General features: G+C 68.9%; 54 protein-coding genes, 1 tRNA gene and 2 pseudogenes (1 of these 57 running past the window's edge). 26 read left to right on the top strand and 31 right to left on the bottom strand.

What is annotated here, in order from left to right:
- The 24 genes in view from N0A24_06730 to N0A24_06615 are tightly spaced (at most 24 nt apart) and all read right to left on the bottom strand, a layout consistent with a single transcriptional unit that may run on beyond the window.
- Positions 1-1581, bottom strand: partial view of an ATP-grasp domain-containing protein gene (locus tag N0A24_06730; protein MCS7173076.1) — the 5' portion only. Its footprint begins 144 nt before the window's first position; only the first 1581 of its 1725 coding nucleotides appear in the window; it begins with the start codon at positions 1579-1581; the stop codon falls past the left edge of the window.
- Positions 1578-2579: a deacetylase gene (locus N0A24_06725; GenBank protein ID MCS7173075.1), complete on the bottom strand. Its 1002-nt coding sequence runs from the start codon at positions 2577-2579 to the stop codon at positions 1578-1580. The genes N0A24_06730 and N0A24_06725 overlap by 4 nt, the downstream gene beginning before the upstream one ends.
- A complete protein-coding gene (locus N0A24_06720; protein ID MCS7173074.1) occupies positions 2576-3706 on the bottom strand; it encodes a glycosyltransferase in 1131 nt (376 codons plus the stop codon). Before N0A24_06720 ends, N0A24_06725 begins: the two co-directional genes overlap by 4 nt.
- Positions 3707-3709: 3 nt before the next feature.
- Positions 3710-4717 (bottom strand): glycosyltransferase family 2 protein, encoded by a 1008-nt coding sequence (locus N0A24_06715; protein ID MCS7173073.1) that lies wholly within the window; start codon positions 4715-4717, stop codon positions 3710-3712.
- Positions 4714-5640, bottom strand: coding sequence for a glycosyltransferase family 2 protein (locus tag N0A24_06710; protein MCS7173072.1), 927 nt, complete (start codon positions 5638-5640; stop codon positions 4714-4716). The genes N0A24_06715 and N0A24_06710 overlap by 4 nt, the downstream gene beginning before the upstream one ends.
- Positions 5633-7021, bottom strand: coding sequence for a glycosyltransferase family 4 protein (locus N0A24_06705; protein MCS7173071.1), 1389 nt, complete (start codon positions 7019-7021; stop codon positions 5633-5635). Before N0A24_06705 ends, N0A24_06710 begins: the two co-directional genes overlap by 8 nt.
- Complete coding sequence (locus tag N0A24_06700; protein MCS7173070.1) at positions 7018-7725, bottom strand: PIG-L family deacetylase; 708 nt, start codon at positions 7723-7725, stop codon at positions 7018-7020. The genes N0A24_06705 and N0A24_06700 overlap by 4 nt, the downstream gene beginning before the upstream one ends.
- Positions 7725-8618 (bottom strand): glycosyltransferase family 2 protein, encoded by an 894-nt coding sequence (locus N0A24_06695; GenBank protein ID MCS7173069.1) that lies wholly within the window; start codon positions 8616-8618, stop codon positions 7725-7727. The genes N0A24_06700 and N0A24_06695 overlap by 1 nt, the downstream gene beginning before the upstream one ends.
- On the bottom strand, positions 8618-9763 hold the full coding sequence (locus N0A24_06690) for a hypothetical protein (GenBank protein MCS7173068.1): 1146 nt from the start codon (positions 9761-9763) through the stop codon (positions 8618-8620). The genes N0A24_06695 and N0A24_06690 overlap by 1 nt, the downstream gene beginning before the upstream one ends.
- Complete coding sequence (locus N0A24_06685; protein ID MCS7173067.1) at positions 9764-12211, bottom strand: ABC transporter ATP-binding protein; 2448 nt, start codon at positions 12209-12211, stop codon at positions 9764-9766. It abuts the gene before it with no gap.
- 10 nt (positions 12212-12221) lie between these two features.
- Complete coding sequence (locus N0A24_06680; GenBank protein ID MCS7173066.1) at positions 12222-13067, bottom strand: ABC transporter permease; 846 nt, start codon at positions 13065-13067, stop codon at positions 12222-12224.
- Positions 13064-14281, bottom strand: a complete 1218-nt coding sequence (locus tag N0A24_06675; GenBank protein MCS7173065.1) for a glycosyltransferase family 4 protein — start codon at positions 14279-14281, stop codon at positions 13064-13066. The genes N0A24_06680 and N0A24_06675 overlap by 4 nt, the downstream gene beginning before the upstream one ends.
- Before the next feature lie 11 nt (positions 14282-14292).
- Positions 14293-15405 carry a polysaccharide pyruvyl transferase family protein gene (locus N0A24_06670; GenBank protein MCS7173064.1) on the bottom strand — a complete coding sequence of 371 codons (1113 nt, stop codon included), beginning with the start codon at positions 15403-15405 and terminating at the stop codon, positions 14293-14295.
- The gene (locus N0A24_06665) at positions 15402-16724 is read right to left on the bottom strand and encodes a hypothetical protein (protein ID MCS7173063.1); all 1323 of its coding nucleotides are present in this window, start codon (positions 16722-16724) and stop codon (positions 15402-15404) included. Before N0A24_06665 ends, N0A24_06670 begins: the two co-directional genes overlap by 4 nt.
- Positions 16721-17926 (bottom strand): glycosyltransferase family 4 protein, encoded by a 1206-nt coding sequence (locus tag N0A24_06660; protein ID MCS7173062.1) that lies wholly within the window; start codon positions 17924-17926, stop codon positions 16721-16723. Before N0A24_06660 ends, N0A24_06665 begins: the two co-directional genes overlap by 4 nt.
- Positions 17923-18444 carry a class I SAM-dependent methyltransferase gene (locus tag N0A24_06655; protein MCS7173061.1) on the bottom strand — a complete coding sequence of 174 codons (522 nt, stop codon included), beginning with the start codon at positions 18442-18444 and terminating at the stop codon, positions 17923-17925. The genes N0A24_06660 and N0A24_06655 overlap by 4 nt, the downstream gene beginning before the upstream one ends.
- A 3-nt stretch (positions 18445-18447) precedes the next feature.
- The gene (locus N0A24_06650; protein ID MCS7173060.1) at positions 18448-19476 is read right to left on the bottom strand and encodes an SDR family oxidoreductase; all 1029 of its coding nucleotides are present in this window, start codon (positions 19474-19476) and stop codon (positions 18448-18450) included.
- A complete protein-coding gene (locus N0A24_06645) occupies positions 19464-20789 on the bottom strand; it encodes a UDP-glucose/GDP-mannose dehydrogenase family protein (protein MCS7173059.1) in 1326 nt (441 codons plus the stop codon). The genes N0A24_06650 and N0A24_06645 overlap by 13 nt, the downstream gene beginning before the upstream one ends.
- A complete protein-coding gene (locus tag N0A24_06640) occupies positions 20774-22108 on the bottom strand; it encodes a hypothetical protein (GenBank protein ID MCS7173058.1) in 1335 nt (444 codons plus the stop codon). The genes N0A24_06645 and N0A24_06640 overlap by 16 nt, the downstream gene beginning before the upstream one ends.
- Positions 22108-23349 carry a glycosyltransferase family 39 protein gene (locus N0A24_06635; protein ID MCS7173057.1) on the bottom strand — a complete coding sequence of 414 codons (1242 nt, stop codon included), beginning with the start codon at positions 23347-23349 and terminating at the stop codon, positions 22108-22110. The genes N0A24_06640 and N0A24_06635 overlap by 1 nt, the downstream gene beginning before the upstream one ends.
- A gap of 14 nt (positions 23350-23363) precedes the next feature.
- Positions 23364-24686 carry a nucleotide sugar dehydrogenase gene (locus N0A24_06630; protein MCS7173056.1) on the bottom strand — a complete coding sequence of 441 codons (1323 nt, stop codon included), beginning with the start codon at positions 24684-24686 and terminating at the stop codon, positions 23364-23366.
- A gap of 18 nt (positions 24687-24704) precedes the next feature.
- Positions 24705-26816 carry a polysaccharide biosynthesis tyrosine autokinase gene (locus N0A24_06625; protein ID MCS7173055.1) on the bottom strand — a complete coding sequence of 704 codons (2112 nt, stop codon included), beginning with the start codon at positions 26814-26816 and terminating at the stop codon, positions 24705-24707.
- A 24-nt stretch (positions 26817-26840) separates the two neighbouring features.
- Positions 26841-27026: a hypothetical protein gene (locus N0A24_06620; GenBank protein MCS7173054.1), complete on the bottom strand. Its 186-nt coding sequence runs from the start codon at positions 27024-27026 to the stop codon at positions 26841-26843.
- The gene (locus N0A24_06615; protein ID MCS7173053.1) at positions 27016-27726 is read right to left on the bottom strand and encodes a response regulator transcription factor; all 711 of its coding nucleotides are present in this window, start codon (positions 27724-27726) and stop codon (positions 27016-27018) included. The genes N0A24_06620 and N0A24_06615 overlap by 11 nt, the downstream gene beginning before the upstream one ends.
- 311 nt (positions 27727-28037) lie before the next feature.
- Between N0A24_06615 and N0A24_06610 the strand changes: the two genes are divergently transcribed.
- From N0A24_06610 to N0A24_06565, 10 genes are all read left to right on the top strand, one after another.
- Positions 28038-29054 carry a histidine kinase gene (locus N0A24_06610; GenBank protein ID MCS7173052.1) on the top strand — a complete coding sequence of 339 codons (1017 nt, stop codon included), beginning with the start codon at positions 28038-28040 and terminating at the stop codon, positions 29052-29054.
- Complete coding sequence (locus tag N0A24_06605) at positions 29029-29745, top strand: response regulator transcription factor (GenBank protein MCS7173051.1); 717 nt, start codon at positions 29029-29031, stop codon at positions 29743-29745. The genes N0A24_06610 and N0A24_06605 overlap by 26 nt, the downstream gene beginning before the upstream one ends.
- Before the next feature lie 35 nt (positions 29746-29780).
- Positions 29781-29855 (top strand) — tRNA-Val (locus N0A24_06600).
- A gap of 94 nt (positions 29856-29949) precedes the next feature.
- A complete protein-coding gene (locus N0A24_06595) occupies positions 29950-30531 on the top strand; it encodes a protoglobin domain-containing protein (GenBank protein MCS7173050.1) in 582 nt (193 codons plus the stop codon).
- A 37-nt stretch (positions 30532-30568) separates the two neighbouring features.
- Positions 30569-31315 (top strand): glycosyltransferase, encoded by a 747-nt coding sequence (locus N0A24_06590; GenBank protein ID MCS7173049.1) that lies wholly within the window; start codon positions 30569-30571, stop codon positions 31313-31315.
- A gap of 69 nt (positions 31316-31384) precedes the next feature.
- Complete coding sequence (locus N0A24_06585) at positions 31385-31870, top strand: hypothetical protein (GenBank protein ID MCS7173048.1); 486 nt, start codon at positions 31385-31387, stop codon at positions 31868-31870.
- 3 nt (positions 31871-31873) lie between these two features.
- Positions 31874-32458 (top strand): prepilin-type N-terminal cleavage/methylation domain-containing protein, encoded by a 585-nt coding sequence (locus N0A24_06580; protein MCS7173047.1) that lies wholly within the window; start codon positions 31874-31876, stop codon positions 32456-32458.
- Positions 32458-32964: a hypothetical protein gene (locus N0A24_06575; GenBank protein ID MCS7173046.1), complete on the top strand. Its 507-nt coding sequence runs from the start codon at positions 32458-32460 to the stop codon at positions 32962-32964. The genes N0A24_06580 and N0A24_06575 overlap by 1 nt, the downstream gene beginning before the upstream one ends.
- On the top strand, positions 32964-33434 hold the full coding sequence (locus N0A24_06570) for a hypothetical protein (protein MCS7173045.1): 471 nt from the start codon (positions 32964-32966) through the stop codon (positions 33432-33434). Before N0A24_06575 ends, N0A24_06570 begins: the two co-directional genes overlap by 1 nt.
- A 62-nt stretch (positions 33435-33496) precedes the next feature.
- Positions 33497-34081, top strand: coding sequence for an elongation factor P (locus N0A24_06565; GenBank protein ID MCS7173044.1), 585 nt, complete (start codon positions 33497-33499; stop codon positions 34079-34081).
- A 3-nt stretch (positions 34082-34084) separates the two neighbouring features.
- On the opposite strand, the gene N0A24_06560 is transcribed toward N0A24_06565, so the two are convergent.
- A complete protein-coding gene (locus N0A24_06560) occupies positions 34085-34498 on the bottom strand; it encodes a hypothetical protein (protein MCS7173043.1) in 414 nt (137 codons plus the stop codon).
- A gap of 117 nt (positions 34499-34615) precedes the next feature.
- On the opposite strand from N0A24_06560, the gene N0A24_06555 reads away from it, so the two are divergent.
- The gene (locus tag N0A24_06555) at positions 34616-36268 is read left to right on the top strand and encodes a formate--tetrahydrofolate ligase (protein MCS7173042.1); all 1653 of its coding nucleotides are present in this window, start codon (positions 34616-34618) and stop codon (positions 36266-36268) included.
- A gap of 4 nt (positions 36269-36272) precedes the next feature.
- Here N0A24_06555 and N0A24_06550 read toward each other — a convergent pair whose 3' ends face one another.
- The 6 genes and pseudogenes from N0A24_06550 to N0A24_06525 all read right to left on the bottom strand — a co-directional run bounded on the left by N0A24_06550 (position 36273) and on the right by N0A24_06525 (position 41196).
- Positions 36273-37364 carry an alcohol dehydrogenase catalytic domain-containing protein gene (locus N0A24_06550; GenBank protein ID MCS7173041.1) on the bottom strand — a complete coding sequence of 364 codons (1092 nt, stop codon included), beginning with the start codon at positions 37362-37364 and terminating at the stop codon, positions 36273-36275.
- Positions 37354-37956, bottom strand: a pseudogene (locus N0A24_06545) (2-oxo acid dehydrogenase subunit E2). Before N0A24_06545 ends, N0A24_06550 begins: the two are co-directional and overlap by 11 nt.
- Positions 37957-38084: 128 nt before the next feature.
- A complete protein-coding gene (locus tag N0A24_06540; GenBank protein ID MCS7173040.1) occupies positions 38085-38330 on the bottom strand; it encodes a lipoyl domain-containing protein in 246 nt (81 codons plus the stop codon).
- A gap of 27 nt (positions 38331-38357) precedes the next feature.
- Positions 38358-39356, bottom strand: a complete 999-nt coding sequence (locus N0A24_06535; GenBank protein MCS7173039.1) for an alpha-ketoacid dehydrogenase subunit beta — start codon at positions 39354-39356, stop codon at positions 38358-38360.
- On the bottom strand, positions 39356-40357 hold the full coding sequence (locus tag N0A24_06530; protein ID MCS7173038.1) for a thiamine pyrophosphate-dependent dehydrogenase E1 component subunit alpha: 1002 nt from the start codon (positions 40355-40357) through the stop codon (positions 39356-39358). Before N0A24_06530 ends, N0A24_06535 begins: the two co-directional genes overlap by 1 nt.
- A 26-nt stretch (positions 40358-40383) precedes the next feature.
- On the bottom strand, positions 40384-41196 hold the full coding sequence (locus N0A24_06525) for a glucose 1-dehydrogenase (protein ID MCS7173037.1): 813 nt from the start codon (positions 41194-41196) through the stop codon (positions 40384-40386).
- A 246-nt stretch (positions 41197-41442) separates the two neighbouring features.
- On the opposite strand from N0A24_06525, the gene N0A24_06520 reads away from it, so the two are divergent.
- The 15 genes and pseudogenes from N0A24_06520 to N0A24_06450 all read left to right on the top strand — a co-directional run.
- Positions 41443-43251, top strand: coding sequence for a PEP-utilizing enzyme (locus N0A24_06520; GenBank protein MCS7173036.1), 1809 nt, complete (start codon positions 41443-41445; stop codon positions 43249-43251).
- 14 nt (positions 43252-43265) lie between these two features.
- Positions 43266-44339 (top strand): alpha-hydroxy-acid oxidizing protein, encoded by a 1074-nt coding sequence (locus N0A24_06515; GenBank protein MCS7173035.1) that lies wholly within the window; start codon positions 43266-43268, stop codon positions 44337-44339.
- Positions 44340-44422: 83 nt separating this feature from the next.
- On the top strand, positions 44423-45652 hold the full coding sequence (locus N0A24_06510) for an amino acid ABC transporter substrate-binding protein (GenBank protein MCS7173034.1): 1230 nt from the start codon (positions 44423-44425) through the stop codon (positions 45650-45652).
- A gap of 68 nt (positions 45653-45720) precedes the next feature.
- The gene (locus N0A24_06505; protein ID MCS7173033.1) at positions 45721-46599 is read left to right on the top strand and encodes a branched-chain amino acid ABC transporter permease; all 879 of its coding nucleotides are present in this window, start codon (positions 45721-45723) and stop codon (positions 46597-46599) included.
- Complete coding sequence (locus N0A24_06500) at positions 46596-47582, top strand: branched-chain amino acid ABC transporter permease (protein MCS7173032.1); 987 nt, start codon at positions 46596-46598, stop codon at positions 47580-47582. The genes N0A24_06505 and N0A24_06500 overlap by 4 nt, the downstream gene beginning before the upstream one ends.
- Positions 47583-48305: an ABC transporter ATP-binding protein gene (locus N0A24_06495; GenBank protein ID MCS7173031.1), complete on the top strand. Its 723-nt coding sequence runs from the start codon at positions 47583-47585 to the stop codon at positions 48303-48305.
- Positions 48299-49006: an ABC transporter ATP-binding protein gene (locus N0A24_06490; GenBank protein ID MCS7173030.1), complete on the top strand. Its 708-nt coding sequence runs from the start codon at positions 48299-48301 to the stop codon at positions 49004-49006. The genes N0A24_06495 and N0A24_06490 overlap by 7 nt, the downstream gene beginning before the upstream one ends.
- A 27-nt stretch (positions 49007-49033) precedes the next feature.
- Positions 49034-49702, top strand: a pseudogene (locus N0A24_06485) (ABC transporter ATP-binding protein).
- Positions 49703-49761: 59 nt separating this feature from the next.
- Positions 49762-50649 carry an ABC transporter permease subunit gene (locus N0A24_06480; GenBank protein ID MCS7173029.1) on the top strand — a complete coding sequence of 296 codons (888 nt, stop codon included), beginning with the start codon at positions 49762-49764 and terminating at the stop codon, positions 50647-50649.
- Positions 50553-51113, top strand: a complete 561-nt coding sequence (locus N0A24_06475) for an ABC transporter substrate-binding protein (GenBank protein ID MCS7173028.1) — start codon at positions 50553-50555, stop codon at positions 51111-51113. The genes N0A24_06480 and N0A24_06475 overlap by 97 nt, the downstream gene beginning before the upstream one ends.
- Positions 51114-51179: 66 nt before the next feature.
- A complete protein-coding gene (locus tag N0A24_06470; GenBank protein ID MCS7173027.1) occupies positions 51180-52175 on the top strand; it encodes an ABC transporter substrate-binding protein in 996 nt (331 codons plus the stop codon).
- A 9-nt stretch (positions 52176-52184) separates the two neighbouring features.
- Positions 52185-53591 (top strand): aminomethyltransferase family protein, encoded by a 1407-nt coding sequence (locus N0A24_06465; protein ID MCS7173026.1) that lies wholly within the window; start codon positions 52185-52187, stop codon positions 53589-53591.
- A gap of 154 nt (positions 53592-53745) precedes the next feature.
- Positions 53746-54168 (top strand): VOC family protein, encoded by a 423-nt coding sequence (locus N0A24_06460; GenBank protein MCS7173025.1) that lies wholly within the window; start codon positions 53746-53748, stop codon positions 54166-54168.
- Positions 54169-54179: 11 nt separating this feature from the next.
- The gene (locus N0A24_06455) at positions 54180-55964 is read left to right on the top strand and encodes an iron ABC transporter permease (GenBank protein ID MCS7173024.1); all 1785 of its coding nucleotides are present in this window, start codon (positions 54180-54182) and stop codon (positions 55962-55964) included.
- 36 nt (positions 55965-56000) lie between these two features.
- A partial coding sequence (locus N0A24_06450) for an amidohydrolase family protein (protein MCS7173023.1) occupies positions 56001-56729 on the top strand: 729 nt, incomplete at its 3' end.

Genomic DNA, 56729 nt, shown 5'->3' with positions numbered 1-56729 from the left:
CAGCAGCCCCAGCAAGAACACCTTATGGGCCAGCCGCGGGTGCTCCTGCCGGATCCGCTCCGCCTCCGCGGCGTCGAAGGCGAACACCACGTCCGCCTCACGGACGAGCTCTGCGGTCAGCCGCGTGGCCCGGTGCGTGCGCAGGTCCACCCCGAAGCGAAGGGCCGCGGCTTCGGCCTCGGGCGGGGAGCAAGCCCCGGGTTGGGCCCGGGTGCCCGCGGACCGCACCTGTACCGAGGGCGGGAAAACCCGGGCCGCGTAGCGCTCCGCGAACGGGCTGCGGCAGATGTTGCCCCGGCAGACGAACAGCACCCGGGAGGCCCTGCGCAGCTCGCGGCGTGCGTGCCCGGCGACGACTCCGCGCACGGGCCTGAAACGCAAGAGCAGGCGTCGGAGCCGCGCTGAAGCCCGGACCGCGAAGGCGCGGACAATCACCGCCAGCTCCGCCCACCCGGGCCCGGCATCGTCGGCGCTGAAAGTGTCCACGCGTTCCCTGAGGCGCAGGAGGTTCTGGACTTCCGCAACCACCTGCCAGGGTGAGGGCGCGAAGGGGGGCAGGGAGCGAAGGGAGGCCACGTACTCGCGCAGCCAGACGAGGTCCAGGGTGAGGTTGCGGGCATAGAGGCCCACCCGATAGCCCTGCGGGAAGTCCCGCTCGCCGTGCACGAGCAGGCGGTAGAGGGCGTAGGGAAAGTCCGCGCTGCTTGCCACCGCCAGCGGCAGCGATCCCCAGAACCGCCCGTTGACCTCCAGGAACACCCACTGCCCGGTGCGGGGGTTGCGGCGGAACTCCACCATGGCCACCCCTGTGTAGCGCAGGGCGCCCAGGAGTTTCCTCGTGGCTTCCAGGAGCTCGGGGTCGAGGGGGACGCTCCGGCGGTAGGAGCTCCCGCCGCCTCGGAGCGGCTCGTGCACCCGCTCGTGCTGGAACACCAGGAGCAGCTCGCCTCGTTCCGCCAGGGCCTCCACGCCCACGCCCACACCGGGGAAGAACTCCTGTACGAGCACCGGCTCCGCCAGCCCCCCCTGCGCGGCGGAGGTCTTGAGGGCAGCGAGGTCGGGGAACGTCCGCACGCTGCGGCGGTGGGTGAGGTCCGGGTAGGCGAAGGTGGTGCGGGGCTTCAAGACCACAGGAGCCGCCAGGTCCAGGTTGTCGAGGTCTTCCGGGCGCACCACCACCTGGCTTCTGGGAACCGGGATACCCAAGGACCGCGCGAGCTCGTAGCTTCGGATTTTGTCGAAGGCCACGGCGCACGCCTCTTCCTCGGGAACTGCGAGCCGCACGACGGCTTCGAACTCCGGACGGTGCGCACGCAGGGGCAGGAGGGTAGGGTCCTCGCAGGGAATCAGCAGGTCGAACCGTTCCCGCTCGACCAGCCGCGAAAGACCTTCCTTCCAGGCGAGGTCGTCCGGGGAGAACGGCGGGAGTTCGTGCACCGCCCGCAGGTAGCGGGAGCGGCGGGCGGGGGAGTCCGGGCTACACCACGCCGCGTGCACCTCGAGGCCCCGGCGGCCCAGGGACCGGACCACCGCGAGGAAGGCCCGGGTGTCACTGCCGAGCACGAGCACCTTGCCGCTCATGGAGCTCCTTCCTGCACCGCGGACGGCGCGGCCGTCCGGTACCGCTCGTAGAACTCCGAGAGGGTGGCGGGCGTGCACGTACGCGAAGCCAGCTCAAACAACGCCTCCAGGTCCCCGTACAACCGCTTGATGTGGTCACGGGTGGGAAACAGGGGGCTTCCGCCCGGCATGAGTTCCGAGGAGTGGACCATGAACTCCAGGTGCACGCGACGTTCCGTCGCCGCCCGGCGCACGATGCGGAGCATGTGGGCGCGGTTGCGGCGGTCCGGCCGCAGCCAGTGCACAGGCGGCAGAAACCGGTTCAGCGCCCGATGCAGGAGGGGAACAGAATCTGCCAGCTGCAGCCACACCCCCAGGGAAGGGAGGCCGGAGGGGACCACGGTCATCGGCACCTCCAGCAGCGGCGAACTTCCGGGTCGGGAGATGTCCTCGAGGTCCACGAAGTAGGGGTCCTCGGGGAAGCCGCGGTAGTCCGGGCCTCCGGCTCCGTGGGGAGCCCCTCGGTGGCCCCGCCACGACAGGTGCGGGGTCACGGAGCAGTCCACGAGGTAGCCGTGCTGGACCAGCAGCCGTGCGTAGGTTTCGTTCAAGCCCCACCGGCCGGCCCGGTGGCTGCGCATGGGTACCCCGAAGGTGTCCCCCAGGAGTTCCGTGAGCACCCGCAGCTTCTGGGCCATCACGGGCTCCGGGTACTCCATGAGGTACGGCTGGAAATGCAGGTCGTCGGACGTGAGAGGGACGAGGGGTGGGTTGTTCCAGGCGTGCGGGTGGGCTCCGATCTCTCCCGCACGCCGGCGAAGGAGGTCCTGCCCGAACTCCCGGAAGGCAGGCGAGCGGGCCATCTCGTACGTCACCAGGTAAGTCGGCCGCAGCCCGTGCCGCTCGCACAGCTGTTGGAAGCGGGGCAGGAACTCCGCGTTCCGGGTCGTGATCTCCCGGGGCCGCGCCCACAGGTTGTCTCCTTCCGTGTCCACGGTGACCAGGAAGAAGGGCTTCATGCCGCCTCCCCCCGCGGGATCCCCGCGAGGGCCTCCCAGAGCTCCAAAAACCGGTCGGCAACACGGGAGATGGCGTACTCCGCGGCTTTCCGGACGTTCCGGGCGCGGAAGGCCTCGCGCAGCTCCGGGTCGGAGAGGAGGCGGACCACGCGGTCCGCCAGCGCCGTCTCGTCCCCAGGGGGTACCAGAAACCCGTTGACGCCGTCTTCCACCACGTAAGGAATGCCCATGACGCGGCTCGCGACCACCGGCAGCCCGCAGCTCATGGCCTCCACCAGCACGATCCCGAACGACTCCACGAGGCTCGGAAGCACGAGGACATCGCTGGCCCGCATGAAGGTGATCACCTGCTCGTGGGGCTGAAGTCCCGCGAACACCACCTGTCCCGCCGTCCCCAACTCCCGCGCAAGGCGCTGCAGCGCATCCCGCTCGTCACCGTCGCCGACCAGGACAAGGAGGGCGCTCGGACAGGACTCCAGGATCTGTGGGAAGGCCCGCACGAGGTGCCCGACGCCCTTGATCCGGAGCAGCCGGCCCACGTACAGCACCACGGGGCGTTCCTCCGGGAGTCCCAGGGACCTGCGGGCCTCCGCGCGACCGAGGCGGTGGGTGTCGTGCGGGCGGAGGCCGTGGGGGATGACCGCCACGGGCCGGTCCGCGATCTGCAACGCACGCCGTCTCAGATCCTCCGTGACGGCAGCCACCCCGTGGCTGTGCCGCAGGGCCCACCGGATGTAGGTGCGTCGGGCCCAGGCGCTGGCCTGGTACAGGTCCAGGCCCTGGACGTAGGTGACGGACGGAATGCGGAGCGCGCGGCCCACGAAGGCCGCGAGGGCCCCGCAGGAGAGGGACTGGCCCTGGACGATGTGCGGCCGCACACGCCGCGCCACCCGCAGGATCATGGCCGCCCGCTGGGCCATGCGGGTGGCGGGGACGGGTAAGGGGCGCAGGCGGACCACCTGCACCCCGGCCACCGTCTCGCGGGCGGGCGCGGCCGCCCTGGTGTTCACCACCACGGTGACGCCCACGCCTCGCGAGGCGAGCTCCTCGGCCAAAAATGAAGTCGCCATGGCCGTCCCCGCGGTCTTCTCGGGGGGGTACTCGTTGGTCACCACCAACACATTCACGGCTCAGCTCCGCGGCAACGGGAGGGCTTCCCAGGAACCGCCCAGCAGGCACCTCACGGATTCCGCAAGCCACGTCCTGAGCCGGAGGTCGCCCGGGACGGGCTGCAGGAGGTCCTGCAGGGTGTAGTAGACGAGCCGGAACCCCAGTCCCACCAGGGCGACGGCGACGTAGGCGGGGAGCCACCGCCGCCCCACGTGCTTTGCGAACAGGTACCGGCGGCTCTGCAGCGAGATGAGGGACGCCCGCTTCGTGCGCCGGGCGTTCACCCCGTAGGCGGCCACCACCCGGACCTGGGGGGCGTACAGGATTTTCCACCCCTTCTGCCGGAACCGCCAGCACCAGTCGAAGTCCTCGCCGTAGAAGAAGATGTGCTCGTCCAGCAGCCCTACCTCCTCCACGGCCGCGCGGCGCACCAGCATCACCCCGCCTCCGACGAAGGGGATCTCCGCGAGGGTCTGCTTCTCGTGGGGCGCGCGTTCGCCCCAGCGCAGGGTGCGCTTGACCCACCGGGCCAGCTGCTGCAGCGACCACTCCGCCACGAGGAAGTGCCAGAAGCCGAGGGTCGAGGGCCCTGGCACGTGGTACGTGTAGAGGGGCTCCCCCCGGTCGTCCACCTTCATGGGGGCCACCACCGCCGCCCGCGGGTTGGCGCGGGCCACGCGGAGCAGTTCCTCGATCTGGCGCGGCGTGATGACCACGTCGTCGTCCGCCACCAACACGAACTCTCCACGGGTCAGGCGGATGCCCGCGTTCTTGCCTCGGGCGATTCCCAAGTTTCGGCCGGTCTCCACGAGCCGGACCTCCGGGAACTCCGCGCGCACCATCTCGGCGCTCCCGTCGGTGGAGCCGTTGTCCACCACCACCACCTCCAGGCGCAGGGGAGACGGCTGGCGGAGGGCCGACAGCCCCACCCGCAGCCGGTCGCGCCTGTTCCAGTTGAGGATGACCACGGAGCAGTCGGGGGGTATGGCTACGGGCAGACCCGTGCGGAGATGGGCCGTCCGGATCATGCGAGGATCCCCTCCTTCCGCACCGCGAAGGTCAGAAGGCGTCGGTAGAGATTTCGGCGCTCTCGGATCCGCGGGCCGGGGCGCAGGCGGTGTGCGAGTTCCCACAGCACGGCCCGCGGAAACGCGGCCAGCATCAGCAGCAGCCGGAACGCCATGACGCCCCACCGCCCGTGGTGCTTGCGCACGTAGCGCTCCTGGGCCTCCGGCCCGCCTGCAAACCGGGGGTCCGGCGCTCCTTGCCGACTTCCTCTCCCGTGGTGCACCACCTCCGCCCGGGAAAGCGACAGGAAGCGCAGGCCGGCCCGGGCGGCCCGAAAGCACCAGTCCGTGTCGGCGCCGTAGAAGAAGTCGGGGTCCAGCAAACCCACCCGCTCGAAGGCGCGGCGCGGGACCATCATGGCCGCGGAGCTCACCCACTCCACCTCCCGATCCGTGCGGTGGTCCCAGCGGCGGTAGTCGTCCACGAGGCCCAACCGGCCGAGGCCGAGGGCGTGAATGAGCAGGGCCTTGAGCGGAAACCGCCAGCACGACTGCTGGAGGGAACCGTCTGGGTTGAGGAGCTTCGGGGCCACGGCGCCCAGGTCCGGCCGCGCGTCCAGCTTCGCGCACATCTCCCGCAAAGCACCGGGCCGCACCACGGTGTCCGAGTTCAGCAGCAGGATGTGGCGGCCCCGGCTGCGCCAGATGCCCAGGTTGTTGCCCGCGGAGTACCCGAGGTTCTCCTCGCTGCGGAGGAGCACCACCTCGGGGAAGTGCTGCGCCACCATCTCCGGGCTGCCGTCGGTGGAGGCGTTGTCCACCACGATCACCTCCACCGCAAGGCCGCTTTGCCGGGCGTCCTCCCGCACGGACCGCAAGCACTCCTGCAGCAGCTGGCGGGTGTTGTGGTTCACGATGACCACGGAGATGTCCACGCTACACACGGCACGCCCTCCGGCATTGCGCATAGATGTCGAGGAGTTCCTCCGCGTGGTCCGCCATGGACCGGGGCGGGCGGGTCTGGGCGGAGAGCCGGCTCACGAGCTCCGGATCCTCCACCACCCGCAGGATCAGCCGGCGCAGGGCCTCCCCATCGCCCGGCGGGAACAGGAGACCGTTGTGCTCGTGGGCGACCCACTCCGGAAGAGCTCCCGCGGCCGAGGCGATCACGGGGATCCCCGCCGCCTGCGGCTCCAGGGCCGTGAGGCCCACGGTCTCCTGGAAGAGGGTGGGGACGACGGCCACGTCGATCTCCTCCAGCACCCGGGGGAGGTCCTCCCGGCGGTAGGGCCCGCGGAACTCCAGGGGACGATTCCCTGCGAGCCGCTGGAGCTCCGCCCGCAGCGCGGGACCGCCGGGCCCGAAAAACAGGAACCGGGCAGAGTCCGCGGGAACCCCCCCGGCGGCCTGCGCGAGGAGGTGGGCGCCTTTGAGGGGCGAGAGGCGACCCAGGTAGCCGAACCGCACAGGGTGCCTGGCGGTCCGCACCCGCCAGCGGACCTGGTCGGTCAGGGCCAGGCCCAGGGGCAACACCGTGATGCGGTCCTGGGGGATCCCGTGGCGCGCGTAGGCTTCCCGTACGAAGTGGGAGACCGCGAGCAGCCGGTCCGCGGCCAGGAGGTCTTGCAGCAAGCGCCTCGCGCGCTCCCCGTGGGCCCGGGCTTCTTGCAGCCGGGGGACGCGGTGGGAGCGGGCCTGCCCCTCCTGCGGACTGCGCGCCCGTGCCCGCAGGTAGAGTTCCGCTCCTCCTTCGACCGCCCTGCGCACGGTCCCTCGGGGGAGGGCGGCAATGAGCCTCCGGTACGCCCTGCGCCGCAGGCTGTCTTTCCCGGCGCAGAACCGGGCGCAGTTCACCCCTCCCTCAGGCCCCGTGCAGGCCGTGCCGTCGGGCCGGACGAGCGAGACCCGGGCGCACAGGGGCCAGAAGTCGTGCAAGGTGAGGACCACGGGAAACCCGAGGCGCTTGGCCACCTGTACCACGGAGCCCGTGAAGCCCATCAACGTGTGGACGTGCACCACGTCCGGGCGCACGTCCCGCAGGAACCCAGCCAACAGGCGCTCCAGGCCGGAGTGGCCGCAGTCCTGGAGCGGGCGCTCCGGGGAGAGGGCAGGTGGAGCCGGAGAGTTCACCACGGCGGCGAACCGGACTCCGCCCTCCGTCCACTGCCGCAGCTTCAGGCCCGGCGTCCAACCCCGTTCGCAGCTGTACAGGTGTACGACCTCGATGCCACGGCCTGCCAGCTCCTGCAGAAGGTCGCGGCAGTACGCCGCCACCCCGCTGCGATTGCGGAAGGGGTGGTCGTAAGTCAAAAACAGCACCCTCATGGCCCCTCGAAGAACAGCTCGTACGGCTGCAGAAACCCTCGGAGGAAGGCCGACCCCCACCCGGACGAATCGAACTCCGCCACCTGCGACCGGTAGGCTCCGAGGGCGCGGCGTTTCAGCTCCAACACCCCGCTCACGTCCGCCCGCACCACGCGCCCCGCGTCCCGGAGGTGGCTCAGGGCCACCACACGGGCGCGCCCGCGCAGCCGCCGCCACATCCACGGGCCGAACCACACGGGGTACTCGTACAGGCGCATGCCCGGGCGCAGGCAGGCGCGCGCCAGCCGGTAGGCGGCCAGGTGGTCAGGGTGGTACTCGCGCCGGTACGGCGCAAACAGCTGGCGGACGCCCAGCTCCCGCACGAGGGCCGCAACCCGCTCTGTCGCTGCGACCAGGAACTCCGACAGCCGCCCGTCGGGGAACCGCAGGAAGAACTGGTGATGGGGGGATACCCCCAGCACCGCGGCTGCCTCCCGGGCCTCACCCTCCCGCAGGGCCGCGGCGGTCGAGGGGTCTGCCCGGACGCCCCGGCACCCGTCGGTCAGGTACGCGACCCACACAGGAAAGCCCCGGCGGACCTTGCGGGCGATGAGCCCGCCGCAGCCCAGGACCTCGTCGTCGGGGTGCGGCGCCAGCACCAGCGTGGAGCCCGCCTCCAGCTCCGCGGTGCGGTCCTGCGCAAAACACAGGAGCAGCCGGTGCATCACAGCCCGCCTGCCTCCCGGATCCTCCCCACCAGGTAGCCCAGGGTCTTCCACGCCGCCAGCTCGTGCCGCAGGGCCTGCTGCGGCTGTTGTGTCGCGTACAGGGCCGCCGCCTTCAACACGTCCTTGACCGCCGCGGACACCACCCCCCGTCGCTGCGAGAAGACCGCCTCCGTACGGCCCTGCCAGTAGGCGCGTCGGCGGAAGAAGGCTCGGGTGAGCCGCTCCGGAGTCACCAGGTGCGCCACGCAGGCCCCGCCGCAGTAGTACACCTCTCCCCCCGCCCGCTGGATGCGCCGGCACAGCTCGAGGTCTTCGCCGCTCAAAAGCCGGTTGCCGAACCGCCCCAGTCGCCCGCTGAACCCGCCCACCCGTTCCAGAGCCTCCCGCCGGACGGAGAGGTTGGCGCTGATGAGGCCCCGGGGGTACTCGATCCGCAGAAGCCCGTCCCCCAGGTCCTGCTCGCTGAGGTAGCTGGCCACGAGCCCGTCGAGGGGAGAAAGCCACGCCGGAAGCGGACCCGAGAACCTGAGGGTGACCCTTCCCCCCACGGCCCAGGCATCGGGAACTTGAGCGTAGGCGCCTGCGAGGGCCATGAGCCAGTCGGGCTGCGCCACCACGTCGTCGTCCAGGAATGCCACGATGCCGCCCCGGGCCGCCGCGGCCCCCGCGTTGCGGGCCGCGCTGGAGCCCTGCACCGGCTCCAGCACATACCGCACCGGCACGGGGGCTCCCCGCTCCAGCTCCTCCACCACCTCCCGGGTTCGGTCGGCGGAGTTGTTGTCCACCACGATCACCTCGTACGGGATCTCCGCCTGCTGGGCGAGCACGCTCCGGAGGGTGAGGCGGAGGGTATTTGCCCGGTTGTAGGTAGGGATGACCACGGAGAACATCACCTACCTCCGCGCAGCAGCTGCCGCAGCACGAGGGGACGGAGCCAACGACGCCGGCGGGACGGCCGGATCGCCTCGGGCCTGTGGAACCCGATGCCGAGAGGCACCATCGGGAGCAGGTTGCCCCGGCGCACAACCCGATAGAGCCGCTCCACCACTTCAATCCGCTCCCTCAGGACCTCCGTGTAGGCGGGGCTGGTGATCAGACGGTCGAAACGAGATCCGAACAGGAGGCGGTGGGCGCGGCCGAGGGGCCCCTGGGAGCGGGCATAGGTGGAGAACTGGGCTAGGTAGAAGGCGGGGTAGACGTCCACCCGGGGATCTACTCCCACGTGGCGCCACCACAGACCCGCGAGGGACGTGGAGGCGGCGAAGTTCCCGTGGCGGGGGGGATACTCGAAGAGGTAGTACCGACCGTCCGCCCACGGCACGCACTCCCGTACGGGCTCGGGGGCCACCACCCCGCTCTGCATCAGGAATTCCGCCAGGCTCCAATCTGCCTCCCGCAGCCTCCGCACCAGCGCCGTGGTGGCTTCCTTTGCCCCCTGGAAATCCGCGACCCCCTCACACGCCCGGTTCCGTAGCCGCTGCACCATTTCCTCGGCCTCCTCGTGCACCGGTTCTCCAAGAAGGTCCGCGGCCAACCGCAGGGAGTGGACGCAGGAGGTGAGAAGCAACAAAAGACCCCGCAATCCTACGTCCCCTCCCTCCAGGGACCGCAGGACGGAACGGACGGAAAACGTGAAGTCCACGTACTCCGCGAGGACGAGCCACGGGACCAGCTCAGAGGGGGGTGGTGGGATGGGGAGGGGTGCACCCCATACCTGCTCCAGACTGTAGAGGCTATGCACCCACCGCACCCGGGACACCTCGCCCTCGGGTACCACCAGGGGCTGGTGGGCAAACAGGTACTGGGCCAGCGCCCATCCCTGGGTGGCCGCCCGGATCCCCTCCAGGGTCCATGCGTCGGCGTCGTCTGCCACCACCACGAGCACGTCCAGATCCGAGATCCCGGGGTGCTGAAGGCTGCCGAACCGGAGCACGGCCCGCACGTGGGGCAGTCGCGACACGTATCCCACGAACCGGTCCAGGACCCGGACGTACTCCGCATGGGTGAGGAGCTGCACGTCCCGGTAGACCCGCACCTATCCCTCCAGGCGCTGCAGGGCCCGCGCGGCGAACCGCCGCACCTCTGCGTAGAAGCCCGTGAGGGCCAGGTATCGGTTTAGCTTGGGCGGGATCGGTGGTGCGTGCCTGGCGACGAGGCGCCGGTACAGGACGGGGTTCCGCAGGTACCCCAGACCCACCGCACGCAGGAGGTGCTCCCGCAGGCCCGGCCGGTAGGACCACCGCGCCCGCAGCTCCGTGGCGATCTCCACCGCCCGCCACGCTCCGTCGAAGTGGGGCCGAGCCCGCTCGAACGCGAACTTCTTGTAGCAGGGCTCGCCCAACGCTCCCAGGTACAGGGCCGGCAGCAGCATCACCCGGGCCAACAGGTCCTTCAGCTCCCACATGTTGCGGGGTGGAGGGCCGGGCCGCGCCAGGCGCCTTGCCATCTCCTCAGCCTGCCACCTACGGGCCTCCGTTCCATCCTCGCCCCTGATCCGGAACTCGGAGGGGCCTACCACCGCGGTGGTGTACGGCAAAACCGCGCTTGGCAGATGAGCGGGCGGGTAGCGGTGGAGGTCGAGCTCGGTGAGGACGAAGTGGCCGTGGTGCTGCAGGGGGTCGTGCTCGTACAGAAAGCGCGTGGCCTCCACACAGCGCCGCGCGCACTCCGCAAGCCGCTCCGGATCCAGCAGCGTTTCCCGCCGCACCACGAGGAGGTCATCCAGGTCCGAGTAAGGGGTGTAGTCCAGGGTGGAGAGGCTTCCGTGCAGGTAAAACCCAAGCAGGTGAGGAGCGAGCTCTTCTCGCACGTACTCCCCAAGCTGCACCACCGCCGCAAGTCCCCGCTCCCGGTACGTCGCAGGATCGAATGCCCGCAGCACCCGCACCTTCCGGTCCGGCTCTGCACCGTCCCGGAGGTGCCGGTCGAGCTCCCGGTACAGCGCCGCGAGCAGCTCCGCCGCCCGCGCGAAGGGCAAAAACCGCACAGACGCCCCTTCCTCCGCGAGCTCCCGAACCCGGCCGGGCAGCGCTCCCTGGAGTTGGCGGAGGGCTGCCACCGGCTGCTGGAGTACATCCCAGGCCACCCGGGTGGCCCGGAGGTCCACGGGCCGCGCCAGCTCCCTCCGGCGGCTTGAGGGCACGACGAACTCACCGTTGAGGAAGGCGTGCAGGGCGCCCAGCAGGGCCTGCTGGAACCGGTCTAAGGCCGCGGGACCCTGTTCGTGCGCGGCCGTGGTCGCCGCAGGGGCTTTGGGTTCCGGTGCGGCCTGCCAGGACCACGTGTGCGGGAGCACGAACCGGCCCGCGAACAGGGCCCGGTTGGTGTCCACCACGAACCGGCGGATCCCCCACCGCCAGTCGTAGGGGGCCGTGAGGGTCTCGTCCCAGATCCCCACATTCACCTCGTACAGGCCCGGCCCAAGCCCCAGCTGCGGCACCACCACATCTACCCACCCGCGACCCTCCATGGCGGGGATACTGAACCCCTCGTTTTTCGTGTCCATGCCCGTGTACACCGTCCAGTCGCTGCTGTTGAAGCTCACGGAGACCTGTGGGCGCTCCACGCGCTCCCGCGCCTCGTACTCCACCCGGACCACCAGGTCCTCGCCCATCCGGAACGCGGACCGCTCCTGTCCGGAACGGTCCATCAGGCGCACCGCGGTGATCTGCACCGGGTGGTCCCTGTGTGGCGCCGGCACTCCGGGACGCAGGGCGGCGTCCGGACTCGAGGCGCCTGCTTCGTCCAGGTAGCGGTAGTAGGCGGCGATGACCTCCGGGGTCGGGCCCTGGGCCGCGATCCGGCCCCCGACCAGGAGGAGGGCGTCCGGGCAGATGCGCTGGACGTTCGCGAGCTGGTGGCTCACCAGCAGGATGGTGACGCCCTGGTCCCGCAGCTCCCGGATGCGGCGCAGGCACTTGCTCTGGAACGCCGCATCTCCCACGGCCAGCACCTCGTCCACCAGCAGCACGTCCACGTCCATGTGGGCGGCCACGGCAAATCCCAGCCGTACCTGCATCCCGGAGGAGTAGTGCTTGACGGGCGTGTCCACGAAGGGCCCGATCTCCGCGAACGCCACGATCTCGTCAAACCGGCGGCGGATCTCCCGGGCCCGGAGGCCCAGGATGGACCCGTACACGAAGACGTTCTCCCGGCCCGTGAGCTCCGGGTGGATGCCGGCGCCCACCTCGATGAGGGCGCCCACCCGGCCCCGGATCCGGATGACCCCCTCGGTGGGGTGGGTGATGCGGGCGATGAGCTTCAGGGTGGTGCTCTTGCCGCTCCCGTTGGGGCCGATGATCCCCAGGGCCCCCCCTCGGGGGACCTCGAAGCTCACGTCCCGCAGGGCCCAGAACTCCTCGCGCCTGCGCGCCCACGACCAGGGGGTGAGCAGCGCCGTGAGGTCGTCCCGGAGGGACCGGTACCGGGCCGACCCTTTCCGGTAGCTCTTGGAAACCCGTTCGAAGCGCACCGCGTAGCTCACCCGCGACCCCCTAGATCACGTCCGCGAAGTTGCGCTCCACGTAGTGGAAGTACCGGTAGCCTCCGACGAGGGCGACCAGGGCCGTGGCGGCTGCGGCGGCCACCAACAGCCCATCGGGGGCCGAGGCCCGCAGCACCGCGGCCCGCCACCCCTCGACGACGGCAGCCATGGGATTCAGGAGCGCGTACCACACGCGGTAGCGTTCCGGCACCATGGCCATGGACCAAACCACGGGCGTGGCGTACAGCCACACCTGCAGGGCGATGGGCAGGACGTAGCGCACGTCCCGGTAGTAGGCGTTGAAGGCACCCAACAGCAGCGACAGCCCCACCATGAAGGTCAGTTGGAGCACGAGGAGGGGGACCAGGTAGAGGGCGTGCCAGCTCACGGACACCCCGTAGAAGGCGAGCAGCAGCCCGAACACCCCCGCGGAGACGAGGAAGTCCACGGCACTGGTGACCATGCTCGCCAGGGGCAGCACCGCCCGGGGGAAGTACACCTTCTTGATGAGGGCGCCGCCGGCGGCCACGCTGGTGATGGCCGAGGAGACCGCGGAGGAGAAGAAGTTCCATGGCAGCAGGGCCGTGTAGGAGAAGACGGGATAGGGGACTCCCTCACTCGGGAGCCGTGCGAACCGGCCAAACACCACGGTGAAGATGAACATCATGAAAAGCGGCTGGATGGCGGCCCACGCCACCCCCAGCAGGGACTGCTTGTAGCGCACCCGTACTTCCCGCATCCCGAGGGCCCACAGCAACTCCCGGTGCGCCACCAGCTCCCGCAGGCCCGCTAGCAACCCTGGCGGTGGATCCTCCGCCCGGATCACCACTTCCGGTAGGGGACGGGTGCCGATCATGCGCTCCTCCGGAGCTCCGCGTGGCGGCGCATGGCCTCCTCATAGATCTCGAGCGTCCGCTGCGCCACGCGGTGCGGAGTGTACTCCCGCACCACCCGGTCCCGGGCCGCCTGCCCCATGTCGGCACGGCGGCCGGGGTCGAGAAGGAGCGCGGCCACCGACTCCGCGAGTCGCTCGGGATCCCCGGGCGGGACGAGGAGCCCCTCCTGCCCGTGGGTGACGATCTCCGGGATTCCGCCGGCGGCACTGGCCACCACGGGAACCCCGCAGCTCAGGGCCTCCAGCACCGTGTTGGGGAAGTTGTCCCAGTAGGTGGGCAGCACCACCACGTGGGCGCGCCGGTATAGGTCCACAAGCTCAGCCCGCGGGACTGGGTCCAGAAACCGCACAGCGCCCTCGGCTCCCGCTTTCCTCAGCACCTGCCGCATCCACTCCCGGGTAGAACCGCTCGGGGTGGTGTGGTCGGAGCCCACGCACACAAACCGGGCTTCCGGAACCCGCGCCAGCACCCGAGGGACGGCCTCTGCCAGGACCAGGACCCCCTTGAGGGGCGCGAGCTTGCCCACGTACAGAACCGAGGGTTCGCCCGAAGGGGGGGAGGCAGCGGGCGAGAACAGTTCAGGGTCCACCGCGTTGGGCACCACCCGGATGCGGCCGGGCCGGATCCCGAACCGCCGCGCCACCGCGAGGGCCAGGGCCCGGCTGGCGCAGGTGTTGAGGGTGGCGCGTCGCACCGCCGCCCGCTCCATGAAGTGCACCACCCAAGCGCCGGGGCTGAGCGTGCGGCCCACGGCCTCGTGCACCAGGAAGAGGGGGGTGTGGAGCCGCACCACGTGCGGGAGCTGCGGCAAGCTCCGCAACGCGGCCAGACCTTCGGCTCCGTGCTCGGGCGACTGCACCACGTCCAGGCCTTCGGCCCAGAAGAGTTCCAGGACCTTTCTGGCCGCGGCCCGGGAGTGCGCGTAAGCGTCGAGGAAGCTCTGCGGGCCCGTGAATGGCCACGCGGCTTTGCGGAGCAAGTCCGGGGGCGACGCCACCCGGTGCACCACCACGCCTTCCTCCAGCTCGCTGCGCGGCACACCCACGGCCCGGGCCACCACGTGTACCCGGCACCCGGTGCGTGCAAGCGCCCGAGCCAGGGTGTGCGTGTACGTGCCGATCCCGCCACCCTTGACCTCAGGCGGGTACTCCTGGCAGAGGAGGCAGATCCGCATGTTCTTGCCTCTCATCGGATGCGGACCGCGGGCGGTTCCGCGGCGGGACCCACGGCAATGGCCCCCCGCAGCATCGCCAGGGCGCGATCGCGCATCTCGTCCCGCTTCGCCACGAACGGCCTCCAGTCCGTCTTCCCGGAGACCAGATGCAGCACCCGGCGCCGGAGGTGCGAGGTCATCCCTGCCCAGGCATAGGGAACCGTCCACTCGCCGAGGCCAAAGGTGCGTACGAATCCGTGGGTGCGCTGATCGAGATCCACGAGTACGAACGGGATACCGAGGGAGAGCGCCACCACCGCGGTATGGAGGCGGGCTGTCACCACCGCGTCCATCTCCTGGAGGAGCGCCAGGTACGACTCCGCGGAGGAAGCGAGCTCGATAGCCAGCCGGCCGTATGCGAACAGGTCTCGTACGAGAGACACGTCCCGGGGGTCGTTGCACATCACCCAGACCTCCAGGCCTGAAGCCACGAGCTCTCGGACGAGGTCCGCCATGGCGCGCCACAAGTTCGGCCCCCGCATATCCCAGAACCGGATGCGCCTCCATCTCTCCCAGTAGGGACGCCGAGGCGGGGGTACCAGGGCAACCCGACGCACCTGCCTGGGCTCCCGGACCGGAAGGCAGAAGAGAAAGGTGGCGGGATCCCCCAGAAGCTGCGCCGTGGAGACGCCCAGGGCTTGCAGCCACTCCAGGGTCACCACATCCCGCACGCCCGAAAACACCGCGTACCGGTTCAGCAGCCGGATCTCCTCCGCCACCTGGGGAGTGGGCGGGGTCGGCCTGCGCGCACCGGGATCCGATCCCGTGCCGATGCCAACGAGGAGCATCGGTACCCGGAGCCGGGGGAGGGCTGAGGGGTCCAGGTGGACACCCCATCGATTCCTCCCCGGAACTGCCTCGTAGAGGTTGGAGCCCCCCACCACCACGAGGTCCGCCTCCCGGTTGGCCCGTTCCACCGTGCGAAGGGTGATCCCGTACGCCTCCGGATCCGATCCCCGGTCGTTCACATCAAAGGAGACGGACACGGCCTCGGGAACCAAGGACCGGAACAGGCGCTCGATGCCCAGAGCCACGAAACGGTCGCCGAGGTTGGACGTGCGGGGATAGAAGTGGTGGATCCTCATGTCCAGCCTCGGAGCGAGAGCCTCCAGGCGGCTCCCCGAAGGGTTTTGCGGACAGAGGCTCTGAGTGCGTGTGCCCACCGCATGCACGGCGACCTTTCGAGGGCTTCGCGCTCCTTCTTTTGACGCTGCTCCGAGATTCTAAGGAGGTCAGCGAAGTCCGCGTCCCGAAGCCATGCGAAGAACGCTGCGGGTTGGGGCCAGGGCGGAGTCTCCGGTATTCGCCGCTGCAGCTCCTGCCAGTGGGGGATGTGCCCGGCGGTCAGCTTGTAGTACCCCTGCAACAGCCGGTCCTGCGCGAGCAGGAGTGCGCTCGGATGGTAGGGCAAGCCGTAAGCCCGGGGATCCGCTCCCGCAAGTAGCAGGGCCACAATGGTTCGCACGCACTTCTCGCAGCGGCCGCAGTTGAGGCCAGACGGGGGAGGTGCGAGGCAGATCCGGAGGGTGGGCTTCACGGATCTGGACCCGTAGTAAGGGATGAGGAGGTCTCGGATCTTCTCGAACCGGGAGAGATCGTTCGAGTCGTGGGTCACCGCAAGATCCGCCCATCGGACCCGGGAGTCCAATTGGGGGTGGGATCCGTGCGGCCGACGGACGTGGCGCGGGTATGTGGCCGCAATGAGTACCCGGTTCCACCCCGCGGCTGCCGACAGCGGCGCCAGAAGGCCGAGGAGGGCAAGGCCATGCTGGATGCCGGCCCACCAGGAGCGACCCAGTAGGGCCGGAGAGAAATCCGCGTTCAGCTCCGCAGAGTTCAGGACTTCCCGGAAGTTGGACCGGACGGTGTGCAGGACCAAGCCTTCTGCCACAGCGAGCCGCCGGTTCGCCTCGAGAGCCCGGACCCACTGCCTTCGATCCCGCAGCGGGATATCGGCCCCGTGGATCATGACGAGGTGCGGGTTCTCCAGCCGATGGCGGACCAGGGAAGCGGTGGAGTCCACACCCCCGCTGAACAGCAGACCCACCTCGTTCCCCCCGATCCGGTTCCCCTCCACCTCCTCCGCCAGCACCCGTGTGGTGCAGGGGAGGGTGGGGTAGAACTCCGAGATCTTGTCGCGTAGGTCCTCAAGAGCCTGGAGGAATGCGGCGTCTACGCATGCGAGGCGGAGGTCCGCTCCCGTGGCCCAGCAGACGGGGGCGGCGTTTGCGATGGCGGGAAGGACCAGCAAGGAGGCCGGAGCATGGCCCACGGGCTGACTGTAGGCGACCTCGAAGCCGTGGACCCGGAAGTACCGGGCGACCCCTGGGGAGGCCTCGATGCGAACCCGTACGGTTCGGGAATCTACGAGTTCAGGTCTGCCGATCGCGATCCACCCGCTCACGTTGCCACCTCCACGCGGTCGGTCACCCTCGCCACCACGGCGTATGCGTCGGCGTACCGTGCGGCCACCTTCTGCCAGTCAAGAGCAAGGGCGGAGGCACGAGCGGCCTCACCGAGCCGTGTGCGGAGGCGAGGATCACGCAACAGCCGCAGGATCCGTTGGCTCAGCGCCTTGGGGTCTTCGGGCGGACACAAAAGGCCGTTTTCGCCGTCCCGCACCGCGTCCCGGTTGCCGGGAGCGTCCGTGACCACCACCGCGCACCCCGCGGCCAGGGCCTCGAGTACTGCGAGGGAGGAGCCTTCCATCCGGGACGGAGAGACGTACACGTCGCAGTCCCGGTAGGCGTCTACCACCTCCTCGGGGGGGAAGAGGGGAACCTGGCGGCCGTCGAACCGAGGGCTGAGCTCCTCTACGAGGTGCACCTGACCCCGGAGGCCAAGGCGCTCGGCGAGAGGACGGAGCTGGGTCACCCCCCGGCCGACGACGGCACAGTGGACCCGCGGCTCGTCTTGGGCCACCAAGCGCGCGGCCTCCAACAGGAGGTCGAATCCCTTCTTGGGGTGGTTGCGGCCCACGGCGAGGAGGAGCGGAGCTTCGGGAGGGATCCCGAGCCGGGCCCGGAACCGGCCCCGGGGACGTTCCTGGGAGAGCCGCCGGACGTCCACCCCGTTGGGGATGTCGAAGACGGGTCGGGGCGGGGCGAGCATCTCGCCGATGGCCGCCCGCACCGAGGGGCTGATGGCCACAAGCCCGTCTGCGTCGTTCGCGGTGAGCCGGATTTTGCGGTCGAGTTGGGGGTCCAGGCGCAGGCCGTACCCGATGGCGGGGTCGGTCTGGATGTCCGTCCCGTGGAAGGTCAACAGGAGCGGGGCACCCACCACCCAGCGGTGGCGCACGAAGGCGGGGCCGAGAGGCAGGGCGAAGTGCAGGTTCAAGACGTCGAACCGCCCCCGCATCCGCGCAAGCGTCCCCAGAAGGAACGCTTCGCCCAACCGGTCGTTGCGGTTCAGCAGGGTGAGGGTGCCGGGCAGGAACGTCTCCAGGCGGTAGGGGAGAACCCGCCGCAGCCGGGCGCTGTAACGGGGCGCGAGCACCGTGACCGCGTGCCCCAGCTCCACCAGGGCCAGGGCCAGCTGGTGCACCACGATCTCCGCCCCACCCACCTGCGGCAGGAAACTGGAGGTCACGAGGCAGATCCTCATACCGCTTCCTCCACGGGCCGCTGCGCAAGCACGATCCAGCCGATGGCGTCGGTCCGGTCCACCCAGTCGAACAGCCGGGAGGCGGCCAAGGATGCCGCGGTCATGAGCAGGTAGAGGCCCATCACCGCAGCACGCGCCAGAGGCCGCGGCAGGAGCTTCAGGGCCCGGGCCAGCGTCTTGCAAGTGACCTCCGTGAGCCGGGCCCCGCACAGCGCGAACACCCCGCCGATCCGCTCCGCCCGCACGACACGCAGGCCCGCCCGGTCCAGCAACAGCGCAAGCCCGTAGCGGGTGAACCGGAAGTAGTCGTGGGGCTCGTAGCAGTGCTCCAGGACCTCCGTACACAGGACCGTGTCCGCGACCCGGTCGCGGAACGGAAGGCGGTGGGCGGACCCGACCACGTCCGGACGCCGTCGGGCGTCCACATCCATCCCCACGTACCGATCGACGTGGGGGAGCAGGAAGAAGATGAAGTAGGGGTAGGCCGAGAAGAGCAGGTCCAGGTCCCAGGCGCGCACGGCCTATTCCCTCCGGGCAACAGAAACCGCGCCCGCTCCCCGTGCGCGGCGGGCCTGGAAGTCCGCCACCGTCTCTCGCAGCCCTTCGAGGAAGCTCACCTCCGGTTCGTAGCCGAGCACCGCGCGGGCCCGGGAGATATCCGCCAGGGTGATGCGCACATCCCCGGGCCGGGGTGGGGTGTGTCGGACCGGGAGGCGACGGCCGAAGATTTCCTCCAGGGCCGAGATGAGGTGGAGGATGGAGTACGTCTCGCCTGCCCCTACGTTGAGCACCTGACCGGCGGCATGCGGGGCAGTGCTGGCCAGCAGGGTGGCCTGGACCACGTTGCGTATGTAGGTGAAGTCCCTCGACTGTCCGCCGTCGCCGTGGACTTCCAGAGGCCGATCCTCCACGGCCGCGGCGATGAACCGGGGGATCACCGCCGCGTAGCGGGAAGCCGGGTCCTGCCGGGGCCCGAACACGTTGAAGTACCGGAGGCTCACGGTCTCCACTCCGTAGAGCTCGTAAAACACCCGGCAGTAGTGCTCGCCCGCGAGCTTGCTCACCGCGTAGGGGGAGATGGGAGCTGGTGTCATGGTCTCCACCTTGGGCACCTCCAGAGACGCCCCGTAGACGGAGGAGCTGGAGGCGAACACCACCCGCCGCACCCCGGCTTCCCGGGCCGCGAGGAGCAGGCGCAGCGTGCCCGTGACGTTCACCTCGTGGGTCGAAAGGGGATCGTCCACGGACCGCGGCACCGCCCGCAGGGCCGCCTCGTGGATCACCACCTCCACCCCCGCGCAGGCCCGCCGCAGAGCCTCGGGATCGCGGATGTCTCCCACCAGGAGCTCGCACCGGTCGGTGACCGCCACCAGCTCGCCAGGAGCCGGCGGCCGCAGGGATCCGGGCGCAAGCCCCAAGGCCTCCTCCAGGTTCCGCAGGCTCCCCGTGCTGAGATCGTCCAGCACCCGGACGCTCTCTCCCGCCCGGACGAGGGCCTCCACCACGTGGGACCCGATGAATCCCGCTCCGCCCGTGACTAGGTAAGCCATCCTACCTCCTCCGGATCGGGCTGAGAGGGGCGGATGGGGCTGCCCGGCTCCACCACCCGGAAACCCGCCGCGGCCAGCTGCCGTGCGATCCCCATTCCCCGGCCGTCCACCACGAGGGGCCGCCGCACCCGGCGGCGTACCTCCTGCCAGTCCAGGTCCCGGTACTCCGGCCAGTCCGTGAGCACCAGCACCGCGTCCGCGCCCCCCGCGGCCTCATAGGGGTCCGGAAAGCAGGCCAGGGCCGGGATCCGCTGCCGGGCCCGCTCTGCGGCCACGGGATCGTGCACTCGGACCGCGGCCCCCCGGGCCATCAACCGCTCCACGATGGAGATCGCCGGGGACTCCCGCACGTCGTCCGTGCCCGCCTTAAACGCAAGCCCCAGCACCGCTACGGTCTTTCCGCTAAGCCCGCCAAGCAAGGCCTCCACCCGATCCACGAACCGTCGCCGCTGGCCCTCGTTCACCCGCAGCACCGCCTCCAGCAGAACCGGCTCCAGGAGGTACTCCCGGGCGAGCTCCGCCAAGGCCCGCACGTCCTTCGGCAGGCACGATCCCCCGAACCCGATCCCGGCCCGCAGGTAGTGCGGGCCGATGCGGGGATCCAGCCCCAGCCCCTCCGTCACCACCCGCAGATCGGCACCCACGTGCTCGCACAACGCAGCGATCTCGTTGATGAAGGAGATCTTCGTGGCCAAAAACGCATTGGCAGCGTACTTGATCATCTCCGCCGTCGGCGGGTCCGTCAGGAGCACGGGCGCCCCCAGGGGCTCAAAGAGCTCCCGGAGCCGCCGCGCGGCGAACGGGCTCCGGGTCCCGATCACCGTCCGGTGGGGGTGGAAGAAGTCCGCCACCGCACTGCCTTCCCGCAGGAACTCCGGATTGCACGCCACGTGGAACTCACCGCACCGCCCGAGCCGGCGGGCCACCCGATCCGTGGTGCCCACGGGAACCGTGCTCTTAATGGCCACGATGCGTGCCCCATCCCGCAACCGGCTGAGGCCCTCCACCACCTCTTCCAAGGCTGAGAGATCCGCCTCCCCGTTGCGGCCGGAAGGCGTCCCCACGGCACAGAACACCACCTCCGCGCCCTCTGCGGCCTGCCCCAGCTCTCCGGTAAACGTCAGCTGTCCGCTCCGCATCCCCTCCCGCAGGAGTTCCACAAGGCTCGGCTCGTAAAACGGGCAGCTGCCCCTCCGAAGGGCTTCCAGCCGCTCCGGGTCCTTCTCCGCGCAGGTCACCCGGTGTCCCAGCTGCACCAGGCACGCGGCCAGGGTGAGGCCCACGTAACCGGCTCCCACTACGCAGATCTCCATCCGCCCTCTAGCCTCCTGGGATCGAACTCCGGCCGGCCCAGCACCCTCCGGACGGGCTCCGGCTCGGGAACCGTCTGGACCACGCACCGGTGCACCGCCGCCACCAGCCCCAGCAGCAGGAAGAAGAAGGCCCCGGCCCGGGCCGCGGAGATGGAGGGGCTGAAGAGGCTATACAGCCCGTAGCCCACGAGACAGTTCTGCAGCCCGGCGATCAGGGGAAGGGCCGGAGAGCCCGAGGCCCGCGCGGCTCGGTGGGTCTTCCGGACGGTGCGTACCAGAGTCACCCCCAACCACAGGAAGATCGAAAACCCCAACAGGCCGGTGGTGACCAGTTGTAGGGCGTACTCGTTGTCCACGCTCCCCAGCGATACGCTCGCAAGCCCCCAGCCGAAGATCGGAGATCGCGGAAGGGCCAATGCGGTGTAGTGGAGGCCGGGTTGGAACCGCTGAGGGAGGTTGATGCCCGAGCCGTACGCCTCGCTGTATGAGACGTCCGCAAACGCCTCCCGCAGGCTCAGCACCCGGGCCGCCACGTGCTCGGGAAACAGCACTGGTACCAGGAACCATCCCACGGGCAACAGCAGCAGGAGGCTGCGCTTGCGGGAGAGCCCAACCAGAAGCAACATGGCCAGCGTAGAGACCAGGAAGTTGCGGCCCAGGCTGAAGGGCAGGACGTACAAAGAACCCAGCAGAAGACCTCCGAAGAGGGCGGAGGTTGCAAACCGCCGCGAGGCCTCCAGGAACCCGAGCGCAAGCCCGACGTTCAGCATCGCCGCAAGCCCCGGTTCGTGGACCGGACTTCCTTCCGGACCCAGGGCCATGTGTCCGGTCTCGTGGAACCGCAAAAGCGCATAGAGGTTCAGGGCAACAAGAGATGCCATGAAGACGTAGGTCATCTTGCGGGCATCGTCCAGGGTTCGCAGGATGTCCGTGATCACGAAGAACAGCAGCACCAGCTCGAGCCGCTTCAGGGCGTGGAAGCCGGAGGCGGTCCAGGGATGGGTGCTCCACAGGTTCGCGGTCCCGATGGCCGCCCCCCAGAGGGTGGCCGCCGTACCGGCCAGCACGTACAGCACGAGCGGCGCATCCAGCGGGGTTCCGGTCCGCCCCTCACCGGCCCGCCGGATGGCCCAACCCAGGACCAGGGCCACCATCATGAGGTCCTCGGGCCGCACGGAGATGGAGCCCACGGGCAGCTCGGGCCCCAAGGCCATAGCGGGCGGGATCCAGAAGAGGGCACCGCGGGGGTTGAGGACCGCGAGGACGGTGTACATCCCCGCGAAGACGATCCCCAGAAGTTGCGGGCTCATCTCCGGCATCACGCCGCCTCCGTCCACCGCCAGACGCTCCGCAGAGCAAAGGCGGCAAACAGCACGAGGCTGGGGACCATGGGGAGCGCATACCGGGAGGCCCCGCTGAAAACGAGGGCTACGAGGTTAGTGAAGACCACGAGCCATCCCAGCAGCCCCACGGGTTTGCGCCGTGCCCAAGCGAGAAGCCATCCCACGGCCGCAGCTGGGTACAGCAGCACCTGGAAGACCGCTATCCCGAGTGGCACGCTCAGCCCCCCTTCGTCCGCGGCCCGGGAAAACCCGTAGAGGCGCGCGAGCTTGCGGCCCAGCAGGCGCAGGTAATCGCCGGGGTGCTCCCGGATCCACCGAAACGCTTCCCGGAAGTAGATCCTGGCCTCCTCCACGACCCCGAGGTCTCGCCACCCGTAGTGCCCGTCATCGGGAGGCCAGCTGCCCGTCCACGTCCTGCGCGTGGGCCAGACAAGCCCTCCGTCCGCGTGGGGGTTGTTGCCTGCCCAGAACACCATGGCTCCGTTGCTCTGCACGGGCACAAAGGCCTGCAGCACTACCGCGTTCCGCACGGTCCAGGGGAGGAGCGTCAGCATACATCCCGTCACCACTAGCCCCGCCAGGCTGTACGATCGTTGGGTATGCACCCCCCACCGGAGCGCACACCACAGGAGGAGGAAGGGCAAAAACCCCAGAAACACCGCCCGGGTGAGGGCTCCAAGCCCCACCAATCCTCCCAGGCCCATAGCTCCCCACGCCGAGGGATAGTCCGCGAGCCGGTATGCCTGCAGGAGCGCGAGCAGGAGGAGAGGGAAGAACAGGTTCTCCGTCAGGTGCAGCCCGGCAAGATACGCCGCGGCGGGGTGCACCGCGAGGAGGACCGCACCCAGCAGGGCCGTGGGGAGATCGAAGAGCCGACGCCCCACGGCGTACAGCACCACGCACCCTGCCGCGCCGAGCGCGATCTGTACCACCCGTATCCAGACCGGCGCGCGGAGGATCCCGTACAGGGCCGTGAGAAAGAGGATGTACAGGGGCGGCGTGGTGGCGGTAGGCTCCCCGTCCAAAGTGTATCCGCGGCCCGCCAGCAGGTTGTGCACCAGGGTCATGTGGATGCGGCTGTCGGAAGCGGGCTCCGCGGATGCAGGAGTCGACCAGCCCACCGTGAGGTCCACCACGAGAAGACGCACCAGGAACGCGAAGAGGAAGACCCCGAGGGGGACCGCGAGGGTCCCGGAGCGCCAGCCGGCCAACGACAAGGAGCGAACCCCGGTCATAATCGCACCACGTGAGGCGCCCGGAAGTCCCGCAGGACGTTGCGGGTGTCGATCACCAGCCGTGCCCGCTCCACCACCTTGCGGTAATCCACCCCCGTGTGGTCCGTGGCGATGATGACGCAGTCCGCCCACGCCAGCACCTCGTCCGTGAGGGGAACAGAGGCGAGATCCTCACCGGGGTTCGGAAGCCGCACCTGCGGGACGTGGGGATCGTGGTAGCGCACCACCGCTCCCCGCTTCTCCAGCAGCTCCATGATCTTGAGGGCGGGGGATTCCCGCGCGTCCGAGACATCCCGCTTGTACGCAACCCCCAGGACCAGGGTCCTGGCCCCCTGGAGCGTCTTCCCCTGCATCCCGAGGGCGGTCGTGGCCTTCGAGAGCACGTAGTAGGGCATACTGTCGTTCACCGCGGCCGCCAGTTCGATGAACCGGACGTGGAAGTCGTACTCCCGCGCCTTCGCCGCGAGGTAGTAAGGATCGATGGGGATGCAGTGCCCACCTACCCCCGGCCCGGGGTAGAAGGGCATGAACCCGTAGGGCTTGGTGGCCGCGGCTTCGATGATCTCCCAGACATCGAGCCCCATGCGGTCGCACAGGAGCGTGAGCTCGTTCACGAGGGCGATGTTCACGTTGCGGAAGACGTTCTCGTACACTTTGACCATCTCTGCCACCGTAGGGCTGCTTACGGGGACGACGCGCTCGATGAACTGGGCGTAGAAAGCGCAGGCCGCCTCCGTGCAGCGCTCGGTGCATCCTCCCACCACCTTAGGCACCTCCCGGAGGCTGTACCGACGGTTTCCCGGATCGATGCGCTCCGGACTGAAGGCCAGGTAGAAGTCCACCCCCGCCCGCAGGCCGGAGCGCTCCAGCAGCGGCCGCAGCACTTCCTCCGTGGTCCCCGGATACGTGGTGCTCTCCAGGATCACCAGGCGACCGGGCCGCAGCACCCGGCTGATCCCCTCCGCGGCTCGGTACACGTAGCTGAGGTCCGGTTCCTTGCTGCGGGTGAGGGGCGTGGGGACACAGATGAGAAGAACCTCCGCTTCCGCGAGCTCCTCGTACCGGGTGGTGACGGTGAGCCGGCCGGATCGCACCAGGGGCGTGAGCTGGCAGGCGTCCACATCGTCGATGTAGGAACGTCCCGAGCGGATGCTTTCCACCCGAGCCTCGTCCACGTCCATGCCCACCACAGGGAACCCTGCCTCCGCCACCGCCACCGCCAGCGGCAGCCCCACGTATCCCAGGCCCACCACGCCCACCCGGGCGCGGCGGCTCCTGATGCGGCTCTCCAACTCCCCCTGCGAGACCGCCACCTTCATCCCACCTCACCTCACCACCTAGGCCTTGCGCAAAAACCTCCCGTTCCTGGGAACCTGAAAGAACTGGTGGTGGTAGAAGTACGTGTCCACGTGCTCGGGACTCGCCTTGTTCACCACCACGCCCACCACCTTCGCCCCGGCCCGTTGGAGCTGCACCCGCACCAGCTCCTCAATCCCTCGCGGCGGACGTCCCGCCTCCACCACCAGCAGCACTCCGTCGCACAGGGGTCCGAGGACATAGGCGTCCGCGAAGGCGCCGGCCGAGGCGACGTCCACCAGCACCACGTCCGCCCGACCTCCCAGCTGTCGCAGGAGGGGTTCTACCTGCCGCGGGTTTAGGAGCTTGCCGGGATCGGGCACTCCGGAACCCGCAGGCAAAAGCCACAGGTTGGGCTCGAGCTGCACCAGAACCTCCTCCACGCACGCGGATCCCGAGAGCACCTCCGCCAGCCCCCATCCGTTTTGCGCCCTCAGCAATCGGTGCAGTGCAGGCCGCCGCAGTTGGGCATCTACCACCACCGTGCGATCCCCCATGTCCGCGCAGGCCCGTGCCAGGTTCAGGACCACCGTGGAGGTGCCCTCCCGAGGCTTGGTGCTGGTCACGGCGAGGATCTTGGGGGGACCCGCGCCGTTGGAGCTGAACAGGCTCGCCCGCAGCATGCGGTAGCCCTCGTCAAAGGGCGGGTTGTGCCGGGGGATGGCCCCTAGGGCCGGGACCCCAAGCAGTCGTTCCGCCTGCTCGGGGGTCTTGAGGCGGTTGTCGGTGTATTCCGCGAAGAGCACGAGGCCCACCCCGCCCACCAGTCCCAGCAGGGCTCCCGCGATCCCCCGCATGGGTCGGTTGCTAAGGGGGGAGGTGCGGCGGGCCATGCGGGCCAGGTCCACCACCGTGAGGGTGCCGATGGTCTGGAACTCCTGCTCCCGCACCCGGATGTCCATGAGCCGCTGCTGGAGGCTGGTGTACTGCTGCTGGAGGATTTGGACGTTGCGCTCCAGCCGGGCCTCCTCCAGCTCGTAGCGGGAAAGGGTGGGCAACTCCTGCCGGATAGCCCGGCTCAGCTGCCGCAGGGCTTCCTTCCGCGCCAGGAGCACGAGCCGCCGGGCCTCCAGGCTCATGTGGCTCTGGAGCAGTCGCGCGTACTCCGGGTCCTGGGCAGGCCCCTGGGGCTGCGGGGTCTGGGGAGCGGCCTGCGGACCGGGCGATACCTGGGGAAGCGGGGCAGCGGGGTCTATGGCGAACCGGTGCTGGAGGGCGCCCTGCCGGACCTCCACCGCGTCCTCCTCCACCGCGGTCACCCGGAACCCTTCGATCACGTCGCCCACCCGGGCGAAGTAGGTGCGCTCCGCGGACTGCAGAATGGCGAGGCGGCTCCCGTCCAGCATCACGGTCCCCGTGGCTCGGAAGGGAACCGCGGGTGCCTGCGGAGGACTTTGGGGCCTGCTCGCGAGGTGCTGCTGGATCCTCTCCCGCACCATGGCGAGCTCCGTCTCGAGTTCCCGAAGGGCTAGGTCAATCCGGGTGATCTCGCCCTCCACGGTGCCCATGGCGTTGATGCGGGAGGGCGCTCGGGTGTACAGCTGACGGAGATTGCGGAACCGCCACAGTTCCTCCTCCGCCTGCCGGAGGCCAGCGCCCATGTCCGCCACGAGCTTCTCCACGAACTCCCGCGCCAGGGTCACCCCCCGCCGGTTGATCTCCCGGTGGAAGGCGGAGGCCACCTCCGCCACCGCGTTTGCCAGCCGCACCGCCTCCTGCTCCGTGCTCCCGGTGGCGGTGACCCGGATGAGGTCGCTTCCGGGATCCCGCTGCACCCGGATCCGGCCCACGAGCTGCACGGGGGTCAGGGAGAGGCCGAGGCTCCGGATGACCCGCTCCGCCACCGTGAGGCTGCGCAGGAGGTCGACCGCCAGGGCCCGCTGCTGCTCCGCGCTGCGGTCCCGGCGGGTGCCCGCCACGAAGTCCGAGACCCGCTGATCCTCGGGAGGGGCCGTGGTGAGGGTGGCGGTGGCCTCGAACTCCCCGGCTCTCGGCCGTTCCAGGAGCACCGCGACCAGGGCTACGCTGAGGGTAAGGCCCACGAGCAGCCACCGCCGTCGGCGCAGGATCCGGTAGTAGGTCCAGAACTCCATCGTTCTTCCCCCTCCGCGCGGAGCTCAGTCCGGCTCGCGTTCTTCCGTGAGGATGAGCCAGGTCTCCCGGTGTCCCGTGGGCGTCCTGGCTAGGTAGATCCCCTGGACGGTCCAGATGGAGGCCTGCCACACGAGCCGCCAGCCCACAGGACAGCAGCGGCGGTCGGGGAGCTCCGGGGCCGGGAAGAAGAGGACCCGGCTAGCCTCCATGGGATTCCCCATTGCCCTGCGAAGGACCCGGCCCATACTCGGGTCGGAGGTGCCAGCCGTTGCGCAGGGCGTAGGCCACTGCCTGCGTGCGGTTTCGGGCCCCGATCTTCCGGAAGATGGACCGGATGTGGCTTTTCACCGTGGTGGCGCTCAGGTACATGCGGTTTGCGATCTCCCGGTCCGTGGCCCCTTTCACCATATGGAGCAGGATCTCCAGCTCCCGGCTGGTGAGCCCGCCGAGGGTGGATCCGTTCTGGTCCTGGCGCTCCCGCATGAGGAGCCGGAACCGCTCCACCAGCTGTCGGGTGATACGGGGATGGATGAGGGTTCGGCCGCTCGTGACCCCTTCGATGGCCCGAACCAGGTTCTCGATGTGGATGTCCTTCAGCACGTACCCGGTGGCCCCCGCTTCGAGGGCCCGGAAGGCCCGCTCCTCGTCCGCCCACTCCGCAAGCACGATCACCTCTACCTCCGGGAGCCGGCTCTTAAACAGGCGGATGGCCTCAGCCAGATCCAGACCCGGCATCTCCTGGTCCAGGAGGACCACGTCCGGCCGCAGGGCCTCCAGCAGCTCGTAAGCCTCCTGCGCGCTTGCCGCCTCTCCCACAAGATCAATCCGCTCCCGCTGCTCCAGCAGGCTCCGCAGCCCCTGCCGGACCAGAGTTGTATCGTCCACCACCAGAACCCGCAGCTTCTCCACGGCCTGCCCACCCGATCGTAGTCGTTTGAAGGAGGCGTTCCGGGAATACCTTTCGGGCTCCTCCGTCCGATCGGACGGTTCCCGGTCTCTTTCGAGGGAGGGGGATCATTCATTTGAATGAGTTTTTGGGCAATCCGGAAAAATCGGGGCAGGAACAACCCCGCTCCTCAGCGTAGCTCCTGTACAGACGGAGTTCCCAAGCTGCGGTCTAGACACCTTCCCCGTACCCCATCCGCGGAGGCATCTCCCTTAAGTCCTTGTTAATAACGGTCCGTGGTCTTTGGGATTGGGGGGATCCGGAGGAGGTTGAGGTGACGGATCAGGAGCTGCTGCAGTACCGGCTGGAGGTCTGGCGATGCCTTGGGGCCCTGCCGGACGGCTTCGCTGTCCGGCAGCGGATCGCGGGCGTGCTCGCGGAGGCGGTTTCTGCGGATCGAGTGCAGGTGGAGCGGAGGGGGCATGCTCGGAGCCCGGTGGGATCCCACCGGGTGCGGGTGAATTCAGCTGGGGGAGGACGGCAGGACCTGTGGGTGGAGAGGGACCGCCCGCTGTCCCAACGGGAACGGAAGAGGCTCCGGGCCCTGTGGCAGGAGGCGGAGGAGGTGCTAGAGGTGTCCGCCCGGTCGGAGGAGGTGGCGGAGGGGGAACGCCACCGCCAAGCGGTCCGCCTCCACCAGGGCCCGGCTCAGGCCCTTGTCCACGCGCTGCTCGCCCTGCAGCTGTACCGGCGGGAGACCGACCGCGATCCCACCGCGGCACGGAAGTTGCTAAACGAGGCGGTGGAACTCGTGCAGCTGGCCCTGGACGCGCTCCGGGAGGCAATCCGTGCCCTAAAGTGCGGGGAAGGAGCGTTCTGTGGGATGGAGCAGGCCATACGGGATACGTGGACCCGGCTGCGGGCATTTACCGGAGCGTGCCTGGTGCTGGATCTGGAACGCCCCGGGGATCTGCCGCGGCAGGTGGAGGAAGGCTTAGCCGCGGTGGCGTGCGAGGCCATCGCCAACGCGGCCCGACATGCGCGGGCGAGCCGGATCGAGGTCCGGATGCGGCAGGTGCGGGGAACTGTAACCTTGGAAGTCCTTGATGACGGGAAGGGGATGGGAATCGGAGCGGCGCTGCGGCACACCCGGCGTTCCTTCGGTCTCCTGCTCATGGAGGAGCAGGTGGCGCGCCTGAGGGGCCGGCTGCGGATCCGCAGCGGCCTCTGGGGGACGGGAATCCGCGTGGTGGTGCCCCTAGGCGAGCGGAGGAGGAAGCCGCGAGGCGCGCGGAACCCTGAGGTCATGGAGATGGGGAGGCGGCATGCCCATTCGAGTCCTGCTCGCTGACGACCAGGTCCTGACCCGGCAGGGGCTGCGGGCCCTCCTGAGCCGGGAACCGGACATCGAGGTGGTGGCGGAGGCCAGCAGCGGGCAGGAGGCGGTGCAGCTTGCCCTGCGCCACCGGCCGGACGTGGTGCTCATGGACATAGTGATGGAGGGCGAGGACGGCATCGAGGCTACCCGGGCCATCAAGCAGAGTTGCCCCCATACCCAGATCCTGATCCTGACCGTGTACGCGGACCAGGAGCTGTTCCGGCGTGCGGTGCGGGCGGGAGCCGTGGGATACGTGTTGAAGGACATCTCTCCCCAGAACCTGGTAAACGCCATCCGGGCCGTGTACAGTGGCAAGACCATGGTGAATCCCGGGATCCTGCGTCAGCTGGTGGAGGACCTCTACCGCCGGGCGGAGGAGGGTCCCTGGAGCGCCCGGCGGATGCACGGTCTCACGGACCGGGAGGTGGACGTGCTGCTGGGGGTGGCGAGCGGGCTGTCGGACAAGGAAATCGCCGCCAGGTTGTTCCTGGCGGAGTCCACGGTGAAGACCCACCTGCGGTCCATCTACCAGAAGCTGGGCGTGCGCAACCGGGCCCAAGCGGCCGCCTGGGCCGTGGAGAGGGGCCTGGTGCAGTCCGGGCCGCCCTCCGAGGTCCGGACCGGTACAGAGCCGGGCCCGGCCCGTATCCGAAAGGCCCAGTAGTCGCCACGGTCCCCCCTTGGTATACTCCTGGGTGCGGGCGCTTAGCTCAGCGGGAGAGCGCCGCTCTGACGCAGCGGAGGTCGGAGGTTCGAACCCTCCAGCGCCCACCAAGCCCTCCGGGCAGAACCCCCCTTGACGGTCTTCCCGGGATGTCGGTATGGTGCATTTAGTTAGGAGTCATAAATTTCCCGGGGAGGTGCGAACGTGTCCATCCCAGGGTACACGTACGGGACCGCGGAGGTGGCTCAGAGCCCCGTCTCCTTGGAGGAGCTGCGCCTGCTTGAAGGGGCGGTGGCCTGGACCGAGGAGGATGCCCGCTACCTCCGCATGGCAGGGGATGTGCTGGAGGATCAGGTGGAGGAGATCCTGGACCTGTGGTACGGGTTTGTGGGATCCACCCCGCAGTTGGTCCACTACTTTTCGGATCCCCAAGGCCAGCCCATCTCCTCCTATCTGGCGGCCGTGCGCAAGCGCTTCGGGCAATGGATCCTGGACACCTGCCGCCGTCCGCGGGACCGGGAGTGGCTCAATTACCAGCATGAGATCGCCCTCCGGCACCACCGCACCAAGAAGAACCGCACGGACGGCGTGGTCTCCCCGGACCATATCCCCCTCCGGTACGTGATCGCCCTGGTGGCCCCCATCGCCCTGACCATCAAGCCGTTCCTGGGCCGCAAAGGGCACGCCCCCGAGGAGGTGGAGCGGATGCACGCCGCGTGGGTGAAGGCGGTGGTGTTACAGGCCGCCCTCTGGAGCTATCCCTACGCCAAGGAGGGGGACTGGTAGGGTCCCGAAGTGGGACAATGGGGCCGGTAGTGGCCCCATGGCGGAAGGGAGTGCGGGCAGGATCTGGGTGCTCCTGCCCGCCTACAACGAGGCCGGAAACCTCCCAGAACTGCTGGCCAGCCTGGACGCGGTGGCCCGCACGCTTCCCCTCCATGTGCTCCTGGTGGACGACGGAAGCGAGGACGGGACCGGAGCGGTGGCGGCCAGCTGGCGGGGACCTTGTGCGCCTCTCGTGGTGGCGCACGACGCCAACCGGGGCCTGGGTGCTGCCCTGCGCACGGGGCTATCCGTCCTCCTCGACCGGTGCGGGGATGAGGACCTGGTGGTCACCATGGACGCGGACGGCTCCCACCGGCCCCATCAGATCCCACAGCTGGTGGAGGCCCTTCGCGAAGGCGCAGACGTGGCCATCGCGAGCCGGTACTGCCGGGGAAGCCGCGTCCTCGGGGTTCCTCTTCCCCGCCGCCTGCTGAGCCGGGCGGCCCGCCTCCTCCTCTCCCTGCGATTCCCCATGAGGGGAGTACGGGACTACACCTGCGGCTACCGGTCCTACCGGGCGGCGTTGCTCCGGCGGGCGCAGGAACGGTACGGGGAGCGGTGGATCCTATCTTCCGGTTTTGTGGCCACCGCGGAGCTGCTCCTGAAGCTGCGGCCCTTCCGGCCCGCGGTCCGGGAGATCCCCATCGAGCTCCGCTACGACCTCAAGCGGGGCAAAAGCAAGCTTCCTCCCCTCCGCACCATCCGGCAGTACCTCCAGATCCTGACCAGGATCCGCGATCCCTGACGGAGTTCCGGGGAACCGCAAAATCCTGAGATCGGTGCGTTTGTCCCCGCGGAGGGCACGAAGGGGGTGATGGTGGTGCGGCAGTCAGGGCTCACGCTGCTCGAGGTCCTCGTCTCCCTGCATCTGTTGGCCGTGGCGTTCCTCGCCCTGCTCCCCCTCGTCCAGCTAGGAGCTCCCGCTCTCGCCTTCGGCCCGGAGGCGAGGGTCCCGGGACCCGCCCGGCTTCGGACCCTCGCGGTGCGGTACCTGGAGGCGGAGGTGGAATACCTGCGGTCGTGGAGCTACGCCCGTTTTCGATCCGCAGCCTGCGGGGTGTCAGGTCCTCCCCCACTCCCCGAGCGCAGGCGGATACCGGATTCGTATCTCCCCGAGGAGCCGCTCCTTCCAAGAGAGTTTGCGGCGGCGGAGGTTGCGATCGAGGACGAGCCCGTACTCGGCCCGGCTCCACATGGATGCGGGCCCAGGCGCATCGCCGTGCGCCTGTATCGTACGCGGGAAGACGCGGTGGAGGGCCGGGCTTTTGCTCGGGCGGTACTCCTGCGCGCACGGAGGTGAGCGATGCGCGTGCGAGAGGCCGGCCTTACCCTGGTGGAATTGCTGGTGGCCTCGGCTCTGCTGGGCGTGGTCACGGTCTGCTGCGCGGGGGTCCTGCAGGCCCTGCTTCGCGCCTGGCAGGCGGGTACGGCCCTCGCGGAGGAGCAGCAGACGGCCCGATTTGCCCTGGACTGGATGGCGCGTCGGCTGCGCATGGCGGAGGAGTTCCGGGAAGCGGCCCAGGACGCGGTCTCCTTCCAGGCGGACCTCACTTCCCTGCCCGGATCGGAGCTCCACAGGTTCTGCCTGGATCGGGGAGGCGGGATCCTGCGGGAGCAGATCGGCGCGGACGTCTCCAGCACCTGCAACCGGGGAGGGCCGCTCAACGCACAGGAGGGGACGCGTGGCGTGCGCATCCTTGGACTGGCGTTCGTCTACTTCGACGCGGAGAACCGGCGTCTCGGACCCCTTCCGCTGGGCTCTCCGGATCTGGGGCGGATCGTCCGGATCCGGGTGGAGGTGACCCTCGATCGGGGCCGCTCGGGCCGGCCCGGGCCAGAACGGAGCCTCGTGGTGCAGGGCGAGGCCGCAGTTCGGGGGGGCCGGTGATGCGGGTGGGGGCTTGGGTGCGCGGGGAGTCCGGGATCGCCATGGCCCTCACGTTAATGACCCTGATGGTCCTCTGGACCATCTCCGCGGCCCTCGTGGCCGTGGTTCAGAACGAGTACCGCAGCGCCCTCCTGGCCCTGCACGCCCAGCAGGCCCTGTGGCTCGCGGAGGCAGGGCTGGAGCGGGCGGTCTTCGAGCTGGGGCGAGATGCGGACTGGACGGACACCCGAGGGGCCACTGCCCTTCAGGATCCCGCCGGCGGGTGGGCGCCCCTGTGCCTGGATCCGGAAGCGGAGGGAAGGTGTGGAGCGCCGGCCGAGGACCTGCCCGCTCCCGCGGACGAGCCCCTGGGCTGGATGGCGGTACAATGGCGATCCGGAAGCTGCGGGGCGTGCGTGGAGGTGCGGGCCGTGGGAAGGGTTCGGAGGGCGGTCCGATCCGTGGTTGCGCTCCTCCGGCGGGAGGCGGAGGGGATACGGGTTGTGGGCTGGCGGGAGGACCTATGATGCCGAGGGTGCGGGACGAGGGAGGGACCACGCTCCTGGAGCTCGGTGTGGTGCTGGCGGTTCTGGTCGTTCTGGTGGCCCTGGCGCTTTCCGGCTTTGCGCGGCTGCGCCAGGATCGGCTCGCGGAGGGGGTGGCGTGGGAGGTGGCGCAGGCCCTTCGGTACGCGCAGCAGCTCGCGGTGGCTCGGGGCGGGGAATGGCGGGCCGTGCGGGTGCGCTTCTCGGAGCGGGTGGAGCTGCGAGGGGTCCGGTGGGATGGGGTAGAGACGGAGGTGGTGATGGTCACGGACCGGTTCCCGGAAGGGGTGCGGGTCAGCCCGCTCAGCAGACCCCTCGTCGAGTTCTCCCGGTCCGGTTCCCCCACCCCGGGCTCCAACCAGACCATCGAGGTACGGGCGGGTGCCGTGGTCCGGTACGTGGTTCTCAGCGCCCAGACGGGCCGGGTGCGCATTACCCACGCCCGACCCTGACCCGGGCCGGATCGCGCCGTATACTGGAGATGGGGAGTTCGGGCCACGGGGTGGGATGGAGCATGGTGGCGGCGTCCGAGCTGCGATCCGGTATGGTGATCCGGCTGGAGGGAGAGCTGTTCAAGGTGATCACCGCCTCCTACCACGCGGGCGGCGGGCAGATGGGGGGGGTGACCCACGCCAAGCTGCGCAACACCCGCACGGGAGCCATCCGGGAGGTCCGGTTCCGGGCGGACGAGCTCGTGGAGGATGTGCAGACCGCCCGCCGCATCATGCAGGTGCTCTACCAGGATGGGGAGGCCACGCACTTCATGGACACGGAGACCTTCGATCAGATCAGCATCCACAACGCCCGCCTGGGGCCTACCGCCGCCTATCTGCGGGAGGGGATGACCGTCCCCGTAGAGTTCTCCGAGGGGGAACCCGTGGGCGTGGTGTTCCCGGACGTGGTGGAAGTCCAGGTGGTGGAAACCGCACCGCCCAGCCGAGCCATCGGCACGGAGAACGTGTGGAAGGAGGCCAAGCTGGACAACGGCCTCGTGATCCTGGTTCCGCCCTTCATCGCGCCCGGGGAGTGGATCCGGGTGGAGGTGGAGACCGCCAGCTACGTGGAGCGGGCGAAGCGCAAGACCCGCGGCGAAAGGTAGGCTCTAGCGGGGCAGGGATCGCGGCCTCGGTCCGCGGGGCTGCGCGGAATGTCCTCCTGGATGGATGGTCGCCGCACGCTCCAGAATCCTCGCCAGGGCCGCGGGCAGCAACCACGCACCCGCGAGGGCCAGTACGGCCCCTCCCCCGAACCCGAGGACTTGGTGCAAGAGCGATACGTCCCCCGTCGCCGCGGTGAGGGCGGCGACGGCCGCGAGGGGGAGCGCGAAGAGCAAAAGCGGCAGGATGAGAAGCGCGGACAGGAGGAGCGCCACAAGGAGGGGGGTGGGTGTCCGGATCCGGTAAGGTCTTCCCCAACCGAGATCCACGAACAGGGTCTTGGGTTCGAGCAAGGCGCGCTCAGAAGGCGGGAGGCACTCGCAGAACTGCACGGGGTGGTCGCACCGGGGACAGCGCATCCCCATCCCTCCTCAGGGTAAGCATAGCACGAACGCGGTTGCCTTGACAGGGCCAGGCTCCCTCACCATAATGGCGCCGAATTCCTCTCGGCGGAATCCAAATGGGAGGGTAGAAGCATGGCGCAGCCGCTTCCGTGCACGCTCCAAGAACTCTCAGAAGAGCTGGGTATCCTGGAGGAGGAGCTCCTGCCGTACGGTCGGGACAAGGCGAAGATCCGGGTGGAGGCCCTGGAGCGGCTCCGGGACCGCCCGGAGGGATCCCTGGTCCTCGTGACGGGCATCAACCCGACCCCCGCGGGAGAGGGGAAGACCACCACCGCCATCGGCCTCGGAGACGCCCTGCGGCGTTTGGGGATCCGATCGGCGGTCACCCTCCGGGAGCCCTCCCTGGGGCCGTGCTTCGGGGTGAAGGGAGGGGCCGCGGGAGGAGGACGCGCGCAGCTCGTCCCCGCCGACGACATCAACCTGCACTTCACGGGCGATTTCCACGCGGTAGCCGCGGCCCACAACCTCATCGCCGCGGTGGTAGACAACGCCCTCTACTTCCAGACCATCCCGGGGCTCGCGCCGCACCGGGTCCACTGGCGGCGGGTGGTGGACATGAACGACCGGGCCCTGCGCCAGGTCGTGGTGGGACTGGGGGGAGGCACGCACGGGGTTGCGCGGGAGACGGGCTTTGACATCACGAGCGCCAGCGAGATCATGGCCATCCTGTGCCTAGCCCAGAGCCGGGCGGACCTGCGGGAGCGGGTGGCGCGCGTCGTGGTCGGGGAGCGGGAGGACGAGAGGGTGGTGACCGTAGGGGATTTGGGAGTGGCGGGCTCCGTGGCCGCCCTCCTCAAGGACGCCATCCACCCGAATCTGGTACAGACCCTGGAGGGAACGCCCACCTTCGTACACGGGGGGCCCTTCGCGAACATCGCGCACGGCTGCAACAGCATCCTCGCCACGCGCCTGGCCCTGAAGTGCGCGGAGGTGGTGGTGACGGAGGCGGGGTTTGGCTCAGATCTCGGCGCGGAGAAGTTCGTGCACATCAAGTGCCGCACGGGGAACCTCCGGCCCGCAGTGGGGGTCCTCGTAGCCTCCGTGCGGGCCCTCCGGATCCATGGAGGCGCGGGCCGGAACTACGAGGAGCCGAACCCCGCGGCGGTGGAGCGGGGACTGGTGAATCTGGACAAGCACGTGGAGAACCTCCGATCCTTTGGAATCCCGCCCGTGGTCTCCCTCAACGTCTTCGCTTCGGACACCCAGGAGGAGCTCGCCCTCGTGGTGCGGCGGTGCCAGGAACTCCAGGTCCCCGTGGCCCAGTTCCGGGGCTGGGATCTGGGAGGGGAAGGGGGACTGGAGCTGGCGGAGGCGGTGCGGGGCGTGCTGCAGCACAACGCCGTGCCGTCCGCGCCACGCTTCCTGTATGAGCTCGAATGGCCCTTCCAGCGGAAGCTGGAGGCCATCGCCCGCACCGTGTACGGGGCGGACGGAGTCGAGTGCACGGCCCGTGCCCGGAACAAGATGTCCCGGTACGAGGCCCTGGGCTACGGCAACCTCCCGGTGTGCGTGGCCAAGACCCAGTACTCCCTCTCGGACGATCCCGAAAAGGTGGGAAGACCCACGGGGTTTGTCATCACCGTCCGGGATGTGCGGCTTTCCGCGGGAGCAGGGTTCCTCGTAGCCCTCGCAGGGGACATCATGACCATGCCGGGGCTCCCGCGACGGCCGACTGCGGAACGGATCTCCCTGGACGACCAAGGGCGGGTGGTGGGCCTCACCTAGCGGTTCAAGCAGGATCCCAGGGGGCGATCACCGCCTTGACGCATCCTCCTCCGCGGCCGCGGACGGTGTGCAGGGCCTGCTCCACCTGGGAGAGGGGGAACCGGTGGGTCACCAGGGCCTCAAGCGGGAATCCGGTTCCCGCGAGGATCTCCAGAGTGGCGGGGTACGCCTGGGCACCCATGGCGGATCCCTGAACCCGCACCTCCCGGGTGACGATCACCCGGTCTAGGGCCAGCGAAACGGGCTGCGCACCCGTGAGGCCCAGCAGGGTCACGGTGCCGCCGGGCCGAGCGCACGCGAAGGCCGCCTGCTGGCTCTGTGTGGTGCCCGCGGCCTCGAAGACCACGGGGGCTCCCCCTTCCGTGAGGCGGTGCACCGCCCCCACGGGATCCTCCTCCTGCTCGTGGATCACCACGGTGGCCCCGAGCTTCTGCGCGAGCCGCAGCCGCTCCTCCCGGCGTCCTATCAGGATCACGGGCCGTGCGCCCGCGAGATTCGCCACCAGCGCGGTCAGTAGGCCGATGGGACCGCTTCCAATCACCACCGCGGGCTCGCCCACCCGCACGGGGCTCAGATGCACGGCCCGTACGGACACGGACAGCGGTTCGGCCAGCACCGCCCGCTCCCACGGGATCCCGTCCGGAAGACGGTGGACCAGGGCCCGGGCGGGCACGTAGAGGTACTGCGCCCACGCCCCCCACAGGTGCGGGGGGCGCTCGCAGCTGATGTTGCACCCGTACATCCAGCCTTCCGTGCGGTTCGCAAGGCACAGGTTGTAGGTTCCTGCCCGACACCAGGGACAGCTCTGGCAGGGGACGAGCACTTCCACGGTCACCCGGTCTCCCACGTCCACCTGGTTTCGGGCTCGGGCCCGCTCCCCCGCCGCGGCCACGGTGCCCACGAACTCGTGCCCCTGGATCATGGGATAGGGCCGGGGCCGATCTCCCTCGAAGATGTGCAGATCCGAGCCGCAGATCCCGCACAGTTCCACCCGCAGCAAGAGGTCCTCCGGTCCGAGCTCAGGGCGCGGAAATTCCTGGAGCACCACCTGCCCGGGAGCACGGGTCACGGCCGCCAGTACGGAATCACGCTTCAAGCGTCCCCACCTCCCGATCCACCAGTTCCTGCAAGCGCTGTAGGAACCGGGCGGCGTCCGCGCCGTCCACCACCCGGTGATCGAAGGTAAGGCTCGTGGGGAGAATCCACCGGGGCCGCGGGGTGCGCTCCGGCCACCACGCCACGGGAAGGTGCTGGAGGCGGCCCACTCCGAGGATGGCCACCTGCGGCGGGTTGGGGATGGGGTTGAAGGCATCCACCTGCAGCGGCCCCAGATGGCTCACGGTGAAGGTGGCCCCCAGAAGGTCCTCCAGCCGATGCTGCCAGGACCGTACGCGTTCCATCAGCTCCCGGCGGATCCGGACGAGCTCCCCCAGCGGGAGGGCGTGCGCGTTCCGGATGACGGGGACCACCACGCCTTTGGGCGTGTCCACCGCCACCCCCAGGTTCACCACCCCATACATGCGGTGCGTGGTACCGTCGAAGGTGGCGTTGAACCGGGGGTCCTCCTCCAGAGCCTGCACCACGGCCCGCAGGAGGAGATCAAAGGGACTGTGGCCGGTGCGTTCCGCCGCCTCCACCAGGGCCCGGGCCTCGAGCCCCCGATGCAGGGTGACCAGCACACCGTGGCGCCACGTCTGCCCCAGCCGGTGGGCGATGATCCGCCGGACCGGGCTGAGGGGCTGCTCCCGGAGCACCGGGAGTTCCCGGTAGGGCTCCAGAAGCGAGCAGAGTTCCGAGGACGCCTCCGCTCTGGCCTCTACTCCCCCACCCGGATCCGGCACAGATTGGCCCCCATGGGGAGGGTTTCTCCCGGCTGCGCGAGGATCTCCACCACCTCCCCCTCCACCTCCGACTCCACGGTGAACGTGGCCTTCTCCGTCTCCAGGTCCACCAGGGGGGATCCTTTCTGCACCCGGTCTCCCACCTGCACGTGCCAGCTCACCACGTCCACCGCATCCACGCTCATGGCCACTTTCGGAACCCTGACCTCCACCAGCGGCATCCGCACTCCCTCGCGTTCCCGGGACTTTCAGAGGATGGCTGTGGAAACCTCCGGCCTCCACTCCAGCACCCGCCGGACGGCCTGCAGAAGCTGCGGGCCTCCCGGCAGCACCGCCTGTTCCAGGGGCGGGCTGAAGGGCACCGGCACGTCAGGCCGGGTGATGCGTTGGATGGGCGCCCGGAGGGCGTCGAAGCCCTCCTCCGCGATGAGCGCACTCACCTCCGCAGCAAACCCGCAGGTGCGGTTGGAGTCGTCCAGGATCACCACCCGTCCCGTGCGGCGCACCGCGTGGAGGAGCCCCTCGCGATCCAGGGGAAGGAGGGTGCGGGGATCCCACACCAGGAGCTGGATGCCCTCCTCCGCCAATTTTTCCGCCACCTGCAGGGCGGTCTGCACCAGGTGCCCCGTGGCGACCACGGTCACGTCGGAACCGTCCCGCTTGACCTCGCCCACTCCCAGCGGAACCGCGTACGGATCCTCCGGCACGGGACCGCGGAGGGCATAGAGGGCCGCGGGGCACAGAACGAAGACCGGATCGTCGTGCCGGATGGCGCTCACCAGCAGCCCTTTCATGTCGTAGGGGGTGGAGGGCAGAACCACCTTGAACCCCGCGTGGAGGAGAAAGGGATAGGGGTTGTCGGAGTGCTGCCCCGCCGCGTTGTTCTTCGCGCCCGCGCCCATCACCAGGTACGTGATGGGGAGCCGCACCTGCCCGCCCAGCATGTAGCGCATCTTCGCCGCCTGGTTCGCGAGCTGGTCGAAGGCCACGTAGACCAGGGAGGGGATCTGGTACTCCACCACGGGACGGAACCCCGCCATGGCTGCACCCGTGGCGAATCCGGTAAAGGCGGCCTCGGAGATGGGCATATCGAGCACCCGCTCCGGGCCGAAGGCCTCCACAAACCCCCGGGTGGTCCCCCGCATGCTCACCCGGATGTCCTCCCCCAGGATGAACACCCGGGGATCCCGTTGCATCTCCTGATACAGGGCCTCCTGGATGGCCTGCAGGTACCGCAGCTGCCGCATCACCGCCACCCCCGCGCAGGGATTCCTTCCATGGGTTCCGCGTACATGTACTCCAGGGCCGTGGAGGGATCCGGCCACGGACTCTGGCGGGCAAAGGCCACCGCCTCCTCCAGGGCCTGCTCGATTTCTCGGTCGATCCCGTCGAGCTCCGCTTCCGTGGCGAGGCCCCGCTCCAGGATCCGCCGTCGCCAGGTGCGGATGGGGTCCCGCTGGCGCCACTGCTCGATCTCCTCCTCCGTGCGGTACCGGATGTGGGGGAGGTTGCGCTCCGCGGTGTAGTGCCCGGAGTACCGGTAGGTCCGGCACTCCAGAAAGGTGGGCCCCTCGCCCGCCCGGGCCCGGGCCACGGCCTCCGTGGCGGCCTCGTACACCGCCTCCACATCCATGCCGTCCACCGCGTGGGCGGGCATCCCGTACGCCTCCGCCCGCCTCCACAGCTCGTTCCGGGTGACGGATCGGATGGGCGTGGTGATGGCGTACAGGTTGTTCTCGCAGACGAACACCACCGGTAGCTCCATAATGGCGGCGAGGTTTAGGGATTCGTGCACCACCCCCTGGTTGACGGCTCCGTCCCCGAAGAAGGCCACCGCTACCCGATCCCCCTGGCGGCGGAGCACGTACGCGGCACCGCACGCCATGGGACAGCCCGCACCCACGATCCCGTTTGCGCCGTACACGCCCAGTTGGACATCCGCGATGTGCATGGAGCCGCCCCGGCCCCGGTTGTAGCCTGTCTCCCTTCCCATGAGCTCCGCCATCATGTACCGGATGTCCCCGCCTTTGGCGATCACGTGACCGTGCCCCCGGTGGGTGCTGGTGATGACGTCGTCCGGCCGCAGGGCCGCGCACACGCCCGCGGCCACCGCTTCCTGTCCGATGTACTCGTGGGTGATGCCGGGGATCTCGTTGTCGTTCACCAGCTCCACCACGCGTTCCTCAAACCGGCGGATGAGGCGCATCTTGCGGTACAGCTCCAGGCTCAGCTCCCGCGGGATCCCCATGGCTTTGCCTCCTGCACGGTTCCTCCCTACTGACGGATGCCCCGCGGTGTGGGGGATTGCGCCGTGAGACCCCCGTCGATCACGATGGTAGCACCGTTGATGTGGCGGGCATAGTCGGAGCTTAAAAACAGCACGAGCCAGGCGATCTCCTGGGGCTCCCCCAGGCGCTGATCCGGGGTAACGGCCCGCATCCGCTCGTTGTATTCCTCGATCTGTCCCGCTTGCTTGGCTTCCACGATGGCACGGTACAGACGCGTGTCCACGGGACCCGGTGCGATGGCGTTCACCCGGACGCCGAAGCGCGCCACCTCCAGGGCCGCGGTCTGGGTGAGGCCAACCACCGCGTGCTTGCTGGCACTGTAGCCCACCATGGTGGCGCTCCCGTAATAGGCGGCGATGCTGGCCGTGTTCACCACCGCCCCGCTGCGCTGCTGGATCATCACGGGGAGGACGTATTTCAACCCCAGGAAGACCCCCCGCACGTTGATGGCCATGATCCGGTCGAACTGCTCCTCGGGGAGTTCCACGATGGGGGCGAACGCCCCCTCCCACCCCGCGTTGTTCGCGAAGGCGTCAATCCGCCCGAATCGCTCCACCGCCTCCCGGACGTATCGCTGAACTTCCTCCGAGCGGGTCACGTCCGCCTGCACGAAGACGGCCTCGCCATCCTCCCGTCGGATCAGCGCCACCGTCTCCTCCCCGCCCCGGGGGTCGAGGTCCACGCACACCACCCGGGCTCCGGCCCGGGCGAACTCCTGACAGATGGCCCGCCCGATCCCGGATCCTCCGCCCGTCACCACCGCCACCTTCCCCGTGAAGTCCAGTCGCACCGCCCTCACCTCCCCTCCATGGGATCAGGGGAAACCCATCCATAGGCCGGGTGCGTCCCCGATGGGAACAGAAAAGCGATCAGAGCCCACTCGGCCCGCGGCCTCCCGGAGCGCCCTCCGCACGGCCTCCTGGGCAAACGTACTCTGGCGGCAGGAGAAGCGTCAAGTGGGTCGAATCCTCCGGAACAGGCCCGCCACGGGGTTGCTGGGACTTCCGGCCCTGTGCCGGATCTGGACGGAAGGCGAGGGGTGGGGATGGAGCACAGGTTTCCAAGCCCATTTGAGGTCCAGACTCCCCCGGAGTGTGAGGGGTGGGAGGAGCTCTACCCGTACTATCTGCTCTTCAGCCCGGATCGCCGGGAGGAGGAAGAGGAACGGTTCTGGTTCCTCAACACCATGCACTACACGGAGCCCCTTGCCCCCTTCGACATCATCGCCGCGGAGGCTGGGCATGTGGGGATTGGGGAGATGAGCCACCGCATCTTCCTCATCCCGGGAGCGAGAGGGATGGCCTTCCGCATCCTCCTGGGGTACGTGTACATGAGTCCCACGCCCATCACCGACCCGCAGGAGGTCGAACGTCGGACGCCGTACTTCCTCCGGCGCGCGGGGAGCTACTACGAGCAGTGGGAGGAGGTCTACGCGAGCTGGAAGCACAAGGTCACGGAGGAGATCCGCGCCCTGGACTCCCTGCGGTTCCCTCCTCTCCCGGAGGTGGAGGAGGAGCGGGTGGTGCTGGAACGGCGGGGGGTAGGTACCGCCTGGGATGTGCTGTGTGCATACCACCGGGCCATCGAGAGCATCTACCGCATGTGGCAGCTGCACATGGAGATCGTGATGATCGGGTTCGGGGAATACCTCACCTTCTACCAGTTCTGTAAGCAGGCGTTCCCGGAGATTCCGGATCCGGTCATCCCCCGCATGGTTTCCGGGATCCACGTGAGCATGTTCCGCCCCAACGACGAGCTGAAGCGGCTGGCGAAGCTCGCGGTGGAACTCGGGATCGAGCGGGCGTTCCAAGAAGGGAGGAGCTGGCAGGAGGTATGGCGGGAGCTGGAGGGCACGGAGGCAGGCCGGCGCTGGCTCGCGGAGTGGGAGCGGAGCGCAGACCCCTGGTTCTACATGAGCACGGGAGACGGTTTTCACCACACCCACCGCGCCTGGAAGGACGACCCCACGCCGGTTCTCTCGGTTCTGCCCCACTACATGGAGCGCCTCCGGGCCGGGGAGGACCTGGAGCGTCCCCTGCAGGAGCTGATGGCGGAGCGGGATCGGATCGCCGCGGAGTACCGCCGGCTGCTCCCCTCGGAGGAGGACCGAAGGGCCTTCGATCAGATGCTCCAGCTGACGCGGAAGGTGTACTTCGGGATCGAGGACCACAAGTTCTACGTGGAGCAGTGGTACCAGAGCCTGTTCTGGAACAAGATCCGGGAACTCGGGGGGCTGTTTGTGCAGCAGGGGTTCTTCGAGGATTCGGAGGACGTCTTCTACCTCAAGCCCCGGGAGGTGGCCGAGGCCCTGCACGATCTGCTGCTGGCGTGGTCCGCGGGATGCGGGGCTCGGGGTCCCCGGTACTGGCGGCCGGTGGTCCAGCGACGCCGGCGGATCCACCAGGCCTTGCGGAAGGTTACGCCCCCGCCGTTTCTGGGCCGGGTGCCGGAGGAGATGACAGATCCCGCGGTGGTCATGCTGTGGGGGTTCACCCCGGATCGGATGCGCACCTGGCTTGCGCCGCAGGAGGAGAGGGTGCTGCGGGGAATTCCCGGGGCGCCCGGGGTGGCGGAAGGTCCAGCCCGGGTGGTGCTCAGCGTGGAGGAACTCCACGCGGTGCGCCCCGGGGAGATTCTGGTGTGCCCCGTGACGGAACCCAGTTGGGCTCCGGTGTTCGCGAAGATCCGCGCCACCGTGTCGGACATCGGGGGCATGATGTCGCACGCGGCCATCGTGGCGCGGGAGTACGGGATTCCCGCGGTGCTGGGAACGGGGGTGGCCACCCGGCGGATCCGCACCGGACAGCGGATCCGGGTGGATGGGGATGCGGGAACCGTTACCCTTCTGGACTGAGGGGCCGATCCCCCATGAGCGGTGCGGAATCTTTCGTTACCCTCCGCGATATCGTTCAGATGGCCCGGAGGCGGCTGGCGCCCTACGTGTGGGACTACGTCTCCGGTGGGGCGGAGACGGAGACCACCCTGCGTTGGAACCGGTTGCGCTGGGCGCGCTACGCCTTCCGCCCCCGGGTCCTGCGGGACGTTCGAACCCGATCCACCGCGACCACCTTCCTGGGATGCCCCCTGGCCTTGCCCGTGATGCTGGCTCCCATCGGCAACCTGGGCCTCGTGCACCCAGACGGCACCCGGACGGTGGTCCGCGCCGCGGGCCGGCGGGGGACCGTGGCCTGGATCAGCACCATGTCCGAGCGGTCCCTGGAGGAGGTGGCGGAGGCTGCCACGGGCCCCCTGGTCTTCCAGCTGTACGTGCGGGGGGATCGTAGCTGGATGCGCCGGATGGTGCGCCGGGTGGAGGCTGCCGGCTACCTAGCCCTGTGCCTGACCGTGGACGTCCCGGTGTACGGACGGCGGGAGCGGGACCTGCGCAACCGATTTCGCCCCCGTCAGGAAGCGCAACGTCCGAACCTGGCGGACATCGTCCCGGACGAGACCTACCAGGCAGCCCTCACCTGGGAGGAGGTGCGGTGGCTTCGGGACCAAACCTCCCTGCCGTTGATCCTGAAGGGAATCCTCACCCCGGAGGATGCCCGGCTGGCGGTGGAGCACGGGGTGCAGGTGGTGTACGTCTCCAACCACGGAGGCCGGCAGCTGGACTACGCGCCCGCTACCGCGGACGCCCTGGCGGAGATCGTGGGAGCGATCGAGGGTCAGGCGGAGGTTCTGGTGGACGGAGGCATCCTCCGGGGCACGGACGTGGTGAAGGCCCTCGCCCTGGGTGCCCGGGCGGCCCTCATCGGGAAGCTCCAGTGCTGGGCCCTGGCCGCGGGCGGGCAGGAGGGGGTGGAGCGGGCTCTGGAGCTGCTGCAGGAAGAGATCGGAACCACCCTGGGACTCTTGGGGGTGACGGAGGTCGGACAGCTGGGGCCTGAGTACCTCACGGCATATCCCGGGGTACCCTGGAGCTTCCTGGGACGCATCTAGTCGGAAGGGGGTGGGAGGAGGGCGGGACGGGCTTCAACGGTAGGGATCGGCGGAAATCAGAATCCGAGAAGGGGGTGAGGGACATGCGCTCGGCGCGGAGGATCCTGGTCGCGGTGGTGTTGATGGCCATGGGGGTGAGTGCCTATGGATACGCAGCCACCCAGCCGGGGGGACCTTCCAAGATCAGGATCGGCGTGGTGCACTCCCTGACGGGTCCTCTCTCTCCGGGAGTACCGGAGGCCAGCCGGTACCAGTTCAAGATCTGGCTCGATGGGCTCAACCGGAAGGGCGGACTGTACCTCAAGAAGTTCGGCCGCCGGGTTCCCATCGAGTTCATCGAGTACGACGACCGGAGCCAGCAGGAGACCCTGATCCGAAATCTTGAGCGGCTCATCCTCCAGGATAAGGTGGACCTGATCCTTCCTCCCTACGGCACCGCCATGCACATCGCCGCCGCCCCCCTCTTCAACAAGTACGGATACCCCTTGCTGGGCGTGCATGCGAGCGCGGTGGAGCTGTACAAACGCCGGCATGAGTTCCCGTACGCCTTCTGGTTCCATGCCCAGCCCGACGTGCACGCCAAAGCGGTGACGGACATGCTCGTGCATTTCCGCCAGAGGGGTGTCATCGGGCCGAGGATTGTGGCCACGTACATCGCGGACCAGCACGGGTACGAGTTCTGGCCCGCGTACGAGGCGGCCCTGAAGCGTGCGGAGTTCCAGATTCTGTACGTGAAGAGCTACCCCCTGCAGGTTTCAGATGTCTCCTCCCTGATCCGGGAGATGAAGGCGCTGAATCCCGACGTGTACATCTCCATCAGTTACCCCTCGGACTTCTCCCTGCTCCTGGAGCAGGCCATCGCCCAGCAGTTCAACCCCAAGATCTACTACGGAACCGTGGGGATCGCCTTCGGGGATCTCCCCCGGAGGTACGGGGCCCGCACCATCGAGGGCGTGATGGGCGCGGGGGGCTGTAACCCGCAGATTCCGGGAGCCAAGGAGTACTACGACCTGTACCGGAAGGTGGTGGGCAGGCCCATCGAATGCTGGGGCGGGGCGTACATGCCCGCGGCCCTGCAGGTCCTGGAGCAGGCCGTGGAGGAGGTGGGAGAGATCGACCGGAAGAAGATCCGGGATGTGATCGCAACCCGGACCTTCCGGACCATCATGGGGCCCATCCGCTTCCGGGAGCAGATGAACACCTACTGGCCCAGCATGATCGGCCAGTGGCAGAGGGGCCAGTTCCTGGGCGTGTGGGGTCTGGAGGGGCAGATCCGTCCCATGGTGGTCCCCAAGCCCGCCTGGCGCAGATAGCGGAGCAACCGGATCCGGGGGCGTCCGGTTCCCCACGGGCGCCTCCGGATCCTCTTTCGGGGACGGGGATGACGGGAAGTGGAACGTGGGTGGCCGTTCTCCTCGACGGCCTGATCCTGGGAGGGGTGTACGCCCTCGTTGCCCTGGGCCTGAATCTCCAGTACGCGGTGGCGGGAATCCTCAACCTCGCGTACGGGGAGCTGGTGATGCTGGGGGCCCTGTTGACCTACACCTCGTACACGGTTTTGGGGCTCAGCCCGTTGGTCTCCCTCCTCGGCACCGGAGCGGCCGCGGGACTGGTCAGCGGCGGCGCCTACCTGGCCGGCCTGCGAAGGGTTTTCCGCATGGACCGGAGGGAGGCCGAGGTGGCCATGCTCCTGCTGACGTTTGCCCTGCTGTTCCTCCTCCAGAGTTCCGCCCTCATGCTCTGGGGGGCGGAGTTGCGGCACTACTCCTTCTGGAGTGAGCCGGTGTTCCTCCTGGGGCATCCCTTCAGCAGAAACCGCCTGGTGGCCGCGGCGGGGGCTTTTCTGCTCAGCGGGATCCTCTACGGGATCCTGCGGTGGTCCAGCCTGGGCCGGGTGCTGCGGGGGATGGCGGATAACCCCCGGGCCGCGCAGCTGGTGGGGGTGGGGGTGGAGCGGTATCGGCTCGTGGCCTTCGGCATCGGGGGGGTGCTGGCGGGCGCTTCGGGAACCCTGCTGAGCATGTTCTGGTCCTTCAGCCCCACCGCGGGCATCGACGTGACGGTGCGGGCCTTGGTGGTGATGGTCCTGGGGGGAATCGGGAGCGCGGTGGGAAGCCTTACCGCGGGGATCCTGCTGGGGCTTGCGGAGAGCGTGGTGAGCGCGGTGTGGGATCCCGCCCTGCGGCTTACGGTGAACTTCGCGGTGCTGACCGCGATCCTGCTGTGGCGGCCGCGGGGCCTGTTCGGGTGGCGGACGTGAGGGAACGGGGGGGATCCGTCGCGTGGGCCGCGTACTTCCTGGGGATGCTGGTCCTCCTCACGGCGCCCCGGTGGGGCTCTGCGTATCTCGTGGGGTTCTTCGTGGAACTCCTCAGCTACATGGCCCTGGTGACCGCGTGGGCGATCTTCTCCGGGCCCACCCGCTACTTCTCGCTGGCTACCGCCGCCTTCTTCGGCATCGGGACATACGTGACCGTCTATCTGGGTGGCCGCATCCCGGTGCTGGCCTGCGCCGCCGCGGCCGCGGTGCTGGCCTACCTGTTGGCCTCCGTGGTGGGCCTCGCCACCCTGCGGCTCAGCGGCCTGTACTTCGTGATGTTCACCTTCGGGCTGAGCGAATTCCTCCGGCAGTTCGTGCTGTGGTTCGAGGGGCGCCTCTTCCGAAAGGTGGGCCGGATCGTCAGCGTGCCCTTCGGCGACCTGGATCTGTACTATGCCCTGTGGGTGGTCACCGCGGCCCTCCTTCTGGGTGCGTTCCTGCTGCGGAGGTCCAAGCTGGGATACGCGCTTCGGGCCATCGGGGAGGATGAACTGGCCACGGCCCACACGGGGGTGGACGTCTCCCGGGTGAAGATTGGGGTGTTCGCCGCAACCGCGAGCGCCACGGCGGTGGTGGGAGCCATTCTCGCGCCCCGGTGGGCCTACGTGCTCCCCGATATGGCCTTCGATCCCACCCGGTCGTTCCAGGTGATCCTCATGGCCATGCTGGGCGGGATCCGGCAGAGCTACGGTCCCTTGCTGGGGACCATCCCCCTGCTCTTGCTGTACGAATGGCTGTACGCGCGCTATCCCTACCCCTTCCTGTTCGTGCTGGGTTTCCTCCTCGCGGTTCTGGTCCTGTATGCCCCCGGGGGCCTAAGCGGGCTGGTGGAGGGGATCCTGCAGCGGGCGGAGGAGCGGAAGGGCGGGACGATTCGGGTTCGGGCGGAGGAGCTCCCGCGGGTGGGGAGCAGCGGGGGGTAGATGCTGGAAGTGCGGGGAGTGAGCAGGCGGTTCGGAGGGCTGGAGGCGCTGGTGGGCGTGGATCTCGTGGCGCGGTCTGGGCAGGTGGTGGCGGTGATCGGCCCCAACGGGTCCGGGAAGACCACCCTCCTGAACGTCATCAGCGGCGTCCTCGCGCCGGACGCAGGGAGGGTCCGGTGGGAAGGGCGAGACATCACGGGCTGGCCCCCCCACCGGGTGGCGCACCTGGGCATCGGCCGGACCTTCCAGCGTCCCCGCATCATGGAGGCGATGACGGTGCGGGAGAACATCGGCCTGGGATTTCTCTTTCGGGCACGGGGCCTTCCCGTGGCCCGGGCCATGGCAAAGGCACAGGAGGTAGGAGAGGAAGTTGGCCTTAGGGACCGGCTGGACGTCCCCGCGGGCGACCTCACCTACATCGATCAGAAGCGGCTGGAACTGGCCCGCGCCCTCGCGGGGGATCCGAGGCTCCTCCTGTTGGACGAGTGGCTGGCGGGGCTTACGGAAGGGGAGCTCCAGGTGGCCTTGGAGCTCCTGAGACGGCTGCGAGTTCAGGGCATCGGCGTGGTGCTTGTAGAGCACGTGATGTCCGCGGTGCGCGCCATCGCGGACTGGGTGGTGGTGCTGCACACGGGTCGGAAGATCCTGGAGGGAAAGCCGGGGGAAGTGCTGAGCCACCCGGAGGTGGTGGCCACCTACCTGGGGCAGGATGCGGGATGCTGAGGGTCACGGGCCTCACGGTGCTTTACCGAAAGCACAGGGCGCTGCAGGACGTGCACCTGGAACTTCAGCCCCAAGAGACGGTGGCCGTCATCGGGGCGAACGGCGCGGGGAAGTCCACCCTCCTGCAGGCCATTGCGGGGCTCGTGCGGCCTCAGCCCGGGGCACGCATCGAGTACGAGGGGAAATCCGTGCTGGGGTGGAGCCCGGAGCGCCTGGCCCGGGCGGGGGTGGTGCTGGTGCCCGAGGGCCGGGAGCTGTTCGCGAGCTTGACGGTGTACGAGAACCTGCTGCTCGGCGCGTACGGGGTACGGGATCGCTCCGTGGTGCAGCGGAGGTTGGAGTGGGTCTGGAGTCTCTTCCCCCGCCTCCGGGAGCGCCACGGCCAGCTGGCGGGGACCCTCAGCGGCGGGGAGCAACAGATGCTGGCCATCGCGCGGGGTCTCATGGCCGGTCCTCGGGTGCTCCTCCTCGATGAGCCCTCCCTGGGGCTTGCACCTCTCATCGTCCGGGAGGTGTTCCAGGTGCTCCAGAGGATCCGTGCGGAGGGCTGCTCCATTCTCCTCGCGGAGCAGAACGTGCGCATGAGCCTGCGGGTGGCGCAGCGGGGATACGTCCTGGAGACCGGCCGCGTGGTGCGGGAGGGAGCCGCGGCGGAACTCCAGCAGGACGAACTCGTGCGTCGGGCCTATCTGGGAGGCTGAGCTCCGGCCACAAAAAATATAATGGTAATGGCCGTCCGGAGGCCGCCGGTGAGCGGAGGACTGAGGATCGAGGGACTCTCCCTCCGGCTCGGGGATCTTCAAGTGCTGGATCGGGTTGACCTGGAGGTGGATGCGGGGGAGTTCGTGTGTTTGGTGGGGCCGAGCGGTTGCGGGAAATCCACCCTCCTCAACGTGGTGGCGGGCTTTGCGCTCCCAGGAGACCCCGAAATCGAGGGAACCGTGCGGTGGCAGGACCGGGTGATCCGCGACCATCGGGACTGGGACGGTGCCCTGGGATACGTCTTTCAGCGGGACAACCTGCTTCCTTGGTACACCCTGGAACAGAACGTCCTCATCAGCCTACGCATCCGGCGGGTGCCGCTGTGGTCAGCGATCCTCCGGGCGCGGTAGGAGATCGCCCGGGTCGGTTTGAGCGGCTTTGAGCGGCACTTCCCGCATCAGCTGTCCGGGGGAATGCGGCAGCGGGCGTCGTTGGCCCGCACCCTGGTGTACGGCCCCAAGGTGATGCTGATGGACGAGCCCTTCGGCGCGCTGGACGCGCACACCCGAATGCACCTGCAGCGGGAGCTCAGTCGCCTCTGGATGGAGCACCGGGTCACGGTGCTGTTTGTCACCCACGATCTTACGGAGGCCATCACGCTGGGACAACGGGTGGTCGTGTTCTCCCACCTGTGAGCTTGGCCCTCTCGCAAACCCGGCGGCCCCGGACCGGAACGTACCGGCATGGGGCGCGGGTGGTGGCCCTGCGGGCTGGGTTCGCGGGAACCGTGCTGTTGGCCTGGGCTTTGCTGAGCGGGGATCTCGTTGCGGGGTGGCGGGCGATGCCCCGTGCCCTCCTACCCAGTCCCACGGAGGTCGTGGCCGGGTTGGCGGCGTATGCCCGGAGCGGTGACCTCGCGGGCGACGCCCTGTACACCCTCTCCGAGGCGGCGGCGGGGCTGCTGTTGGCCATCGTCACGGGGATCGCGGTGGGCGTGCTGTTTGCCTACGTGCGCCTCCTCGGCCAGGCTGCCGAACCCCTCATGGTAGCCCTCAACGCCATGCCCCGCTATGCCCTCGCACCCCTCTTCGTGGTCTGGTTTGGGCTCGGGATGGCCTCGAAGGTTGCCCTGGTGTTCTTCGCGGTCTTCTTCGTGGTGTTCTTCAACGTGTACCAGGGAGTGCAGACCATAGATCGCAACTGGGTGCGCGGGATTGAGGTCATGGGCGGGGGGACGCGGGAGATCGCGCGATACGTGATCCTGCCGTACGTGGTGAGTTGGGTGGTGGCGGCCCTGCGCACCTCCATCGGCGTCTCCCTGGGGGTCGCGGTGGTGGGGGAGTTCGTGGGATCGGTCCAGGGGCTCGGGTACCGCATGGTGATCTCCGTGGGTCTGCTGGACACCCCCCGCACCTTCGCCATCGTGGTCATCCTGGCGGTCGTGGTCGCGGCCGTGGAGCCCGCTTTGCCCGTTTTGGTGGCGGAGGCGGCAGGGCACTTCCGCGGCGAGGGGTGGAGATCGGGCGGATTCTTCTATCCGGTGGTGTGGCCATCCGCAACCTCCTCATCGGCGGCCGTGCACCCTTCGGGGTCATCGGAACCGAGCACATTCCCCTCGCGCGACTGGCGGGCGCTCCCCTGAAGGGGATCGCTTCCGTCTACGACCGGCTGCACGTCACCCTCATCGTCCGGTCCGCCCTCCGGGGGCAGGTGCGGCGGGTGGAGGTGGACGGAGTGGGGTTCATGCTGGTGAACATCTTCGATCGCCACGTGCTGAGGCGTTGGATCGGCACCGACCTGCTCCTGGTGGGCATCCTGGCCACCACGGAGGGCGTGATCCGGACCCAGCCGGAGGTGGCCGCGGCCATGGTGGCCGCCGTCCAGAAGGGGGTAGCTTACATCCGCAGCCACTCCTCCGAGGAGATCGTGCGACTGGTGATGGGCAATCCGAAGACGGCTCAGCTGTTTCAAGGGGTTCCGCCGGAGCTGGCGGTGAGGATGGTCGGCAGGATCCGGCACGGGTACAGCACGGGGTGCCTGAGCCGTACGGGGTACGAGGCGGAGCTGCGTCGCATGATGGACACCGGGTGCTCCGGCGGCCGGTGAGCTTCGAGGAAGCCCTGGAGCCCCGCTGGGCGGGGACATGCCCGCGATGAAGCCGGCTCGGGTGCCATGGCGGCAACGCTGACGGTGACCCTCGCGGGGGGCCTGTACGATCGAACGGAGCCATTGCGGGACGGGAGTGTGCGGCCGGAGGGGATGGAGTTGGTATACGTAGCCGTGGAGGAGCCTCCGGAAGCGTTCCTGCGGGGGGTGGCGGGGGAATTTGACGCCTTCGAGTTCAGCTGCTCCCTGTACCTCTCCCGTCGGGCCGCGGGGGATTTCCCATTTGTCGCCCTGCCCGTCTTCCCCTCCCGCATGTTCCGGCACGGCTACGTCTTCGTCCGGGAGGACCGCGGGATCCAGCATCCCAAGGATCTAGAGGGGAAGCGGGTGGGGGTCCCGGAGTTCAGCCAGACGGCCCTGGTCTGGCTGCGGGGGATCCTCCAGGAGGAGTACGGGGTGGATCTCCGATCCATCACCTGGGTGGTGGGGGGGGCGAACCGGCCCGGGCGCCGCTCCGCGGCCATCTCCAACCGGCCGCAGGGAGAGGGGTGGAGGTTGGAGCCCGCCCCGGAGGGCTACAGCCTAGATCGAATGCTGTCGGAAGGACTGTTGGATGCGTACATGGGGGCTGTGCGGCCTCACTCCTTCGGGGTGGATCCGCGCATCCGGCGGCTCTTTCCGAACTATCGGGAGGTGGAACGGGCGTACTACCGCCGCACGGGGATCTTTCCCATCATGCACACCGTGGTGGTGCGGGAAGGTCTGCTGCGTCAGCATCCCTGGGTGGCGACCAGTCTCTATAAGGCCTTCTGCCGCGCGAAGGAGGTGGCCTTTGCACGGATGGCCTACAGTCCTGCCCTGCGCTACAGCCTTCCGTGGCTGCATGCGGACCTGGAGGAGGTATGGGAGCTGTTCGGTGCAGACCCCTGGCCGTACGGGCTCGAGCCCAACCGGAAGACCCTCAACACCCTGGTGCGGTACCTCCAGGAGCAGGGGCCGCTGACACGGCCGATCTCCCTGGAGGAGGCATTTGCTCCTGTTCACGTCTTCGAAGGCCAGTAGGAGGAGAACATGCAGGACGCAGCGCCGCGGAATCTTCAGGAGATCGTGGACCGCGTTCCCAATATCGTGGACTACCTGTACAACAACCGGACGGGCGCCCGCGCGTTTCCCGTGGTTCCTGCGGAGTTCACCAACTGGAGGGACGAGCAGCACGCGTGGCGGGAGGCGGTGGCGCTGTTGGACCTCTCGTACCACATGTCCGACCTGTACGTGCGCGGGAGGGACGCGTTCCGGTTGCTCAACTACCTCGGCATCAACAGTTTTCGAGGGTTTGAACCCGGCATGGCCAAGCAGCTGGTGGTGTGTTCCCCGGAGGGCTATGTGATCGGGGATGCGGTGCTCTTCTACCTGGAACCGGAGGTCTTCCAGCTCGTGGGGCGCCCCTCCGCCCTCAACTGGGTGCAGTACCACGGGGAGACGGGCGCCTACGACGTGAGCTTCGAGCGGGACGAGTTGTCCTTGACGGATCCGAGTCGTCCCCGCAAGGTGTACCGTTTCCAGCTGCAGGGCCCCAGGGCGCCAGCGTTGTTGGAGAAGCTCCACGATGGCCCTCTTCCGGAGGTGAAATTCTTCCATATGACGTGGATCCGGATCGGACGTTGGAGGGTCCGGTTCTTGCACCACGGAATGGCCGGCGTGGCGGGCGGGGAGCTGTTCGGACCCTGGGAGGAACGGGAGGCGGTCCGAAGTGCCATCCTGGAGGCAGGAGAGGAGTTCGGGCTGCAACCGGTGGGCTCGAGGGCATACGCGACGAACACCTTGGAGTCGGGGTGGATCTCGGGGGTGCTCCCCGCCGTCTACAGCAGCCCCGCCCTGCGGGCGTATCGGGAGTGGCTTCCGGCCACGAGTTACGAGGCCACAGGATCTCTGGGGGGCAGCTTCTACTCCCCTCAGGTGGAGGACTACTACCTGACGCCGTGGGACCTCGGATACGGACGACTGCTGAAGTTCGACCATGACTTCATCGGGCGGGAGGCCCTGGAGGAAAAAGCGAAGGAGCCGCACCGACGGAAGGTGACCCTGGTGTGGAACCCGGAGGATGTGATCCAGGTCTTCCGTACGCTGTTCACGCAGCCCCGGGGACAACGGGCCAAGTACATGGACCTGCCCCTCTCCCGATACTGCATATGGCCGTACGACAGGGTGTTGAACCGAAAGGGAGAGCTCATCGGATTTTCCACCTCCTGCGGCTACAGCTCCAACGAAGGGGCAGTGCTGCCCCTGGCCATGGTGGAGGCGGCGTACAGCACCCCTGGGACGGAGGTGGTGGTGGTGTGGGGGGAACCCAATGGGGGTTCTCGGAAGCCCAGCGTGGAGCGGCACGTGCAGACGGAAATCCGGGCCACCGTGGCGCCCGTGCCGTACTCTCAGGCGGCGCGGGAGTACCGGGCCATGGTGGCGGGAGGCTTCCGTTGACAGGAGTCGGCCGATTGTATATCCTGCAGCCGATTCGGGGTGCGGTGGATGGGCGGGTGGGGGTGTGGTCTATGGGTTCGGTCTGAGGAGGTGGGGCCGTCGAGATCCTGGTTGCCCCTCCGCAGGGGAATCTGCTTCCTCCGGGAGGTCGCGGATGCTGCAGGTGGATCACCTCGGTGTGGTCGTCCGGGACATGGAAGAAGCGCTCCGGTTCTTCGTGGAGGTGTTGGGAGGGAAGGTGATCTCCCACCAGAAGAATGTTATGGGCCGGGAAATTGACCTCGCGTTCGTGGAGGCGTGCGGGGTTACCTTTGAGCTCCTCTACCCGTGGGGAGAGATGCATCCGCTCCGGAGCTACCTCCAGCAGATAGGCCCCAGCGTGCACCACATCGCCCTCCGCAGCGAGAACGTGGAAGACACGGTGCAGCGGCTTGGAACCTGGAACATCCGGCCGGAGGGACCGCCGGCCATCGTGGGGGGAACCCGGATGGTCCAGTGGCTCGCCACGGAGGGCACCCTGGGGCTGCGAATCCAGCTGATGGGGCCCGCGCCCTCCTCCACCTCTGAAAGCCGATAGAGGGTTCCTCCATGGGACGCGTGCCCATCGCCACCCGGGCACTCCCCTGGGAAGGGTTGGCCCGGACGTGGCGGGCCGCGACGCAGGCGGCGGTCCAACCTGCGGTGGGTCTGGGAGCCCTGGTGGCCCTGGCGTTGGGTTGGCTCCTGCTGGCTCCGCTCGGCACCTTGATCTTCGCCGCGTTCCGGGAGGGCACCAACGTCCTCCCCTTCGAGCCTGCCTCTCGCTGGACATTGCAGAACTTCCTCTCCGTCTTCACCAATCCCGTCCTGTACCGACGGGTGTTCGCGGACACTGCTCTGTACACCCTGGGATCCTGCGCGGTGGGTCTGCTGGTGGGGACCGGGTTCGCGTGGCTGGTGGAGCGCACGGACCTTCCAGGGCGACACCTGGTCTACGTGGCCCTCCTGGTGCCCCTGTTGGTCCCGCCCATCGTGGTGAGCATCGGGTGGGTGATGCTGTTGGGGCCCCGGGCGGGACTGTTGAACGTGCTGCTGCGGGCCGTGCTCGGCATGGAATCTGGCGCAAGCGGTCCCCTCAACATCTTCAGCATGTGGGGAATGATCCTGGTTCAGGGATTCGGGTTGGTGCCCCTGGTTTTCGTCTTGATGGCCTCCGCCTTCCGCAACCTGGACTGGAGCCTGGAGGAGGCCGCATGGGTGTGCGGGGCTTCTCCGCTGCGGACGCTCGCACGGGTGGTGCTGCCCATGCTCTTCCCCGCGGTAGGATCCGTGGCCATCCTCTCCCTGATCCTCACCCTGGAGAGCTTCGAGGTCCCCCTCCTGCTGGGGGTTTCTGCCGGGGTCCAGGTCTACAGCACCTGGATCTACTACGCCCTCAACCCCGCGGCGACCCTTCCGAACTACGGGCAGGTGGCGGCCCTCTCCGTTCCCGGACTCCTGGTGGGCATGGCGGGGCTGTGGGCGTACAATCGGGCCACCCGGCTGGCGGAGCGGTACGCGGTGGTGCGGGGGAAGGGGTTCCGAGGCGGGGTTCGGGAACTGGGCAGGGGTCGGTACGTAGCGTTGGGGCTCGTGGGGCTGTACCTCCTGGTGACCGTGGGGCTTCCGGTGGGGATCCTGGTGGTGACCAGCCTCTTTCCCGAGGCGGTGCGGACGGGGTTCCAGCAGTGGGGGACTCCCACCGGGGACGCGTACCGGAAGGTGCTCACGGACGCGCAGACGGTCCTCTCCCTCCGCAACGGCGTCCTAGCTTCCGCCGCGGCCGCGCTGCTGGCGGTCTCCGTGGCCACGGGGGTGGCGTGGGTGGTGACGCGGACGAATCTGCGGGGACGGTTCGTGCTGGACTTCCTGGCGTTTTCCTCCGTGGTGATCCCCGGGGTGATCCTGGCTCTGGCGGTGATGCTGGTGTATCTGTGGCTGCCGGTGGGGCTGTACGGGACCCTGGGGATGCTGGTGGTGGCGTTCGCGGCGCGGACGGGAACGGTGAGCCGGATCCTCCGGACGGCCATGATGCAGGTGCACCGGGAGCTGGAGGAGGCCGCGTGGGTGAGCGGATGCGCGGAAGGAGCCGCGGTTCGCCGCATCCTGATCCCCCTGGTGCTTCCCGCGGTGCTGGCGGCGTGGGTCTTCCACTTCGTCATCAGCTTCCGGGAGTTCACCGTGGGGCTCGTGCTGTACCGACCGGAGACCTCCGTGGCCGCGGTGCGGCTGTGGCACCTGTACGAGCGGGGGGATCTACCGGAGGCGAGCGCGTTGGGGACGGTGATGCTCTTAGGGGTTGTGGCCATGGCGTACCTCGCCCGGCGGTTGTCGGGCCGGTGGGGAGTTCGGTAGCGGGCTCCGGGCTTTTTTAGTTAGTAGGAGGAGGACATGCGACTGGGCCGCTTCATCGTTGACACCCACGTGCACGCGCAGCGGTTCGCCGCGGGCCCTCAACTGGCGGGCAAGACCGGGTACCCGGATCTTGCCTCCGCGATGGTGGACATGGAGGCCTACGACAACAGCGCGCGGCTGCTGTACGACATGGAGCGGTACGGGGTGGACATGTGCGTGCTCCTGCCGGCCTTCGGGATGAGCAACGAGCTCAACGCACAGCTCGTGGAGCGCTATCCGGACAAGTTCGTGGCGTGCTGCGGTGCGGTGGAGACCGCGAAGGCGGCGCTGCGGGGGGAAATCGAATGGACTCCGGAGGCGGCGGCGCAGGAGCTGGATCGGCTGCTGAGCACGGGGAAGTTCGTGGGCATTGGGGAGGGAATTCCCTACAACCCCCGGAGGCGGACCTCCCTGAGCATCACGGAGCGGCTGGACGAAATGCGGGTGATCCTGGAGGTAGCCCGCAAACACCGGGTGCCCGCACGGATCCACACGGGGGTGGTGCAGGGATATCCGCTGACGCACCACATCTTCCCGGAGTCCCTTCAGGTGCTGTGGCTGACGGATCTGGCGGCGGAGTTTCCGGACGTTCCGTTGATTCTGGACCATGGGGGGATGCAGGCGGGGTATCTGGAGCGGTGGGTGGAGGAGGCGCTGCACGTGGCGGGGAGCCACGACAATGTGTTTTTGGAGACGGGGCTGTGGTGGGCGGAGTTGTACGAGAGG

The organism is Armatimonadota bacterium (assembly GCA_025059775.1).
GTDB lineage: Bacteria > Sysuimicrobiota > Sysuimicrobiia > Sysuimicrobiales > Sysuimicrobiaceae > Sysuimicrobium.
The sequence above is the reverse complement of the archived record's forward strand: the minus strand, read 5'-3'. Positions and strand labels throughout refer to the sequence as shown.

What these genes read in the sequence shown, in the direction of transcription:
- N0A24_06725 (MCS7173075.1), bottom strand. Translation starts at nt 2,579, where the DNA reads ATGAAGCCCTTCTTCCTGGTCACCGTGGACACGGAAGGAGACAACCTG.
- N0A24_06715 (MCS7173073.1), bottom strand. Translation starts at nt 4,717, where the DNA reads ATGATCCGGACGGCCCATCTCCGCACGGGTCTGCCCGTAGCCATACCC.
- N0A24_06705 (MCS7173071.1), bottom strand. Translation starts at nt 7,021, where the DNA reads ATGAGGGTGCTGTTTTTGACTTACGACCACCCCTTCCGCAATCGCAGC.
- N0A24_06700 (MCS7173070.1), bottom strand. Translation starts at nt 7,725, where the DNA reads ATGCACCGGCTGCTCCTGTGTTTTGCGCAGGACCGCACCGCGGAGCTG.
- N0A24_06695 (MCS7173069.1), bottom strand. Translation starts at nt 8,618, where the DNA reads ATGTTCTCCGTGGTCATCCCTACCTACAACCGGGCAAATACCCTCCGC.
- N0A24_06680 (MCS7173066.1), bottom strand. Translation starts at nt 13,067, where the DNA reads ATGATCGGCACCCGTCCCCTACCGGAAGTGGTGATCCGGGCGGAGGAT.
- N0A24_06675 (MCS7173065.1), bottom strand. Translation starts at nt 14,281, where the DNA reads ATGCGGATCTGCCTCCTCTGCCAGGAGTACCCGCCTGAGGTCAAGGGT.
- N0A24_06670 (MCS7173064.1), bottom strand. Translation starts at nt 15,405, where the DNA reads ATGAGGATCCACCACTTCTATCCCCGCACGTCCAACCTCGGCGACCGT.
- N0A24_06660 (MCS7173062.1), bottom strand. Translation starts at nt 17,926, where the DNA reads ATGAGGATCTGCCTCGTGACCTCCAGTTTCCTGCCGCAGGTGGGTGGG.
- N0A24_06650 (MCS7173060.1), bottom strand. Translation starts at nt 19,476, where the DNA reads ATGGCTTACCTAGTCACGGGCGGAGCGGGATTCATCGGGTCCCACGTG.
- N0A24_06645 (MCS7173059.1), bottom strand. Translation starts at nt 20,789, where the DNA reads ATGGAGATCTGCGTAGTGGGAGCCGGTTACGTGGGCCTCACCCTGGCC.
- N0A24_06640 (MCS7173058.1), bottom strand. Translation starts at nt 22,108, where the DNA reads ATGCCGGAGATGAGCCCGCAACTTCTGGGGATCGTCTTCGCGGGGATG.
- N0A24_06630 (MCS7173056.1), bottom strand. Translation starts at nt 24,686, where the DNA reads ATGAAGGTGGCGGTCTCGCAGGGGGAGTTGGAGAGCCGCATCAGGAGC.
- N0A24_06625 (MCS7173055.1), bottom strand. Translation starts at nt 26,816, where the DNA reads ATGGAGTTCTGGACCTACTACCGGATCCTGCGCCGACGGCGGTGGCTG.
- N0A24_06620 (MCS7173054.1), bottom strand. Translation starts at nt 27,026, where the DNA reads ATGGAGGCTAGCCGGGTCCTCTTCTTCCCGGCCCCGGAGCTCCCCGAC.
- N0A24_06605 (MCS7173051.1), top strand. Translation starts at nt 29,029, where the DNA reads ATGCCCATTCGAGTCCTGCTCGCTGACGACCAGGTCCTGACCCGGCAG.
- N0A24_06590 (MCS7173049.1), top strand. Translation starts at nt 30,569, where the DNA reads ATGGCGGAAGGGAGTGCGGGCAGGATCTGGGTGCTCCTGCCCGCCTAC.
- N0A24_06585 (MCS7173048.1), top strand. Translation starts at nt 31,385, where the DNA reads ATGGTGGTGCGGCAGTCAGGGCTCACGCTGCTCGAGGTCCTCGTCTCC.
- N0A24_06580 (MCS7173047.1), top strand. Translation starts at nt 31,874, where the DNA reads ATGCGCGTGCGAGAGGCCGGCCTTACCCTGGTGGAATTGCTGGTGGCC.
- N0A24_06575 (MCS7173046.1), top strand. Translation starts at nt 32,458, where the DNA reads ATGCGGGTGGGGGCTTGGGTGCGCGGGGAGTCCGGGATCGCCATGGCC.
- N0A24_06570 (MCS7173045.1), top strand. Translation starts at nt 32,964, where the DNA reads ATGCCGAGGGTGCGGGACGAGGGAGGGACCACGCTCCTGGAGCTCGGT.
- N0A24_06565 (MCS7173044.1), top strand. Translation starts at nt 33,497, where the DNA reads ATGGTGGCGGCGTCCGAGCTGCGATCCGGTATGGTGATCCGGCTGGAG.
- N0A24_06560 (MCS7173043.1), bottom strand. Translation starts at nt 34,498, where the DNA reads ATGCGCTGTCCCCGGTGCGACCACCCCGTGCAGTTCTGCGAGTGCCTC.
- N0A24_06555 (MCS7173042.1), top strand. Translation starts at nt 34,616, where the DNA reads ATGGCGCAGCCGCTTCCGTGCACGCTCCAAGAACTCTCAGAAGAGCTG.
- N0A24_06540 (MCS7173040.1), bottom strand. Translation starts at nt 38,330, where the DNA reads ATGCCGCTGGTGGAGGTCAGGGTTCCGAAAGTGGCCATGAGCGTGGAT.
- N0A24_06535 (MCS7173039.1), bottom strand. Translation starts at nt 39,356, where the DNA reads ATGCGGCAGCTGCGGTACCTGCAGGCCATCCAGGAGGCCCTGTATCAG.
- N0A24_06530 (MCS7173038.1), bottom strand. Translation starts at nt 40,357, where the DNA reads ATGGGGATCCCGCGGGAGCTGAGCCTGGAGCTGTACCGCAAGATGCGC.
- N0A24_06520 (MCS7173036.1), top strand. Translation starts at nt 41,443, where the DNA reads ATGGAGCACAGGTTTCCAAGCCCATTTGAGGTCCAGACTCCCCCGGAG.
- N0A24_06515 (MCS7173035.1), top strand. Translation starts at nt 43,266, where the DNA reads ATGAGCGGTGCGGAATCTTTCGTTACCCTCCGCGATATCGTTCAGATG.
- N0A24_06510 (MCS7173034.1), top strand. Translation starts at nt 44,423, where the DNA reads ATGCGCTCGGCGCGGAGGATCCTGGTCGCGGTGGTGTTGATGGCCATG.
- N0A24_06505 (MCS7173033.1), top strand. Translation starts at nt 45,721, where the DNA reads ATGACGGGAAGTGGAACGTGGGTGGCCGTTCTCCTCGACGGCCTGATC.
- N0A24_06495 (MCS7173031.1), top strand. Translation starts at nt 47,583, where the DNA reads ATGCTGGAAGTGCGGGGAGTGAGCAGGCGGTTCGGAGGGCTGGAGGCG.
- N0A24_06490 (MCS7173030.1), top strand. Translation starts at nt 48,299, where the DNA reads ATGCTGAGGGTCACGGGCCTCACGGTGCTTTACCGAAAGCACAGGGCG.
- N0A24_06470 (MCS7173027.1), top strand. Translation starts at nt 51,180, where the DNA reads ATGGCGGCAACGCTGACGGTGACCCTCGCGGGGGGCCTGTACGATCGA.
- N0A24_06465 (MCS7173026.1), top strand. Translation starts at nt 52,185, where the DNA reads ATGCAGGACGCAGCGCCGCGGAATCTTCAGGAGATCGTGGACCGCGTT.
- N0A24_06460 (MCS7173025.1), top strand. Translation starts at nt 53,746, where the DNA reads ATGCTGCAGGTGGATCACCTCGGTGTGGTCGTCCGGGACATGGAAGAA.
- N0A24_06455 (MCS7173024.1), top strand. Translation starts at nt 54,180, where the DNA reads ATGGGACGCGTGCCCATCGCCACCCGGGCACTCCCCTGGGAAGGGTTG.